A 57671-nucleotide genomic window follows, 5' to 3' on the forward strand; every position below is an offset into this window, starting at 1 on the left:
TCTTTATCAGAAGTTTCGAACTTAAGTTTTACTTGACGCTAACTCGCTGCTGCTTTGCTTTTCAGCGTAGCGCCCCGCGTCAGTGGGGTCGCATTATAGGGCGATCCGATTTTAGTGCAACCCTTTTTTTAAAGAAAATTGAGAAAAAACGTTTGTTCGAGCAAAAATAAAGCGAAACGTCCATAAACCGCACGAAATGATGATTAAATCGACCTTCATGATGTCATTTTATGGCAGCTCTATATAGTTAACGCACTACCTGACACTATAGCCCCCCTATTTATAGCCACAGTATTGTGGCACTTATTCTGCTTAGATGTTTACGTGATTAGCTCATCGACACTCACCATAAGAGATAACTAAGGTCTTCTAGTAACCAGAGCAGTTTATTCACTAAGTTTTGGCAAATCTGCACATTTATACCAGTTGTATTAAGTAAATGATCTATCTTGAAGCGGGGAAATAGCTTTAGTAGCAAGGCAAAAATTTTGCTATTTAGTTGTTCTAAATGAGAAATTTTTAACGAAGCTAATATGCTATTTCACCCTTCAAATTGATTAGATAATTAATTCAATTGGTATTAAATATACCCAATCAAAGCTTGAACTTAGATAGTGCTTGGTGGGAGGTTAATTTTGTAGAGTTTGAGTATTAAGGTGTGGGTCTACTTACTTCTGTTCATCCGCATCTTTACGAAGAGAATCTGTAGTTTAAACCTAAGAGAGATTGTACTGTGCGGGTTATGAAAAAGAAAAAGCCGAGCTGTGCTCGGCTTTTTTTGTGTCTTTAATAAGACTAATTACTCTGCAGACTGTGCGTCTTCTTGAACTTCTTCAGCCGCTGGGCGATCTAGTAGTTCAATGTAAGCCATTGGTGCATTATCACCTGTACGGAAGCCACACTTAAGAATACGAGTGTAACCACCTGGACGATCCGCGAAACGTGGACCAATCTCAGTGAACAATTTACCAACTACTTCTTTATCACGCGTGCGAGCAAACGCTAAACGACGGTTTGCTACGCTGTCAGTCTTAGCCAGTGTGATTAAAGGTTCAATTACACGGCGCAGCTCTTTTGCTTTAGGCAAAGTAGTTTTGATGATTTCGTGCTTCACCAAAGAACCAGCCATGTTGCTAAACATCGCTTTGCGATGGCTGCTGTTACGGTTTAATTGACGACCACTCTTACGATGGCGCATGACCCTATCCTTCTAACTAAACTAATATAGTAACTTAGATTACTCAGCCAGACTTGCAGGTGGCCAGTTTTCCAGGCGCATGCCCAGAGAAAGACCACGTGAAGCTAGCACGTCTTTAATTTCAGTTAGAGACTTCTTACCAAGGTTTGGTGTTTTCAGAAGCTCAACTTCAGTACGCTGTACTAAGTCACCGATATATTGAATTTGCTCGGCTTTCAGACAGTTTGCAGAACGTACAGTTAGTTCTAAGTCATCAACTGGACGAAGTAGAATCGGATCGAACTCCGGCTTCTCTTCTTTCTCTTCTGGCTCAGAAACATCACGTAGGTCTACGAATGCATCTAATTGCTCAGCAAGGATTGTTGACGCACGGCGGATCGCTTCTTCAGGATCTAAAGTGCCGTTCGTTTCCATATCGATGATTAGTTTATCTAAGTCTGTACGCTGCTCAACACGAGCTGACTCAACCGAGTACGCAATACGCTCAACCGGGCTGAATGATGCATCTAGCAACAAACGGCCGATTGGGCGCTCATCGTCATCAGAGGATAAACGACTAGACGCCGGTACATAACCGCGACCACGCTCAACACGGATGCGCATGCTGATTTCGCTATTGTCAGCAGTTAAGTGACAAATAACATGCTCAGGGTTGGCGATAGTCACATCTCCGTCGTGCTGGATATCAGCCGCAGTCACAGGGCCTACACCAGACTTAGTCAGGGTAAGGAAAACTTCATCTTTACCTTCTAGAGATACCGCTAGACCTTTAAGGTTTAACAGAATTTCAATGATGTCTTCTTGTACGCCTTCTTTCGCGCTGTACTCGTGCAATACGCCGTCAATTTCAACTTCTGTCACAGCACAACCAGGCATAGATGAAAGAAGTATACGACGTAGAGCGTTACCTAGTGTGTGGCCGAAACCACGCTCTAGAGGCTCTAAAACTACTTTAGAACGCGTTGAGCTTACAGCGTCGATATCGACTAATCTTGGTTTTAGGAATTCGGTTACAGAACCCTGCATTTTATCCTCTCTTAACTCTTAACTTTACTTCGAGTAAAGTTCGACGATTAGTTGTTCGTTAATGTCCGCAGACAGATCAGAACGCTCTGGTAGACGCTTGAAAGTGCCTTCCATTTTCTTACCGTCAACTTCAATCCAAGTTGGCTTTTCACGTTGCTCAGCCAACTCTAGAGCAGCGATGATACGCGCTTGCTTTTTAGACTTCTCGCGAATTACTACTACATCTTCAGGAGTAACTACGAAAGAAGGGATATTAACAACACGACCATTAACCATAATCGCTTTGTGGCTTACTAGCTGACGCGCTTCAGCACGTGTGCTTGCAAAACCCATGCGATATACAACATTGTCTAGACGTTGCTCTAGAAGCTGTAACAAGTTTTCACCTGTGTTACCTTTAAGGCGAGCAGCTTCTTTGTAGTAGTTACGGAATTGCTTCTCTAGTACACCGTAGATACGACGAACTTTTTGCTTTTCACGTAGCTGTAAACCGTAATCAGATAGACGACCTTTACGTGCGCCGTGCTGACCAGGTGCTGTTTCTAGTTTACACTTAGAGTCAATTGCTCTTACGCCGCTTTTAAGGAACAGGTCAGTACCTTCACGACGACTCAGCTTGAGCTTAGGGCCCAAATATCTTGCCATGTTCTTTCTCCTAACCTATTGTTATACGCGACGTTTCTTCGGTGGACGACAACCATTGTGTGGAATTGGCGTCACGTCAGTGATGTTAGTGATACGGTAACCAGCAGCATTCAATGCACGAACAGCAGACTCACGGCCTGGACCTGGACCTTTGATGAATACTTCTAGGTTCTTAAGACCGTACTCTTGTGCAGCAACACCTGCACGCTCCGCAGCAACCTGTGCAGCGAATGGAGTAGACTTACGAGAACCACGGAAACCTGAACCACCTGCAGTCGCCCAAGAAAGAGCATTGCCTTGACGGTCAGTGATGGTCACAATCGTGTTGTTGAAAGATGCATGAACGTGAGCCATGCCGTCAACAACCTGCTTTTTGACCTTTTTACGACGAATTGGTGCTTTTGCCATAACTTACCCCACCTTATTTCTTGATAGGCTTGCGAGGACCCTTACGAGTACGCGCGTTAGTCTTAGTACGCTGACCACGTAGTGGTAGCGAACGACGGTGACGTAAGCCACGGAAACAACCAAGGTCCATAAGACGCTTGATGTTTAGTGTAACTTCACGACGAAGATCACCTTCAACAGTGTACTTGCCAACTTCTTCACGAAGGATGTCAAGTGTTTCGTCATTTAGCTCGCCGATTTTAGTAGTTTCAGCGATACCTGTCGCAGCTAAGATCGCCTTAGCGCGAGTTTTACCTACACCATAGATGCTTGTTAAACCGATAACAGCATGCTTATGATCAGGAACGTTAATGCCTGCGATACGGGCCACTAACATATCTCCTATAAATAAACTTGATTATCATCTTGCTGGAAAGCCCGTATAGGATACCCAACCGACATTCAAGTTTTACCAAAGAAACAGGCTAAGTAAAGTTACTCAGCCTGCACGACTTAATTTGCTTAGCCTTGCCTTTGCTTGTGCTTTGGCTCACTGCAGATCACACGTACAACACCTGCACGCTTGATTACTTTGCAGTTACGGCAAATTTTCTTAACGGAAGCACGTACTTTCATTACTCAACTCCGTAAACTGACCTTAACGGCCGTAGCCTTTAAGGTTCGCTTTTTTCAGCACAGAATCATATTGATGTGACATCATATGAGTCTGTACTTGTGCCATAAAGTCCATGATGACAACAACGATAATCAGAATCGATGTACCGCCGAAGTAGAATGGCGTTTGCCATGCCATAGTCATAAACTCGGGCACCAGACAGATAAAGGTTATATACAAAGCACCTGCCAATGTCAGGCGTGTCATCACTTTATCAATGTATTTAGATGTCTGCTCACCTGGACGAATGCCTGGAATAAAAGCGCCAGATTTTTTCAGGTTATCTGCTGTCTCACGCGGGTTAAATACCAACGCAGTATAGAAGAAGCAGAAGAAGATAATAGCCGCAGCTAATACCATCGCATACAGTGGTTGACCTGGAGTCAATACTGCTGAGATAGCTTGTAGCACATCAGCGACCGGACCTTCACCTTGGCCAAACCAGCTTGCTATTGTACCAGGGAACAAAATGATACTGCTAGCAAAGATTGGTGGAATAACACCCGCCATGTTAACTTTTAGTGGTAAGTGCGTGCTTTGAGCAGCAAATACCTGACGACCTTGTTGACGCTTCGCATAGTTTACAACGATACGACGTTGACCACGTTCGAAGAACACAACTAGGTAAGTTACAGCGAATACGATTACCGCAATCAATAACAATGCTAAAATATGCAGATCACCTTGGCGCGCCATTTCTGCTGTCGAACCAATTGCAGACGGCAGGTTAGCTACAATACCAACAAATATTAGAACTGAGATACCGTTACCGATACCACGCTCAGTGATTTGTTCGCCCAACCACATAAGGAACATCGTTCCCGTGACTAAGCTCACTACAGCTGTGAAATAGAAGCCGAAGCCTGGATTCACAACTAGGCCTTCCATCATATTAGGTAGACCAGTAGCGATACCTATCGATTGGAATGTAGCAAGCACAAGCGTACCATAACGCGTATACTGGCTGATTTTCTTACGCCCTTGCTCACCTTCTTTCTTAAGCTCTATCATCGCAGGATGTATGTGCGTTAATAGCTGCATAATAATCGAAGCCGAGATGTACGGCATAATACCTAGCGCCAATACCGATGCACGCTCAAGCGCACCACCGCTGAACATGTTGAACATCTCAACAATGGTGCCCTTTTGTTGCTCGAAGAATTCGGCAAGTACAGCGGCGTCAATCCCAGGGATTGGCACAAAAGAGCCCAGACGGTAAATAATGATAGCACCCAATACGAATAGTAATCGGCGCTTCAGTTCCGCAAGCCCACTTTGTGCACTTTGCATATCTTGACCTGGTTTAGCCATAGCGTACTTCCTTAGTCTTCTACCTTGCCTCCGGCAGCTTCGATAGCTTCGCGTGCACCTTTAGACACTTTCATGCCTTTAACAGTAACAGCGCGTGAAACTTCGCCAGATTTTACAACTTTTACGAACTGGATGTTCTTTTTAACGATACCAGCTGCCTGTAACGCGTTTAGATCTACCACATCGCCTTCAACTTTAACGATTTCGAATAGATTCACTTCTTTAGACACAAGAGACTTGCGTGAAGTGAAACCAAACTTAGGTAGACGACGTTGCATAGGCATTTGACCGCCTTCGAAACCAACGCGTACTTTACCGCCAGAGCGTGATTTTTGACCTTTGTGACCACGGCCACCAGTCTTACCAAGACCAGAACCGATACCACGGCCAACACGCTTACCAGCTGTTTTTGAACCTGCAGCAGGTGAAAGTGTATTCAAGTTCATCGAATTACCCCTCAACCTTAACCATGTAAGAAACTTGGTTGATCATACCGCGAACTGCTGGCGTATCTTCTAGCTCAACAGTGTGATTGATACGACGTAAACCAAGGCCACGTAATGTAGCTTTATGCTTCGGTAAACGACCGATTGAGCTACGTACTTGAGTTACTTTTACTGTGTTTGCCATGGTGTCTTACCCCAAGATTTCGTCAACGCTAAGACCACGCTTCGCAGCAATACCTTCTGGAGAATTCATATTCTCTAGCGCTGCGATAGTTGCGCGAACGATGTTGATCGGGTTAGTTGAACCGTATGCTTTAGATAGTACGTTCTGTACACCAGTTACTTCTAGTACTGCACGCATCGCACCACCTGCGATGATACCTGTACCTTCAGATGCTGGCTGCATGTATACTTTAGAACCCGCGTGGCGACCCTTGATTGGGTGCTGTAGCGTGTTACCTTTTAGTTCAACAGTGATCATGTTGCGACGTGCTTTTTCCATTGCTTTTTGAATAGCAGCAGGAACTTCACGTGCTTTACCATAACCAAAACCTACTTTACCAGCGCCATCACCAACTACTGTTAGTGCAGTGAAGCTAAAGATACGACCACCTTTAACCACTTTAGACACACGGTTTACCGCGATTAGCTTTTCAGCCAATTCAGGCTGTTGTGCTTTTGCTTCTACGTTAGCCATTGTCTACTCCTAGAATTGCAGACCGGCTTCGCGCGCAGCATCAGCTAGCGCCTTCACACGGCCGTGATATTTAAAGCCACTGCGATCAAAAGCGATTTTTTCAACGCCTTTGTCAGCTACGCGCTCAGCGATTGCTTTACCAACTGCTTGAGCCGCTTCGATGTTGCCTGTGCCTTTAACTGTTTCAACAATTGCTTTTTCAACAGTAGAAGCAGCAGCCAGTACATTACCCTCAGCATTGATTACTTGAGCGTAAATGTGACGTGGCGTGCGGTGGATAACAAGACGTGTTGTGCCTTGTTCGATAATATTTCTACGAGTGCGCTTAGCACGACGTAGACGAGCTGTTTTCTTATCCATCGTCTTACCTTACTTCTTCTTAGCCTCTTTACGACGCACGTGCTCATCAGCATAACGTACACCTTTACCTTTATAAGGCTCTGGTTCACGGTATGAGCGGATGTTAGCAGCTGTTTGACCAACTAACTGCTTGTCTGCGCCTTTAACAACAATTTCAGTCTGGCTTGGAGCTTCGATAGTGATACCTGTTGGGATCTCGAAGTTCACTGGGTGAGAAAAGCCAAGGGTTAAATCTAATGTATTACCCTTAACTGCCGCACGGTAACCAACACCTACTAGCTGTAGTTTCTTCTCATAACCATCGTTAACACCAACAATCATGTTGTTGATTAGCGCGCGTGCAGTACCAGCTTGAGCCCAAGCATTAGCAACTTCACGAGGAGCTGTAGTGATAACGTTGTCGTTTAGTGAAACTTCAACCGCATCGTTGATTGTGCGAGTTAATTCACCGTTCTTGCCTTTAACTTTGATGTCCTGGCCGTTAATTGTAACTTCAACACCGGCAGGAACATTGATTGGAGCCTTCGCTATACGAGACATAGTTCCCCTCCGATTAAGCTACAAAGCCAATGATTTCACCACCAACGCCAGCGGTACGCGCAGCGCGGTCTGTCATCAGGCCTTTAGAAGTTGATACGATAGCGATACCTAGACCACCCATTACCTTAGGTAATTCGTCACGTCTCTTATAGATACGTAGACCAGGGCGGCTAACACGCTGGATGTTTTCGATTACAGCTTTGCCTTCGAAGTACTTAAGTTCGATAGTCAATTCTGCTTTTACGTCACCAGATACTGCGAAGTCAGTGATATAACCTTCGTCTTTAAGTACCTTAGCTACAGCTACTTTCAGCTTTGAAGTTGGCATTGAAACAGATACCTTCTTCGCAGACTGACCGTTACGGATACGTGTGAACAAATCCGCAATTGGATCTTGCAAGCTCATGTCTTACTCCCGTGATTCTATTACCAGCTAGCCTTTTTAAGGCCAGGAATTTCACCGCGCATCGCTGCTTCGCGAACTTTGATACGGCTTAAGCCGAACTTGCGAAGATAACCATGAGGGCGGCCCGTGATGTTACAACGATTACGTTGACGTGAAGGGCTAGAATCGCGTGGTAAAGACTGTAGCTTTAACACTGCATCCCAACGCTCATCATCAGATGCATTAACATCGCTGATGATAGCTTTTAACGCAGCACGCTTTTCAGCATACTGAGCAACTAATTTAGCACGTTTTACGTCACGTGCTTTCATTGAATTCTTTGCCATAACCCTACCCTTACTTTTTGAATGGGAAGTTGAACGCTTCTAACAACGCACGGCCTTCGTCATCTGTTTTCGCAGAAGTAGTGATTGTGATATCCATACCGCGAACGCGGTCTACTTTATCATAATCAATTTCTGGGAAGATGATTTGTTCACGTACGCCCATAGAGTAGTTACCGCGACCGTCAAAAGACTTTGCGCTAACACCGCGGAAGTCACGAATACGTGGCATCGCGATAGAGACTAAACGCTCTAGGAAATCCCACATACGCTCGCCGCGTAGGGTTACTTTACAGCCAATTGGGTAACCTTCACGGATCTTAAAGCCAGCAACTGATTTGCGTGCTTTAGTCACTAGAGGCTTCTGACCAGAGATTGATTCTAGGTCTGCTACTGCGTTTTCTAGAATTTTCTTGTCAGCTAGGGCTTCGCCCACACCCATGTTAAGTGTGATCTTTTCGATCTGAGGGACTTGCATGACAGAGCTGTAACCGAACTTCTCTTGAAGCTCTTTTACCACTTTGTCTTTGTACACTTCATGCAGTTTCGCCATCGTCTACTCCAACTATTAAATAGTTTTACCGGTAGACTTGAAGAAACGGACTTTTTTACCGTCTTCAAATCTAAAACCTACACGATCCGCTTTGCCAGTTTCGGCATTGAAAATCGCTACGTTTGATACGTCGACTGACGCTTCTTTCTCAACAACACCGCCAGCTTGCTGTAGTTGTGGTACAGGCTTCTGGTGTTTCTTGATGATGTTAACGCCTTCAACAAATACTCGGCCAGTTTCAGTAACAACTGAAAGCACTTTACCGCGCTTACCTTTGTCTTTACCGGCTAGTACGATTACTTCGTCATCACGACGGATTTTTGCTGCCATGATCGACTCCTTATAGTACTTCTGGTGCTAGTGAAACGATCTTCATGAACTTTTCAGTACGAAGTTCACGAGTCACAGGGCCGAAGATACGAGTACCAATAGGCTGTAAGTTATCATTTAAGATAACAGCCGCATTGCTATCGAAACGGATTAAAGAGCCGTCTGGACGACGTACGCCTTTTTTAGTACGCACTACTACTGCGTTTTTAACATCACCTTTCTTCACTTTGCCGCGAGGAATCGCTTCTTTAACAGAAACTTTAATGATGTCGCCAACCGCTGCGTAGCGACGGTGCGAACCACCAAGGACTTTTATACACTGCACTTTGCGAGCGCCGCTGTTATCAGCAACGTCCAGCTGAGTTTGCATTTGGATCATCTTAATGACCTCCGGTGTAGTTACAACTCGCCTAGATTTCGTTCAAAATCAAGGCATTTAGGTTAAATTCCACTCAAAAAACTGTGATTATGTCTTTCAAGGGCGGGCAATTGTACCAGCAATGTCGCATCAAAGATAGTTCAATTTTTAATTAATTTAACGCGTTAACATGACGTACCAATTACAGTTTGGGGATATGGCGGCAAGTAATCGACAATTCAACCACTTGCGCATATATTGAACAAATTTAACAGCGGAAATTTTGTTTCGATTATTATTTACTCAGATGCTTTGAGTAAAAACATCTCGAATTTTATATCTGAGAAACTCAAAATTTAATCAAAAACGATATTTAAAGAAAATAGTCGAGATAAATCTCGACCTACGGCTCTCTTTTGCTTTTGATGTAATCACCCACATTGCTTACGGTGTCTAGCCAATAACCATTTTTAGGGTCCTGTAAATAAGGAATAAGCTGGTCTAACATTTTGGTATCGACGGTGTACATGCCTTTTTCACCCACTTCATGTCCAGCAAGGATGATCCAACTGTTATTTGCCCTAAGATGCTCCAGCAGCCCTTTTAGTTCTTCAAAGCTAACGCCGTCCATCCTGATTCCGGTGAGTTGCGCAAAGTCAGTATAAGTTGGGTGGTTAGCGGTTTCATCTAACCACGTACGGCCACTGTCAAAGTGCTTCGCAATCACCGGTACATAACTTTTTACTTCAGCGCCGCGACCAACAAAGGTATTACCACAAGGGTATGCAAAGCTTCTGGGGGTTACGCCCAAATGCTTTTCAATATATTTTGTGGTGCTTACTACATCGCGTTCCATGTAGGCCAAATCAACTTGTTCCAGCCCTTTGTCCTTTTCCCTTAGCCAGGCAAAGTTACCCGTACATAAGTGTTCACTGGTGTGATTACCTATTTCATGCCCCTGCTTCACCGCGGCTTGCCACAATCCGAGCTTTTCCTCCACCTGTGATGGCATAACATAAAATGTGCCTTTCACCTTATGGCGATTAAGTAACGGCACTCCCACCTCAACTTGACTTGGCCTTGCATCATCAAACGTAAGGCTTATTGCGTTACGAGCATTATTAGGATAATTAAAGGTTTGGTTGCTATCAGCCGCTATACTAGAAGTATTTACGAGCAGAGCGCTTGCCATCATGGCAGCCAAACTGAAGTGAGAAACTAAGTTAGAAGATAACTTTGCCATTTGTTTGTCCTTATTGTTATTTATCCTTATAACCTATATGAGGCTGTGAGTATGACAAAGTGTTAAATTTTCAACTTGTTATTTGCGACTAAGGCCAACGCAAATGGTACTAATTTAGTATTTTTAGCGATACACTAATCCCAATAATAAAAGAGAAAGACAGCGCTGTGTTGAAGTTAGAAGAATACTATCAGGACGTGATCTTGCTCGCCGAAGGCGGAATGAGCAAAGTGTACCTTGCTACCGACAAAAAATTAGGCCGCCGAGTAGCGGTAAAGGTGATATCACTAACTCAGCACACGCAATCAGATGCACTCAACGAAGCCCGCCTGTTAGCGCGTTTTAACCATCCAAACATAGTACAAATTTATGATGTATTTGAAAGCGCTGGGCAAATGGCTTTGGAAATGGAATATGTGCAAGGTGCAACTTTACAGCACTACACAAAAACACACGTATTAACTACCGAGCAAAAAGTCGAGCTGCTAAGTCATATAGCCGATGGGCTGGCCTCAGCTCATGGCCAGAACATTCTTCATTTAGACTTAAAACCTGGCAATATACTGGTTAATGAACAGAGCGTAGCCAAAATTGCCGACTTTGGTATTTCACAATTAGAAGACAACCAAGCCTCTCGTCCACATACCAGTTACGGTAGTCTCACAGCAATGTCACCAGAGCAGCTTCGTGATGAAACGCTAGACAGTCGCAGTGACTTATTCTCATTTGGACTAATAGCCTATCAACTGTTAGCTGGACATCATCCTTATTTCGAACAAGCTGACGATGGCAGTGACAAATCTATTGCTGAACAGATCAAGTTCCAGCCGTTAAAAGCCAGTGCTAAACGTATTTTAGATATTCCCCCTGCACTGGCACAGCTCATTGATCGCCTATTGCAATATGACAAAAGCGCTCGTCCAAGCAGCGCGAATGAAGTCAGTCAGCAGCTAAAGCAAATTTTACAAACCTTTAGCTACGATAACAGCGAAGCGACACTGTCACTTGAACAAATAGAGCTACGAGATCGAGCCAAAGAGAAAGCCAAATCACGTAAAAAGCAACTAGGTATTACAGCACTTTTCACCTTTTTAGTTTGCTTAGCCGTTGGTGGATACTGGTACTGGCAGGAAACCAAGCCAAAGATCTATATTGCAGCGCTACCGATAGAATTTATTGGACAAGGTGATATACCAAATTCACACAAGCAGATAGTAAAGCAAACAGTTGAAGACGCCATCTATCAGTTTCTCATTACAAGTAAAGACTATGAGCCAGTTTCAAAGAAAGAAGTAGAACAAACGCTTGCATCTTTAGGTCCAACCGCGAAGCCTTCAGATATTTCTCATTCTTTACAAATAGATAAGTTATTCATTCCGACAGGTGAATGTAATAACTACAGCTGTACCATCCAGCTAGAATTGATAGGTAAATCAGGGAAAGTAGTTGAGTTTTCAGAGCGGATCACTGTGATAAATACGCAAATTTCTGCAACTTTTATTTCCATCTCTCAAGCATTATCCAAAGCACTGGATATCACTGATACTTCAGAGCAATTGATGGACGACAATTTTAATAATGCATATTCAACCCTGATAGAACAATTACACCAAGAAAACACTGTCAATATCAATTTAATTAATCAACTTAGGGAATTCATTAGGACATACCCTAAGCACTTTTCCCTCTACACGACTTATACCAAAGGTAGCCTCAGGCTATATAATCGAACTTTAGAGATGAAGATCATAAACGATTTACAAGAAGTATTGGATTCAAGCCCTCGAGAATATAAAGAGACTTTGGACTACCTAGCAAATAGGACCTCGCTACTTCTGTTGCTAAACAAGAAAGACGATATTGAGAAACTGCTGAGCGGTTACAAAGGTGACAACAGTAACTCATACGAATTGCTAAACCTAAAAGGTAGCATATATCAAAAATTAGGCCGCTATGACCAAGCGAAAGCAGCATTTAATAAAGCATATCAGCTCAAACCTACCTTGGTTGTGCTAAGGAATCTAGTGAAAATACATGCAATATCTGGGAGCTTCTCTGAAGCGCTTCATTTCGCAGATAAAGCATTATCAATAACTCAAAAAGATCATCAGCTCATCAAAATTACCGCGGATATTTCACTAATCACAGGTAATCTTAATAGGTCAATTAAACTCTACGAGACGCTAGTAAAATCTGATAGTAATAACGCAAACTATTTAACAAACTTAAGCACGGCCTTGAGTTTAATAAAGGAACAAGACTTATCCCTAGATTACGCAACTAAGGCATATAAGATAAATGAGCAAAGAGCTGATATTGTACTCAACTATGCTGATGCCTTAGCTCTAGCTAACAAAAATGCAGATCTCACCTACATGAAGGTGATAGAACTTTTAGACACCCCAAATAAACCAATTGATAAGTTAATAAAAGCCCAGGCTCTAGCGCATCTCGGTTATAGTATTGAGGCGCTAAAATTGATTCAACTCGTAAAATCAGAAGCTCCAGAGTTATATGAGCTGCCTTTTGTAAGCGCCCTTATCATGACCTTAATAGGGGATGAGAGTTCAGCAATTATACAAATAGAAGCTAGCTTGGATTCAGGCTGGGCAGTACAGTTTTTTAATTTGAAGTGGTTTGATCCGTTGTGCGGAATAGTTGAGTTTCAGAATCTGCTGGAGAAGCACAACTATTCAGAGCGCTGTCGCGCTCTGAATTAGAGCTTTAGTTTGGCTCTGTATCTTCGATAACAATCGTTGGATCTTGAGAGAAATAGCGCATTTGTGAATCATTCTTATGCTTTGCTATGAGTCGATAAGCAACCTTAAAGTTATTGTTAGACTGCAAAGGGATTGCAAACCCAGAGTCTAGGTGACCCGCCATTTCCTGAGCAGCACCCTCTAGAATCGTTTTAGACGATTCAATGCTACTGATACTTACAATCATACTACGACCATCGTTAGCAACAATGCTGCTCACTTGATAGTTAAAGTTGTCTTGTGCATTAACAAATAGCGTACCGTTATCACCGAATTGCCAACCGCTATCAAAGCTTCCAGAGTCAAGTTCATAATATAAGTTAACCGACTTTCCTGATAACTCAGAAATGTCTATAACAACTTCTTCTACATCCTCGTGTTGAAGGTTAGTGATTTTCCAAGGGGCAGTTTTCGCCGCCTCTTCAGAGTGTTCTACAGGTGGTAAAAAACCAGGAGTAACTATATAACTGAGCGACTGTTGTGTCATCTTTAATATCCTTCGTTTGTTTGCAGAGCTATTCGCACTTAATATAAGCACATCAGCTGCACCAATACCATTACAATAGGTTACAGCAAGCGAAGCGACTACAGTGATTCACCAAAACCGAAACCATAATCAGCAGGCTCAACTCGATGAGAAGTACTATAAAGTCATCCGCAATGCAGCCTCGCTCAATATGAAGCAAACAAACTCTACTAAGCTCTAGTTAAGCGCTCATATACAAGTACGGCTAACTCTAATAATTATGCCATTGTATTGATGCTCTTAGGTGATTTAGAACGGGCACTAGAGTTTGCTGAACGAGCCTCTCAGTTGGCGCCCAGCAATGTAGAAATCTTACTTAACTACGCAGACATTTACTCACAAATGGGTGAGAAGGTGAAAGCCAGTGAAGTGTATCAGCAAATTTTAGCCAGTGCTCCAGCAAGCCAAGTTGAAGTCGTACGCATTCAAACTTTGGCACACCTAGGTCGGAACCAAGAGGCATTAATAGCAATTGATGAATATTTGGCTGAGTATCTCGATTAAGCTGAAGCTTTTTACGTAAAATCGTTAATTCAAACACTGATAGAAGAAAAGTATTCCGCGATGGCTTCACTGAAAAAAAGCATTGATTTAGGCTGGAGCCCGACTTTTTATCGCCTGTCATGGTTCAGGACATTATGCCACTCGCCATCACTTGAATTAAGAATTGGCATAGAACATTTTACCTATCTGTGCCAAGTGCAAATTACGAATTAGGCTGGAATATCTGGGTTGTCAATTATCACCCTTGGATCTTGAGAAAAATAGCGCACGGCACCATTTGCAGAATTATTTTGAGCAACAAGTCTGAACTCAATATTTGAGCTGTTATTCCTCACTAGTGTAACAACCCTCGCGCCGGGGTTAGCTGAAAGCCCTTTGAGATCATTTTCACTTAGCGTATTCGCAACATTCAATGCCTCAATCTTCACCTCAACTGTTAACTCATCTTTTAATGTGCTTGTAAGGTTATAATTGAAGTTATCTTGCGCCTCGATAAAGTAAGTACCGTTTTCAGCAAAGCTCCAGCCAGCTTCATCGGTAACGAGCTTATAGGTTAGAACAGCGCTTTCACCCTGAGCTAATTTAAGTTTAACTGGCTTATCATCATATATCCAGTTGCCCTCAGCTTTTGGGGTCACCGTGTATTCGAGCAAATAAGTAGGTGTACTCATTATTTTATCCTTCCTTTGTTTGTAGAGCTATCCGCATCCATTTAAGCACATGAATAGCAGTAATACTATTGCTGTAGATTACAGCTTATAGGCATAAGCTCACTATAACTGCATATAGATAATTAACTCGCGATGAATATAGAACAAGGGCTACCATCGGCAAGCCCTTGTTAAGCTGAAATTGATTTAAAACAAGCAGATGAGCTGTTTATTGAAGCGTCATAAAGATCTATCCACCAAACAAACCTTTAAGTTTGTCTTTTACCTTATCCTTAACCTTGTCTTTGGCTTTGTCTTTTGCCGCTTCTTTTAGGTCTAGGCTAGTTTCAACTTTGTGGAATGGGCCTTTGATACGCACCGGAATTTTAAAACCGGTACTGTCATCGCTACTGGCTTGCCCTTCAATGGTATCAACAATTCCAGTCACCACACGGTAATCAACTAAAGTTTGTGGTAAATTAACGGTGCCCTTGCCTGTCACTCGTAGTAACGGGCTTGCCAACGAGAAGTCATCGTTTTGACCTACGCCTTTGGTAAAGACAAAGGTGCCAGTCATGGCTGAGAAGTCGGTTTTTTGATCCGGGTCGAAATTAGCATTGAGTCCTTGCGATACCGAAGAGAAATCGCCTTTGAGCATCTCTTTGCCCTTACGGATCATCTCAGCAAGGTTTGCGCCTTTTACGCCACCATCTTTGAACTCAAAACCTAATTTACCATCAAGAGCATTCACAAATTGCTTTTGACTGACACCTTGTGTGTTTAACGCCCAATTAAGACTACCTTTACCCAATACTTTGTCAAAACCAATGGCATCGGTCAGTAGTGGCTCAGCGTTAATTGCCGTTAATGCAAAGTCAGTACTGATGGCATAAGGTTTTGCTGCTGCATTTACAACGACCTTACCTTTACCCTGGCCTTCATAGGCTTGGAACTTATCTAGGCTCAGTGTCGCCTTACCTGAGTTAAGTACTAAGCTGATTTGGTTTTCGCCAAGCTTAATTTCTCTCGCACGTAGCCCTGTTGAGGTGATCTTCACATTCGCATTGAGGCTATTAAGTGCTGACAAATCAATTGCAGTGTCATCCCACACGATAGGCTGTGCTGGTGCGTCTTCTGGCTCAGGTTGCGTTTGTGGCTTTTCCACAGGCTCTGGCAAATAAGGGTTAAGATCTAACATGCCAAGGTCAACGCTCGCGGTAATATCAGGCTTACCTGAGAGGGTGACTTTACTTTGACCTTTTATTACCAATTCGTCCAAGGTTGCCTCTAAGGCATTGAGAGTAAAGACTTGCCCTTGCATCGTCATTTTAGCGTTTAGGCCAAAGTCGTTGAACGCATTTTCTTTGGCTTTTAGGTCAACACCCTGCCACTTAGCTAGCGCTTTTACCGAGTCGCCAGTCAAGGCTAATTGACCGCGAATGGTTTTACCTTGCTCTGCAATTTCACCTTTATAGTCAAGGTTGAACAGCGCTGATTTTACTTGTTGTTCAACATTAAAGGTTTCACCTTCGATCGCCTTTGCGGGGTTATCGAGTGTAGTAACTAGGTTAAAAGTTTGACCTTGAAAAGTCAGCTTACCGTCGACTTCTAATGGTTGGTACAGTGACGATAGCATCACGCTAATGTCTAAATCAGTTACCTGATATTCAGCGCCTGTCACACCATCAAGATAAGTCACCGAGCCACCATAAATCGCCACTTCGCCAAGGCTAACATCTAAGCCCTCCGGTAACTGCATATTACCTTTTGAGCTGGTTTGCGCCGTTGGCGTGTTTTCTGCACTGGTGGGTAGCAACTGCCAATTAGCATTACCTTGTTTGTCAGTTTCTAGGATAATTTTAGGATTATTGATCACAAAGCGCTCAAGCTTAGCTTCACCAGACAACGCACTTAACCACGGAATATGCACAGCAAGTTGCTCCATGGCGAACATATCTGGGCGACTGCCCGTTGCCATGTTGGCAAATCGCACTTGGTTTAGCTCAATGTGCAGCGTTGGGAAAATACCGATGTCAGAGTCGCCATCAATCGACAGTTTTCTACCTGTCACTGACTCAACCTGTGACGTGACTTGGTCAATAATTGCCTGCTTAGGGATTAAAAAAGGGGCTGCGATAACAAGAATAATAATAAGCGCGACAATGGCGCCTACGATTTTAACTAGCCGGTTCATTGCTTTTCCTTCGTAAGGCTTGGTTCTCTTTATGATAACGGCTGTAATCGAATATACCATGAATAAAGGCAAATAATTTGTACCGAGCGATTGCAACCTTTTGACTAATCGGTATGATCCTCGCCCTTGCCAGTTTTTAGCGTCATTAGCTATATTTTACTGGTTGGTTTATTAATCAAACTTGGAGTATCTAACCCGCATGAAGAAACTGCTCATATCACCGTCAAACATGGCCTTGGGCGAACAAGAAAGTCAGATTTATCAAAATATCCTCAAACAGGCCACGGAGATCAGCCTTAATCTGATGGCGGTTAAGGTGGAAAATCACCCTGAAGATTTTCTTGGTTGGTGTTATGAACTGCTTGATGTGGCGAAAAATCGTATCAATTTTGATTTACTGGATGACCATCAATTACCCACAGTGAAAAAGCTACAAGATCTGCTCATCGCAGCGATTAGCTATTTACAACTCAAGACGTTGCGCATTGCGCCTTGGCCTATGGTGACTGCATTTATTACCAGTCACAAAGAAGTGATTGCACTAGATGAGCAATTAAAACTGATTGAATACCTTAAACCAATGCGCAGCACTCCACTTAAAGACATGATCAAAGAAGATCGTCTCGCCTTTAGCGGTAAGCATGCTGCAAATTTAGATACCAGCGTGTATCAGTTTGACGTGGAGTGGTTTGCCTCCACCAAAAGTGCAAAAGGCTTTCACCAGTTATTAGACGACCTTCCGGGTGCTTTTGATGAAGCGCTAGCCGCAATCCCGGCAGAAGGTGACGTAACGCTCGAACATTACCAGTCATTTATGGTGGGGTATTTAAGTGCCTTTTCTGGCAGCGAGGAAAAGCCAACGCTTGCACCAGCCACTCGCCTATTAGCAATGCGTCGCCCAGATGTGTTCACACCAATAACCTCGAGCAAGCTTGACGCTTTATGCCAAGCGCTTGGTGTTGCTAAGCTAAACAATCGCGATTTTGAGCGTTACTGGACCGATGTCGTCAGCACCATTAAAGCAATGCCATGGTATACGATGGCTGCACCTGTTGATGAATTTGAAACACAACTTGCTGAAATTAAAGCGCTGCTACCATGCCTTTTTTATTACGCGGATAAAGACACCGCCACTAACTCCAATTACTTTAAGCTACTGCATAAGCCTAAGCGCACCGGCACCAGTGGTGGCAAAAAGACCGTACGCCGCGGTAAAGAATCTGCAGAAGTGTTAGTCGACCGAGCCCTTGCGGATGAGTCTATTCCAGAGCATATTCGCGCCAAACGTGACTCTATAGTCGCTGAAGTAGAAAAAGGCCGCAGTGTTGATGAAACCATCAGCCTAATGCGCACCATCTTTGGATAACTAACCTAAACTTCAATAACGGCTAGCGCAATCCATAGCTTGCATTAATACTGTGCAAGCTATGGTACTTTGCACCAGCCATGTGCAACATTTATGCAAATCACTCTGCCCTACTTTCGAAACACAGAAATTAAATTCCAATATTTTTAATAACATAAAATAAATTCTCCGCCATTTCCTGACATTGGCCTCCCCCTTGCACTTACTCTTTGCAAAAAATGCAATGACAACAACTGAATAATAACTCTGCGTTCAATGGGGAAAACAGAATGAAAAACAAACCTTTACTTATGCTGCTCAGCGGCCTGACTGCGTGCTTTTGTGTCTCTGTTCAGGCGGAAGTGACAGCGAATATTGCGGCAAGCTCAAATTATTACTGGCGTGGTATCACCCAGACTGATGATGGCGCAGCAGTGTCTGGCGGCTTGGATTATAGCAATGAGTCGGGGTTTTATGCGGGCACTTGGGTCTCTAACATCGACTTTGGCGACTCAGCCAGTTACGAAATGGATCTGTATGCGGGTTACGCTGGCGAAATCAAGGGCATGAGTTTTGATTTCGGTTATATCCACTACGCCTATCCCGATGCCAGTGGAGATATTGATTTTGGCGAGATTTACGCCGCGCTTGGCTGGCAATACTTTACTTTTAAACTCAGCCACCTAGCCACAGCACAAAGCGACTCAAGCACAGAAGAAGACATGCTATATGCCGAAGTGTCGGCCAGCTTCCCCATTTTTAAAGACAGTGAATTAACTCTACATATTGGTCGCTCCAGCGGAGACACAGTGCTTGAGTGGACAGGAGAAGACGACGCTTATATGGATTACGGCATGAGCTTATCTACGCAAGGCTTTACCTTTGGATTAGTAAAAACCGACCTAGACAGTAGCGACGATATAAAAGCATACGTAAGTTATGGATTAGATTTTAATCTGTGATGACCAAAGGTGAGCGGTCCTGTGACAGCCGCATCACCTTATTTTTTACTTGCTGCAACACGTAGGGCCGAAAGGCCCTTTTTTGTGGCTAAATCTGTAAGACTGTGCGTAAATTGGCTCCAATCCAAACACATACTGCTTTATGGTACGCTATGCCCAGTAGACGCCGTCCAAATGCGATACCACTGCTCGCGACTCATGCTAAGTGACTGTGAAGTAAACGCGCTGGCAACTCGGGTGATATTTCCCGTTCCAAGCACAGTGGCGGGTTTTGATGGATGCATGGCAAGCCATGCGTATACCACTTGATCAATTTCAGTGCTACCAATCTCTTCACCCACTTGCTGTAGCACCGCTCGCAGGCGTTTGGCTTTTTCGTCTTCGCTAGAGAATATTCTGCCACCCGCCAGCGGCGACCATAGCATAGGGTTCATGCCTAGTTGTTGGCACTGATCAAGCGTGCCATCGTCAAGCGCTTTCATCTCATAAGGTGAAAACTCAATTTGGTTGGTCACTAAAGCGAAATCGAGCCTCGATTGCAATAAGGCAAGCTGGCTGGGTGTAAAGTTCGAGACCCCAAAATGCAGCACATCACCGTTTTGTTTAAGGGTATTAAACGCATCGGCAACTTCATCAGCATCCATCAGATAATCTGGGCGATGGATCAACAGCACATCTAGCCTATCTGTGCCGAAATGCTTTAGTGACTGCTGCGCTTGGGCAATGATATGCGTCTTACTCGAATCATAGTGGTTCGCCTTTCCCGCTAATCCCAAGCTCGGAAATGCAGGCTTAATGCCACATTTAGTGATGATCCGAATGTGCTCTCGAATACTAGGCTCAAGCGCTAAGGCTTTACCAAACTCCGCCTCACACTGATACTCACCGTAAATATCAGCATGATCAGTATCGCGTATTCCAAGCTCAATCGCTTGCTTTAAAAAGCGTAAATTTTCTTGCGGCGTAATTTGCCAGTCTAAAAGCCGCCAAAACCCCAATACTAATGGGTCAAGCACGCGGGTGTTTGAGTTCATAACGTACTTCCTACTTTTGCAACCACTTGCATGGCTTTCTCGACAGCACTTTCAGCCGAGTCTGAGCGTGCTAACGCCACACCCATTCTGCGCTTGCCACTCACCTCTGGTTTACCAAACAAACGAATATCCGTTAGTGGCTCTGCAAGCGCTTGTGCAAGATTGTTGAACTGTAATTGTGTTGACTGACCTTCGACAAGGATCACGCTAGATGCCGATGGTCCATAGAAGTGAATGGTGGGGATAGGCAAGCCTAAAATCGCGCGTGCATGCAGTGCAAACTCACTTAAGTCTTGCGAGATAAGCGTAACCATGCCGGTATCATGCGGCCTTGGTGACACTTCGCTGAAGTACACTTCATCACCCTTAATAAAAAGTTCAACGCCAAACAGACCCCGACCACCAAGTGCTTCCGTGACTTTTTCAGCCATGGCTTTACTGCGCTCTAGTGCCAACTCAGACATCTGCTGCGGCTGCCAACTTTGCTGGTAATCACCGTCTTGTTGCACATGTCCAATTGGCTCACAAAAACTCGTGCCATCGATATGGCGTACGGTTAGCAGCGTAATTTCGTAGTCAAAATCAACAAAACCTTCCACAATCACTCTGCCCTGACCTGCACGCCCACCTTCTTGAGCATAGTGCCAAGCCGCTTCGATATCCGCGGCACTTTTAATCAAACTTTGCCCTTTACCTGACGAGCTCATAATAGGCTTAACCACACACGGCATGCCGATACGCGCAACAGCAGCATTAAAGTCTGCCAAGGTGTCAACGAATTGATAGGGTGAAGTGGCAAGCCCTAGCGTTTCAGCGGCAAGACGGCGGATCCCTTCACGGTTCATGGTCAGTTGAGTCGCTTTGGCGGTTGGCACCACTGTGTAACCTTCAGCCTCTAATTCCACCAGCTTATCCGTCGCAATGGCTTCGATTTCCGGCACGATATAATCAGGTTGTTCTTGTTCAATAATCGCTTTGAGTTTTTCACCATCCAACATAGACAAGGTATAGCTGCGATCTGCCACTTGCATCGCTGGCGCATTGTCGTAGCGATCTAAGACAATTACTTCAGCACCTAAGCGCTTAAATTCGATAACGACTTCCTTCCCTAACTCGCCACCACCGCAGAGTAATACTTTGCAAGCAGTGGCCGAAAACGGCGTGCCCAGAGGTTTGATTTTCATGATGATTCCTTGGTTGGTTTGATGCCCCATGGTAGCGACTTTTTGTCATATGCAAAAGCTGAGAAGACGGCAATTCAACTAAAAGCCCAAATCCCTTTACAAGCTTTTACCACTCAGCTCTATCAACAAACCAGTGCCTGCAGCTACTTATTTTAAGATAACCTCACTATACCAAGCAGGATGCTGATCCAATTGTAATTTCAATTTATCACCTTGAGCCAGACTGCCAACTCCTTTAGGTGTGCCTGTCAGCACAATATCTCCGGGCTGAAGCGTAAAGTAACGAGAAACTTCTTTTAGCAGCTCAGTTATTGGAAAAATCATTAGGCTAGAATCGCCATGCTGTTTCAGCTCACCATTTTGCCAAAAACGATATTCAATACTCTTAGCAAAAGTGTTTTCATCGCATGGAACAAAAGGCGTTATTGGGCAGCTATTATCATAGGCTTTGGCCCGCTCCCAAGGGTGTCCTTGGGCTTTTAGCTCACTTTGTAAATCTCGTAGCGTAAGGTCGAGTGCCAATCCAACACCTGCAATATGCATTAATGGTTCTGAGGTATCTGCATCAATTTTCGTGCCGATCAATAGCGCAAGTTCGGCCTCATAATGATGCTCACCAAGCGCAGCATTTAATGTCACTTCGTTGCCAAATGGTACCAAGCTAGTCGCAGGTTTGATAAACAACAGCGGGCTACTCGGAATGGGATTATCTAATTCTTTGGCGTGTTCTACATAGTTCCTACCAATACAAACCACTTTTCCCATTGGTAGATCGATACATTGCTCGCTTTGCCACTGATGCATATACATTATTTCCTCTGAAACTCCATAATCTGAACAACTTATAATATCAGCTGTAAAGAAAATTACCCATAGCTGCAGCGGTAACATGATATTGTCAATTGCAAATAAAACTAAACACTGAAAGACTAACTATTACAACGATAATGAACAACAGGTAAGGAATTCTAACATGCAAGATCACGCCAACCACCCACTGACGGATTTCATTGAATATCCTCATGAAGAAATGCTAAGTCGTGCGGAAGCATTCTTGGAAAACAGTAAGAGACGCCATAGCATTCGTGCTTTTAGCGACCGCCCAGTGCCGCAAAAAATCATCGAAACTTGTATCAAAGCAGCAGGCACTGCCCCTAGTGGTGCGAACCATCAGCCATGGCATTTCGTGGCGATTGGCAGCGCAGAAAAGAAAAAACAGATCCGAGCTGCAGCCGAAGACCTCGAGCGCTCGTTTTACCAAGGCCGTGCGGGAGATGAGTGGTTGGACGCGTTAAAACCTTTGGGCACAGATGCACAAAAACCCTACTTAGAACATGCACCTTGGCTTATCGCTATTTTTAGTCAGAAAAAAGGGGGGATCCACGCAGAAGACAAGAATACCAACTACTATGTCCATGAATCGGTTGGGATAGCTACAGGGTTTCTTATCCAAGCTCTGCATAATGCAGGACTTGCCACACTGACCCATACACCTAAACCTATGAGCTTTTTAACCGAGTTGTGCGGTAGAGATAAAGATAACGAACGCCCTTATATGTTACTGATTGCGGGTTATCCAAGTGATGATGCAAGTATTCCAGAGCACGCAACAGTGAAAAAGTCACTCGCCGAAATCGCTTCGTTTATTTAAAAGTTCGGATCAGCTAACTATTGCTGTACAGCTAGCTGATCGCCTTCGTTTAGGCCACTGATAACAATCGTTTTATTACCAGTCTCTTCGCCCAACCTGAGGTAGCGTTTGTGAAGCTGGCCACTTTCTATTACTTCAACCATCGCCAATTGACCATACTTGCTGATCATATTCGTTGGAATTTGGATAATCGCCTGCTCGCCAAGCACAAGCTCAACCAGCGCGTACATGCCAGGCACCACATTTTGCAGCAAAGGCATATCCAATTTAATAATAAAGCTGCGCGCTTGGCTGTCGGCAATTGGCACCATTTCCGACACACGCGCGGTTTGGCTTATGTCTAGCGCAGGTATGCGCACCTTAATCTCGCTTCCTAACTGAATATGCTTAACTTGGCTCTCGCGAATTGGCGCTTCAATCTGCAATTGTAACGGATTGAATAGCGAAATAATGGCACCACCGGGGCTAACCATACTGCCCGGCTCTTGTAAGCGCGCTACCACTTTACCCGAAATAGGGGCTGTGATTTGCGTGTAACCCAGCGCGACTTCAGCGCTACGATACGCTTCTTGTAATGCCTTATCTTGCGCTTGTAACTCGTTCACTGTGGCTTGCCACTCATCCACTTGGTTAATCGCGATAAGCCCTTTTTCATTAAGAGATTTATTGCGTACTAATTGCTTAGTCGCTTGCTCTAGTTTGGCTGAATTCGCCGCTTGCTGCGCCGCCACTCTTTGCAGCTCTGCTTTAAGCTCGGCATCATCGAGTGTTGCTATCAGCTGTCCCGCAGTGACTTTATCACCGGCTCTGACGTTAAGCGTTTTAAGCTCCGCCAATAATCGACTGGACACTAACGTATTTTCTTTTGCGACCACACTCGCAGGCACTTGTTCAATCATCGCAATCAACGACTTTTGCACGGTATAACGTGCTCCTTGATAGGCGGGAAGTTCGGACTTATTGCCCGGAGCTAGCTTATTTTGGAATCCACCAGCAAGCCATACGACCATCAATAATAGGCAAAAAATAGCAAGAACAGGAATAGCGATTTTATTACGAGACATGAGAAGACTCCTGAACTGATAAGGCATTAAGAGATTGATTAGGTGTCGATGATGATTTGAATACTAAGTAGTAAACGATAGGCACGACCAACAATGAAAATAACGTTGAAGCAATGATCCCGAAGATAATAGCAAGGGCGAGGCCACTAAAAACAGGATCTAAGATAATCACCAAGTTGCCTAATAACGTCGTGCCTGCAGTAAGTAATACCGGTCGCATTCTTACACTTCCCGCCGCAATCAATGCGTCGATAAGTGCCATACCAGCCGCGCGAGACTGATTAATAAACTCCACCAAAATCAGGGAATTTCTCACCACGATTCCGGCCAGCGCTATCATCCCTATCATCCCGGTCGCTGTAAATAACACATGCTCTGGCGCACCTGCAACCACACGCTCACCAAATTGATTGAGTAACCAAAAGCCCGGCATAATCCCTATCATGGTGAGGGGAATTGCCGACATAATGATAAGTGATAAGCTACTAGATGCCGTTTGTATCCGCAGGATGATAAATATCGCCACCAATGCAAATGCAAATGCGATCCCCATATCTCTAAACACATCAATGGTAATACGCCACTCACCTTCACCTTTAAAGGTATAATGAGTTCCTTCTAACATTGACCAAGTGACTCCTCCGCCACTGTGTAAAAAGGTGCGAGATGCCCAATTGCTTGGTGTTATCTGTTGGTTTTCATCCGCAACCACATCGGCAATCACCTCAGCTGGGGTGCGGCCATTTAGCTCCGCAAACACATAAATCACTTCTTGTAGGTCTTTTCGAAGGATCACGGGAGCCGTAGGGATGGATGTTAATTCGCCCAGTTCACCAATCGCCACAAGGGGCCTCGCAGCCTGCTCTAAGCCATATTCTTGAGTGGTTTTAGCCAACTCCTGACGACCACGAACTTGCATCGCCAATACGTTTTGCCATTGATTACGCTGCGCGTAACTCACACCCAACTCGATGGGCACCGTTGCGACCTCACCTTGAGTATATAAAAAGCCTGCTGACATGCCGCTGCTTGCAACCACTAAAGATTGATTAATATCCTCTGTGGCCACACCTGATAACGCGGCCTTTTGTTTATCAACCACAAACCGCTTTAACCATGTTGGCGAAGCCATTGAGGTGTCAACCTCAACCACATGTGGCTCCTGCCTTAAACGATGCGCTAACCTTTGGGCTGCTTGCTCTTGCGTTTCACGAGCAACAAACGGATCTGCATAAACCTCAGCAACGAGTGTACTTAATACCGGAGGTCCCGGCGGCACTTCCACCACTTTTACTTGCGTCAAAGTTTGGTTAAAAGGCTGAAGCTTTTCACGCAGTCGCATGACGATGGCGTGAGATTGATGTTCGCGTTCACGCTTATCCACCAGTAAAACTCTAAGTTCGGCAAGATGCGTACCACTACGACGATAATAGCCTCGCACCATACCATTAAAATCCATACTGGAAGGCTTACCGACAAAAGCGGCGATGTCGGTCACTTCAGCTTCTGACCAAACGATTTGCTGTACTTGCCTCGTCATTGCGGCCGTTTGCTCAAGGCTGGTTCCCTCGGGCATATCTATCAATACTTGGATTTCACTTTTATTGTCAAACGGCAGCAATTTCAGTGGTACGGCTCTAAAAATAGGAAGGCTCACACTCGCAACAAATAACCCTAACACACCCCATAATAACCACTTGGCTTTACGTGGGTTTTGTAAAATTGGCAGCATGATTTTGCTGTAGTACGAGTCTTGAGGCGCGACTTCACTTGTTTTTGCATCCGCTTTGAGTAACTTTTTAGACAGCCAAGGCGTCACTAAAAAAGCCACTAACGTCGAGGCAATGACACTAATGGGGACGTTAAATGCCATAGGTGCCATATATGGGCCCATCATGCCAGTAATAAACGCCAATGGAATAAACGCCATGATGATAGTTAACGTTGACATCAAAAGCGCAGATTTGATCTCGACCATAGCAGCGACAATGTTGTGATCTGTGTCAGCTGCCGCGCCGCGATGAATAAAGCGGCTAATATTATCAATCCCAGTGATTGGGTCATCGACCAACAATCCCAGCGACAAAATAAGCGCAAACAAGGTGACCCGATTAATGGTGTAACCAAACGCAAAGTCCAACCCAAGTGTAATGCCATAGCAAATTGGCACTGCAAGACCAACAACGATGGCAGGCCGCCAACCTAAAAATACACCGACAAATATCACAACGGTAAATACCGCAAAGGCCAAGCTAGAGGTAAGATTATTGACTTTGTCATTGGCCGTCTCACCATAGTTTCTTAGTACTTTTACCGATACCTCAGCGGGAAGGATCTCCTGTTGTAGCTGGGTTACAAGCGCTAAACTTTGCTCTGCAACCGTTACCGCATTACTTCCCTTTTGCTTCGCCACGCCAATCGTCACTAATGGTGCATCAGCCTGACTGTCGCTGCTTGCTAACCACTGATAGCTATCGGGTTCACTAGGACCATCAATAACCTGAGCAACTTCTTTTAAAACAATGGCACGGCCATTGATTACGTTCACCGTGAGACCTTCAAGTGCCGACTTATTACGAAGGACATCACCAGACTCAAAGGCAATCGTGTTACTGCCTGCCGTCACTTGCCCGACTCGTGTCACTAGATTACTACTTTGGATAGCACCTAAAACATCCATTGGTGTTGTTTGATGTGCAGCAAGCGCAGCTAAGTTCAACTCAACCCTAAGTACTCTCGTGCGCCCGGTAATAACTGAAACCTCGCTGGTGTCTGCGATGCTCTGTAACTGGATAGCTAGCTCTTGTGCAAAGCGCGTTAGCGCGTAGTCATCATATAGTTGCGGCTTGGAACTTGTCAGTCCAAGCATCAAAATTGGAACGTCATCGACTTCTATTGGACGGATCTGCCACTGAGTGACAATTCCCGGCATAGTATGCTGATTGGCATACAGCTTAGTGTAGGTGTTGAGAATGGCTTTCTCTCTGTCTTCACCCACATGAAATCTTAAAGTAACAACCGTGCCGCCGGTTTGGGTCGTAGAATAGACGTGCTCAACGCCTGGAATTTGCAGCAGTAACTTTTCAAGTGGAGTGGTGACCAATCGTGCCACTTCTGGTGAGGCAGTATTTGGTACCGACACATGAATATCCAGCATAGGCACCACTATTTGTGGTTCTTCCTCTCGTGGTGTCATTTGCAATGCAAATAATCCAAGTACCACAGCGCACAAGAAGATAATCGTTGGCAAGCTGCCTTGTAGAGCATACCGAATGACACCATCTAACTTTTGCATCTCAGTCGTTCCTAGTTACTCTGCACTTGAGGCGCAGAACAGCTGATATAAACTCTCGAGTAGTACAGCGACTCGGCTATCTTTAACCTGATAATAAATCGTCGCCCCCTCACGCCTAGTCGCTACGATTTGTGCCTTTCTCATGCTGGCTAAATGTTGTGATAGGGCAGACTGCGCTAATGGCACCATTTCATTAAGCTGGCTAACACTGAGCTCTTGCTTTTGCAATGCACACAAAATCATCAAGCGATTTTTATTCGCCATAAGCTTTAACAAGGCTTCTGCCTGTTCGGCATTTTGCGCCATTTGCTGCAGTTCCATGTTGACTCCCAAAAAATAAATGTACTTAAAGTATAGACACAAACATTAGCAATGTCTAATATTAGAAATATCTAATATTAAAGGTGACACTCATTATGACCTTACATCCTCTACTTAGATTAATCGCTGGTGTTATGTTTGCCATTTCTTTACTGCTCACACATTTTGTCAACCCACATTGGGTTTGGTTTAGTGTGTTTATTTGTGTCAATTTAGTGCAGTCTGCTTTTACTAACTGGTGCCCTATGATCGTTATATTGAAGAAACTTGGCATTCAGGAAAGGTGAGTCATAATAAAACCGATAACCCAATAAGGAGCTATATATGCTGATATCTGCCCAAGATGTATTAAAGACAGTAAAGCCTAATCAACGCTGCATTGACGCGGTACAAGCAAAATCGGAGATTGCACAAAACAATGGTCTGGTTATCGACGTGAGAGAGCCGGCTGAACATAGTCAAAAGGCAGCCAACGGCGCGGTAAATATCCCAAGAGGATTGCTAGAATTTAAGCTTCCTGAGCTGGAAAAAGACGCAGACAGGCCAATTTATTTACACTGTGCTGCCGGTAGCCGTGCTATTTTTGCCGCAGAGCAACTAACACGTATCGGTTACACCAATGTCAGCGTAATTACCTGCAAAGCCGAAGTGGTGTGTGACACCTTATAAAAAAGGAGTGCTGTGCAGCACTCCTTGCACTTTTCTTATGCGCGGTTTGGAATAATTTTTATTTCTACTCGGCGGTTTTGTGCCTTACCTTGCTCAGTATCGTTGCTCGCGATTGGCTGAGACTCACCCATACCCTCTGCGTATAAACGCGCAGGAAGTACCTGCTGCGATAACAGGTATTGCTTTACGCTATTGGCACGTTGTTCAGATAAAGTCTGATTGAAGCTTGCTGAACCAGTAGAGTCCGTATGCCCAACAATCGTTAAAAAGGTTTTATCGTATTGCTGCATCACGCGTGCGATGCCTTGAAGTGTATTGTAAAAACTAGGACTGATGGCTGACTTACCTGTTGCGAAGGTGATGTTTGATGGTAACACTAAGCGCATTTGATCGCCTTCGCGTACAACCTCAACACCCGTTCCTGCGAGCTCTTGATTAAAAGCGGCTTCCTGCTTGTCCATATAGTTACCAATTGCGGCACCTGCAATTGCACCAACCGCAGCACCAATAGCAAGACGTTTATCTTTGTGGTTACCTGTCGCTTTACCTAACACCGCACCGGTTGCAGCACCAATCGCCGCACCTTTACCTGTGTTATTCATTTCACATCCAGACAAAGCAACCACAACAGCTGCACCAATTAACATATTTCTTGCAATCATCTTCCCACCTGAGTTCGTTTCAACTTGATTGTCTATATTGTTGCAATAAACAATTAACTCTGGCTGAAGCCTTACTGGTTTTTTAAGGATGAACAGGCACTAAGTCACTTATGTGATCTGAGACTGGTGGAAGTTTATATTTTGCAACCACAGCATCAAGTTGTTTTTTTTCAGCTAATTCTCTCATAGTTAAGCGAACTTTTTCTGCAAGCTGAGTACCGCTGAAGTCTTTACTCATCGCCATATGACCATAAATTGGCTGGGCGTGATGGTAGGAGACCTTTTTTAACTTTTCAATAGGCTGACCAAGCACTTCCATCGCTATCTCTGCGGTGTCTTCCACTGCGATAACTAGATCCACGCGTCCTTTAAGCAATAGGTCAAACGCCACTTGCTCACTAAAAACAGGGACCTTATTAAGTTGGCGATCTTCATCAAAACGAGGATAAAAAACGCCCCCGCGCATCACTGCAATTCGCTTGGTATAAAGATCCGTATATTGTTCCACCTGAATATCGCTGTCTTGCTTAGCATAGAATACAAAAGACGACGTCAGAGCCATATAGGCAGGCTCCACAAAATCGATTAATTTTTCTCGTTGAGGTGTACGGATCAAGCCACCCATGACGTCTACCTCGCCTTGCGCTAGCATCCGTATGCAGCGTGAAAAAGGACAGGGAACGGCGTTTATTTGATAATTAACACCAGCCTGAGCCTGTACCGTTGCTAATATATCTAAGATTAAGCCTTGCACTTCACCATTGTCTTCAATAATGCTATATGGTGGCGCGTGATCTACCGCAACATTTATTTGCTGAGCAAAACTAGAGAAACATGCAAACAAAAAAAGTAAACACGGCGATAAACAAGTCATTCGCATAATACTTATCCAACTGTGGTGCACCAGCACCAAAAGTCATAAATATGTCATATAAAATTGTAAAGATATGGGGTTAACAATATCACAAGGTACACTATGTTTCTGAAAATATTTTATCAGTTTTTGTTATTAGGATGTACGAGCTTTGGGGGACCCGCGGCCCACCTTGGGTTCTTTAAAAAACACTTTGTCGATAACTTAAAATGGCTGAGTAACGAGCGCTACGCCAGTATGATCAGTCTGTCACAAATACTACCAGGACCTGGCTCTAGCCAAGTTGGATTCGCGATTGGTTTAGAAAAAGCAGGTATTTTAGGAGGGATCGCCGCCTTCTTAGGATTTACACTGCCGTCATTTTTGCTCATGATCATGCTGGCATTAACGGCTGAGCAGCTCTCAGGCACTGCGTTGAATGTCATTGATGGGTTGAAGTTGTTTGCTGTAGTTATCGTTGCCGATGCGGTACTGAGCATGGCGAAAAGCTTTTGTAAAACCACGGCACTCAAATTCGTCGCATTTTTCGCCACATTCACACTGTTGATGCTACCTAACTTGAGCGCACAATTGGGTGTGCTTATGGTGCTTGTCGTTGCTGGTTACTTTTACTCATTCAGCAATGCGCCAAGTAAACCGAGTCAATCAAAAAGCCAAATCAACTGGTTTGTATTTGCGCTATTTATTGGCCTCTTTGCGTTAACCTTTGCCGCGCTACCAAATCAACTATTTGCCGAGTTTTATCAAGCAGGTGCTTTGGTTTTTGGTGGCGGTCACGTCGTGCTTCCGCTACTACAAACCAGTGTTGAGGGAGTCGCGCAAGAAACCTTCTTAACAGCTTATGCTGCCGCGCAAGCCATTCCTGGTCCGATGTTTACCATCGCAAGCTTTTTAGGCGCCGTTGTCGACAATACGCATCCCATTTTGGGCGCGGCGATTGCAACGCTCGCTATTTTCTTGCCAGGCCTTCTGTTAATGTGGGCGTTTAACCAGCAGTGGCAATCACTTATTTCGTTGCCAAGGTTTGCAAGCATTAGCGCGGCCTTAAATGCCGGTGTTGTGGGGATTCTAGCCGCTGCGTTTTATCAACCAATTTGGCTTTCTGCGGTGCATAGTTTGCTCGATATCACCGCGGTGATATTAGGCTTTGTAGCACTAAAATGGCTAAAGCCCGCAATATGGCAGTTGCTTATTGCCTTTATGGTGTTTGGGGTTATCGCTGGAAGTGTGTAGGCCACACTTGAGTGGCCTTGGTGATTACTCTGAAGTTGCGTCAGGTTTACTACCGGCGCGCACTTTCACGCGGTGTGCGCCAAAGTAATCACTCACGCTTTGGTATGGACGTAACCCAAATGCAGGCATTACGCTTAGCATGTAGTCCAAAATATCGGCTTGTAGGTGCTCGTAAAACACCCAGCGTTTATCGCGACTAAAACAGTAAAACTCTAGAGGCAAGCCATGTTGCGTGGGCGCAAGTTCCCTGACCATGCATAAACAATCTTGATTGATGGCATCATGCTGCTTCAAGTAGGCCTCTGCATAGCGTCTAAATAAGCCTAAATTGGTGATATCGCTCGGTACATCGTCAAGCTTTTCCAGTAGTGGATATTGCTCGGTGAGTGACGCTCGCTTTTGCTCAGCCAACGGCTCAATGCTAGTAAAATCAATATGAATGGCGCGTTTGATGCGACGTCCTGCTGACTCTTGCATGGCACGCCAGTTTTTAAATGAATCAGAGATCAGCATATAGGTTGGTATGGTGGTGACGGTGTTATCCCAGTTACGTACCCTAACGGTATTTAAACCAAGATCAATCACCTCGCCGTCGGCACCAAATGCGTCAACTTGGATCCAGTCGCCAGTGGTTACCAGTCGATTGGCTGCTATTTGAATACTCGCAACCAATCCCAAAATTGTATCTTTAAATACCAAAATAATGACTGCCGCGATAGCACCAAAACCGGAAAGAATATAAGTTGGTGATTTATCCACCAAGATACTCACCACCAATATAGAGCAAACTATAAATATCAGTAGCTTAATTACTTGAATAATCCCTTGGATCGGCACTTCTTTGGCGAACGGAAAGAGGTTATAAACGCCATTACCTAAATTGACTAAACTGCTAAATAAAAACCCTGACGCCACCACCAACATGACATACACCAGTGTCTCCATCACTACAAATACCCAAGCAGGTGCGACGAAGAGGCGCTCATGGTAGGCGGAAAAGACCAGTAAACACAATACAAAGGCAAAGCGACCGCTAAATTTACTTAACTGAGGGGCAAGGTGACCAATTTTACGCGGTGAAATATGGCGCGCGAGGTTTTCTACATTGGGTAGCACTAAACGGCGGATCACCCAATATAAAAACAATAGCCCAACAACCGCGACACCGTTGGTGAATAACGCACTGATCACAGTGCCTTGCGGTAACTCTTTTAACCACGGTTGAACGACATCATGAAGGTGATCAAACTTCATAGCTGTTTTAGCTCCTCATTGAGCGCATCACTTGGCTCAGTCGAATTCAATCGATGCGCTTCGAGTTGGCAATCTTTGCGTTGCCAGACTTCATTCATAAAAGACTGAAACTCTACACGATAAGCTTTATCAGCTTGATAGTTACCAAGAGGCACTTTTTCCATCGCAATGTAGTCTATTTTTACATCAATTGCATCCAAGCGTCCAAGCGTAAATGCACGGCAAATATGCTCACCCTCTAACTCATAAGCCAAAGTCGCATTGAGCATGCCGTCAAGTTGCTCTGATAGCACTTCTAGAGCGAACGCTACACCACCCGCCTTTGGTTTGAGCAGATACTTGAACGGGCTATTTTGATGCGCATGTTTGGCTTTAGTATGACGAGTACCTTCCACAAAATTAATTACCGTTGTGGGGTGATCTCGAAAGTTGCGACAACTGGCTTTGGTACGTTCTACATCCATCCCTTTAAGCTTAGGGTTTTTGGCGATCTGCGCTTTACTCGCACGTTTCATAAATGGCATGCCCATTGCCCATGCACCGGTGCCAATGAAAGGCACGTATTTCAATTCATCTTTTAGGAAAAATTTAGGTGCAGGTAGTACCTCCATGGCACTAAGTACAACAATATCAAGCCAGCTAAGATGATTGGAAATTAACAAATACCACCCTTGAGCGTGTAATTCTTTTGGCAAGCTCACTTGTATTTTGTTGCACGCGATGCGCAAACCTAGATAGTTGCCTTTACACCACATACCGTAAAAAAAGTGCAGTGCTGTTGAGATAAACTTAACTGGCACAAGCAATTTTATGATGCCAAACAATAGCACCAATAAACCACATACAAAGGTATTCACCAGCAGCCACACACTGGCCGATAGCCCGAGAAACCACTTAGGTAGTATTTGTTTTAACATCACCACATCCTTCTACTACTTTTTATCGGCAAGCTCCACAAGTTGTGCGTCTTTGGCTTGCCACAAGGCGTTTAATTCGGATTGGAAACGCACTCTAAATTCGGGATCATTCATGTAGTCGCCGACCAAGTTTGCACTGACCGGCATTACTTCCACCTGAACATCTACTGACTTAACTTTACCAGCGATAAAGTCTGCGAAAGTTGGTACACCATCGGGATAATGGATGGTGACATTCACCACTTTGCTGATTTGCTCACCCATGGCCTGCATCACAAATGCGATGCCTCCCGCTTTTGGTTTAAGCAGGTGTGTGAATGGGCTTTTCTGCTTATTATGCTTGGATTCGGTGTAACGCGTACCCTCAACGAAGTTTACAATACTCACTGGCATTGTTTTAAACTTTTCGCATGCTTTTCGCGTCGTTTCTATGTCTTTACCACGCAATTTAGGGTTTTTCTTTAATTGCGACTTGCTGGTTCGCGTCATAAAAGGAAAATCGAGCGCCCACCAAGCAAGACCTAGCACAGGTACGTAAAGCAGTTCTTTTTTCAAAAAGAAATTCAAAAACGGGATTTTGCCATGAAGCACTCGCTGCAACACTAAAATATCCACCCAACTTTGGTGATTGGCGATAACCAAGTACCAGTCTTTGCGTTTTAGCTCATCCAATCCGCTAACATTAAGCGTATACGGCGCAATGAGGTTTTGGCTCACTGAATTACACGCGACCCACTTACTTGCGCACGCCTTAGCAATATAGCTCATGGCTTTTTGCAATGGTGGGATGGGCATTAGCTTAATCAAGCCACAAATAAAGATCGGTATAAACCAAAATATAGTGTTAACGGCGTACAGCAAGATGCTGATCACTTTACGAATAAACGACATTCATTCCCTCATCGTGTTTTACGGCAGAGCTGTATCATACCTTGAAAATCACACACAATTAAGCCGACCAGTTGGTCGGCTATAATTTATTCCATTTCACTATCTAAAAATCAATCTTCGAAGTAAGTATAACCTTCAAGTCCAGCGTTTAACTCTTGTAAATACTGAGCTTTAATTGACTCCGGCAACGACAAGGCCGCAACCTGTTGTGCATAATTCTCAGATAGCACCGCTTTGTCATAATGAACAAAGCGCAGTACATCTTCAACACTGTCGCCCTTGATTGCATTGGTGAGTTTATAACCCTCATCACAAAGCTCAACGTGTACTGAGTCTGTGTCACCAAATAAGTTATGGAGATCACCCAATATTTCTTGATAGGCCCCTACCAAGAACATTGCAACGTGATATTGCTCTCCCGGCACATACTCAGGAATGGGTAGACTTGACTCAATACCTGCGCCCTCTACATAACTGTTGATTTGACCGTCCGAATCACAAGTAATGTCCTGAATAATCGCTCTTTGCGTCAACGGCTGATTGAGCTTGTCGATAGGCATCACCGGAAATAGCTGGTCAATACCCCAAATATCCGGCAGTGATTGGAACAACGAGAAGTTTACAAACAGTTTATCAGCTAGCTTTTCATTGAGGTCGTCTAGTACTTCTCGGTGTGCTCTCGCATTCTCATTTAAGCACTCACGCACTTTATGAAGTGTCGTGAAGTAAAGCTGTTCAAGTTGCGCCCACTCTTGCATGCTAATCAAACCATGTACGTATTGGTCGTGTGCGTCGCTGAACAAGTGCATAGCGTCGTGGTAGGTTTCTAAGGCCATGCGAGGAGTCAGTTGTGACAACGAATGCCATAACTCTTGTAATACCAGTGGACTGGTATCTTGTGGTTGCACCGGTTCGACTTGATTTGGTGCTTTTTCTACGTCGATCACATCCGTGATCAGCATCGCGTGATGGGCAGTTAATGCTCGGCCAGATTCAGTAATAATATCCGGATGCGGAATGTTATTGAGCTCCGCAATATCATGAAAAGCATGCACCACATTTTTCGCGTATTCCGCCACCGTATAATTCATTGAACATGAACTACGAGAACCTGAGCCTTCATAATCCACTCCGAGGCCACCGCCAACATCAACGATACGCAGCGGAACTCCTAGTTGATATAGCTCAGCATAGTGGCGCGCACACTCTTTAAGCGCACGTTGAATATCGCGAATATTGGCAACTTGCGAGCCGATATGGAAGTGTACCAACTGCATTAAGTGCAAACGATTATGCGACTTAAGTAACTCAACCGCTTGCAGAACTTGACTGGCAGTAAGACCAAACTTACCTTTTTCACCACCGGTATTCTGCCACTTGCCTTTACCAACAGAATTAAGACGAATACGAATACCAATCGACGGTTCAATGCCTAAATCGTCGATTTCTTGTAATAAAGTATCCAGTTCAGAGAGCTTTTCAACGACTATATTTACTTGGTGACCCATCGCTTGACCGATGCAAGCTAAGCGCAAGAACTCACTGTCTTTGTAGCCGTTACAGACAATGGTAATAGGTTGATGTGCCACACCCAAAATTGCCATCAGCTCAGGCTTAGAACCGGCTTCAAGACCAACAAGACCGCTTGGGTGAGCCAATAACTTACTGACAACCGAGCGCTGCTGATTCACTTTTATTGGATAAACACAGGTGTACTGGCCTTGGTAATCACGTTGAGTTCGTGCAGCAGTAAAGGCTTGAGTCAAGGTATCGACACGATGTTTTAAAATATCGGTAAAACGTACCAAAACTGGCAAAGTTAGCCCCTGCGCTTTAAATTGCTCAGTTAACTCTGGAAGAAGAATTGGTGGCTTAGTGCGATCACCATCAGGAAACGCCACTAACTGGCCCTGTTCATTGATATCAAAATAGCCGTCACTCCAGTGGGTAACGTTATAGATAGAACGTGCTGTTTGCAGACCCCAAGTCATTGCTGCTCTCAATTAATTCTTTATAAAGCTTCATTCTAATACGCGAGGCAAGTCAATGCGACCTAAAGTTGCGTTTTCATTAGCTTACAAACCTTATAAATAGCCCATGCTTGATTAGGACTAATATGAGGCAAAGTACAAAATGTTGACTAAAATTGATTGAGCAAAGACGCAAGCACTGGCAAAATTGCCTCAATTTTTATCAAGTGTGAACACAATCATGGCAAACTTAGAAGCAAACCGTTGGTTTACAGAAATTAGCGACCGCGATGGCAGCGCTTTTTCACTTAGAGTCAACAAAAAATTAGACGAAATCCAATCACCATTTCAAAAAGTAGAAATGTTTGAAACAACGGATTTCGGTAACCTGATGATCATTGACGGTTGCACTATGGTGAGCACGCGTGAAAACTTTTTCTATCACGAAATGATGAGTCACCCGGCGCTATTCTCGCACCCTGCACCTAAAAATGTTGTGATCATTGGCGGCGGCGACTGTGGCACATTGCGTGAAGTACTAAAGCACCCTGGCGTTGAAAAAGTAACTCAGATTGATATCGACGAAGTTGTGACGCAAATGTCTTTGAAATACTTCCCTGAGCTTTGTGAGTCTAATAACGATCCTCGCGCAACTGTAATGTTTGATGATGGCATCAAATTTATGCGTGAAGCCGAAGCAGAGTCTATCGACGTTATCATCGTTGATGGCACCGATCCTGTTGGCCCTGGTGAAGGTTTATTCAATCACGCATTCTACAAGAGCTGTTTAGCAGCGCTTCGTACTGGTGGTATCATGATCCAGCAAAGTGAATCACCACTGATGCACATGCCGTTGCTACTAGAAATGCGCGATGCAATGTTGGAAGTGGGCTTTGTTGATCTGCAAACCCTGCCTTTCCCACAGCCAATCTACCCAAGCGGTCTGTGGTCAGCAACAATGGCGCGTAAAGGTGAAAAGTTTGCCGGATTCCGCGAGCAAGACGTTGACAACGCATCATTTGACACTGAGTACTACAACACAGGTATTCATAAAGGTGCATTAGCAACACCTAACTTTATGAAGCGTGCTTTCGAAAAGTAGGCCGAATCAGAACATAAACTTAATTGTTAAAGTGTAGTAGCTCATATCTGACCCTACAGCCTTGATGATTAGGTTAATGTTTCACCTGACCTGCAGTTATGAGTGAACAATAGACGTTCGCTCTAGCTCGTTTTTGGACAAAAGCGTTTTAGGTGGTCGGCTATATTCGACTAGTTTCGCATAAAAATTTCTATGGGCTAACGCCCATTCAGGGACTTTAATAGTTGACTAAAATAACGAACGCAGTGAGGAAAAACCAACTGTTAAAAGTCCCACAACTGCAATGGCTTGTTATATTTTACATTTATCAATTTGTTTAGCTTTTGCTGATTCTTTAAAAACAGACTCAAATTGCTCAAAAATATATTGCAGCACTTCACAGTACTCAATGTTTACAGCTTCACTTGGGTATAACCCATGGCTTACTTTATGATCGCAATCAGCTGCATCTTCACCTTGACCATCCATAACGCAATAAGATACAGCTTTCCAATATGCAGCACCTCTTGTCGTCGCTAGGCATTCTTTGATATGGTTTTACCACGATATCTGAAACTTGTGTCCTTAATTCCAAATACTCTTCAGTCATTTCACAGGAAAGCGTTTTGCGTCCATTTGATTGACTCGTTAGTTGCCCTTATACACCAACAACCTCACTTCGTCTTTCCATAAACACAACATCTCGCCAAATACCTTTCATTTTTCCAAGTTTGTCGCGAGTACCCAATTGGCGAAATCCATTTTTTTCATGTAGAGCAATACTGCTATGATTTTCGGGGAAAATTCCAGCTTGTAACATCCAAATATTTTGAGCTTCTGACTCTGTAATTAATTGTGCCAATAGCTTTTGACCAACACCTTTTCCTTGAGCCTGTTCTGCAACATATACACTAACCTCAGCTACACCCGAATATACTTGACGACTTGAAATAGGAGAAAGACCAGCCCAACCCACAACTTGTGTGTTTTCGACTGCAACAAGACGACAAATATCCAACATTGAACTATTCCACTCCTTCCACGTTTTTGCTTGCTCTTGAAAAGTGGCGTTACCTGTATCAATCCCTTGTTGATAAATATGTTGAACTGTGGAGAAATCTTTTTCATCAAAATTTCGAATAATCACCAAACCTCCATGGGAAACTAACGCTAAGCGGCGCAGCTTGTCTGCGTCGATGTTTGAGCGCCTTACTATATTTGAAACTCCAAGATGACGCTATTCTGTGAGCCAGTAGTCCTTTTCTCTGGATCATGAAATGTATCAACAATTTCAAATCCTGCTTTTCGCATCATACCAGCGGAAGCAAGATTTTCTTCATGTCTTTCTATTAATACATTACTAGTATTATTGTTCCTTGCTTCCAACACACATTCTTCTAGTAACCTTGTCGCTATACCTTGCCCTGAATGTAGTGAAGATACAACTACATCTCCAACAAACTTCATTTGCTTTAAATCACAATACTTTTCAAGGTAACTTGGGCTAGCCACTCCATCAATTAAAACAGCAAACCCAATAATTTCTGAATCTTTTGTAGCAACAATAGCTAGGGCACTTCCGCTTTCTACAAGTGCGAATTCGTCATTTATACCTTCTGGCGTTAAATAGTTCCATTCATTAGGCCCGAACTCCCAAAGGAGATCTTTCAATTTATCCATCTCTTTGAGGAATGCTTTTCGATATTCGATCAATGCTCATTACTCCATTAACGCCTTACTAATGGGCGCATTATGCTTGGCTAAAGTTAGCGACGAAGGAGCGCAAGCCTGCTGTTTTGCGTCCCTTGGTTGAAGCGTTTGTTAGCTAGCAGCAAACACATATTTGCGGCCTAAATAAATAAAATGTACTGCAACAGCTATTGGTATAAGAAGCCAAATTAATTCGATATTTATACCTAACATAAATGCAAACCCAAGGATTGAGCAAAAACCACAGGTTATAAATAAACGTAGTTTAGTAAACGATAAAAAATATCTGTTTGGCTCTAGAATATGCATGAAAACGGAGATAAACGCGAACATGCCTAGAAAGCCACCAACCTCAATAAGTAACATAACCAGCGTACCATAATAACCGTCTACTATACCCATAATTGAGATGGGTATAGTGATTAAGCCTAGTCCTAGAAGTATGACTAAAGGACCGAACCCAATTATGGCTTCAACAATGATCAAGAATTTGTATATTGGTCTCATTTGCTAGCTAACGCCTGCCAGCAGGGGCGCAGAATGCGTCCCTCTGGCTGGCTTTGTTAGTTGCTTTCTCGCACCCATAATGGGCTGCGTAAATTAGACTTATCTACCTCGGACTTATCGAATAGATTCAGTTCAGAACCTTCGACATTCACGTCCAAAGACAAAGCCACATAGCCCTCAGGCATGTATTCGCTTAAAACTAGCTCTGTGCCTACCGGGATAACCATTCCAGATTCTGTAGTCAGCTCAACCTGTGACTTCCAGATTTCAGTTGAGTCTGACTCCTGAAATAAGAATGCCACCACTGAAAAAATTCCAGCCAACAGGCCAGCTATAAATGTAAATATTAACTTCATACTGTCCTTAGCAACTAGACATAATGACTCCCACACGGTGCTAGCCTCCGCATTTCGTGGGTTAGCTTAAAGCCAGAGCCATAATTAGTTTGTCAAATAACTAAATAGCAGAGGCTAGCATGACTAAACATAACATACTTTTCATTGGCTTAGATACTCATAAAGAGTTCATTGAAGTTGCCTATATTGAAGACAATCGAGGTGCACAACCCATTCATTTCGGTCGTATTTATTCATCTAAAGTCACTATTAAAAAGCTTATCAGACAATTTGAATCTAAATACCCTAACACTACGCTCCATTTCGTTTATGAGGCTGGCCCCTGCGGTTACTGGATTTATCGGTTAATCACTAGTCTTGGTCATTGCTGCTATGTGGTTGCCCCTTCTCTCATTCCTAAAAAACCTGGCGAGCGTGTAAAAACTGACAAACGTGATGCACTTAAACTAGCTAAATTACTTAAGTCTGAAGACTTAACCCCTATTTATGTACCTGAGCCGGAAGATGAAGCTATTCGTGATTTATCTCGTGCTCGAGAAGTTGCGATGAAAGATTTAAAAGATGCAAAGTACCAGCTAAAAGCAATGCTTCTTCGCAACAACATTAACTATGCTGGCACAGCAAACTGGTCTCTCAAACACTTACGTTGGCTCACAGAGCTGGTATTGCCACATCCTGCACAACAAATCGTTTTACAAGAGTTTATTCAAACCATAAACGAGCGAACTGCACGATTGGAGCGACTCGACAATGAGCTCTCTCATCATGTTTATCAATGGCGTTACTACCCTGTAGTTAAAGCAATCCAAGCTATGCGCGGCGTTCGCTTACTCGTGGCCGCTGGTATTGTCTCTGAGCTTGGTGATTTAACCCGCTTCGACCATCCGCGAAAACTCATGAGTTATCTTGGGCTCGTTCCGAGTGAACACTCGAGTGGTGGTAAAAGGCATATTGGCGCAATTACTAAATGTGGCAATGGTCGTGCAAGGCGCTTATTAGTCGAAGGTGCTCACAGTTACCGTCATGCAGCCAACATATCGACTGAGTTACAAAAACGACAAGAAGGCTTACCAAAGCAACTTATTGATATTGCATGGAAAGCACAATTAAGGCTCTGTAAACGTTATAAAAAGCTTATAAATAAAGGCAAGCATTACAACCTCGTTGTCACCGCCATTGCCCGTGAAATGATTGCTTATATCTGGGCAATCGCAAAACAGGTTGTGCTCTCACCGGTAAATCCCAAATTAAGATTATCCAGAGTACCAGCTTAAAATGAACGAATTAGAGTTAATGTATTGGGTCAAGCATCGGGTGTGGCACAACCACCGACGGCGTTAGGATGGCAATGCAGCTAACGCAGCATTGAACCACGAACATAGACTGAAAACAGGTGCCACGTCGAGTTAAGTAAGGTCTGCTCTGCTCATGAAAATGAGTAACCAACGAATACCAGCAAGAAAACCGACGAAATTACTTGCTTCATCCTAATGCATTAACTCTCTCTAATTCGAGTTAAGAAATTATGGCTTAAAGTTAAGCAAGGATCAGTGTGTTTAACTTGACAGTGGGAGTCATACCAACGCCCCACTCACCGGAATTTTTGGAGCGTAGCGAGTAAAATTTTCCGTGTGCAGTGGCTTGTTAGGGTTCAATTTCAGTAATTTCTAATTGTTTTGGGTATTTTTTCCGACGCGACCAAAGCACAAAAGCTGGTAGTGAAGCGTATAAAAATCCTAACACAATAAAAAACAAAGGTTGCTGATCAATTGTCTTATGAGTTGAACTTTCAGACAGAAGTCGTGCAATAAACTCTCTCGCTTCGTTCGGTAATATTCCGAACACAACCATACCTAAGCCAAGTGCGATAGCAGCTCCAAATACCAACTTTGGCCTATCCAGTATAATTTTCATAGGACCTTTTAAATTATTACGCTTCTGCTCTAGCACTCTGCCTTGATCAATAAACCCTTCTGGCAAACCTTTAATTGTTCCACTTATTGTTGGATATTTTTGAGCGCCATCGTGTAGTAATTCAATAACAACTCCATCATCAGGATCCAAATACTCAAAATCAAAAAGCAATTTATTTTTAAATTCCGAACACTCATGCACACTAAATGCATTAGTATCTTTTGTTTGTTTTAGTATCTTATAGCTCAATATTTTATCTTCACTCTCGAAAGATATAGATAGAGGATCTTTTTCAACAATGTTACTGCCATCTAGAGTTTCGGTGCCATTATTCCAAAGGACTAATGTTGTTTTTGTAAGCCTTTCAACAACATTGCCTTTGTAGGTAACCGTTACATCCTTAGGTAAGTTGTCTTCCTCCCTACCAATTAGCCTTAATGACGATTTTTGGTAGCACGGCTTAGGAACACTTTTGGAGATTCTATATGAAAAAATTCCAACAACACCTAGAATGATGCCAATCACACCAATTAAGGAACCAACCCACCCTTGATTGAAAAACTCAAAAATTTCACTCATATATTGATTACCTTTTGAACCCTAACAATTTAATATCGACCCAATGGGTCATTTTTCTACCGAGTCATGGGTCATTATTCTCATTGTACCAGCTTTATCACAATAACTAACTTGTTGCTACAGATATATTTTTAATCATTATAGAAGCTATAAAAAGGATAAAAACGACCCAGTGAGTCGTTTTCTTGACTATAGGAGAAACACAACAATGCTGTATATAAATACAGATCATTTAGGACTAGCTCAATGAGAACTCGTTCACCATTTCTAAACCACATCGCCGAGTTTATGCTGACTAAGCAATATTCGCTCAGAACCGTTGATACATATCTTAAGTGGATTTCTTCCTATATTCATTTTCATGATAAGCGTCACCCAGCTTCAATGGGCGATAACGAGGTTGTCGAATATCTCGACTACCTTGTACTTAAACGTAATGTGTCGCCTAAAACACAAGCGACAGCGTTTAATGCATTATCTTTTCTGTATAAGCAAATAATTAAACAGGATTTGTGTCCTAATCTTGTAAATCGCTGACATCCACCACTAATTTGCAATGGAAGTGCTTTCATACTTTTTTACTTCATCTCCTCAGCTGTGGTGTTAATAGCGATAGGTATCACTTGATTTTCTTGTTTTCATCACTACAACACAAGTATTCATAAGGGGGCATTAGCGACACCTAACTTTATGAAGCGTGCTTTCGAAAAGTAACGCACTGCCGAGGAGCATATTTTGCTCCTCAGTAATTTTATTTCCTTGCTCCGCAAAGCTATATTTATCTTCTAATTTAAAAAGGAGATTTAATATGCAGATAGGACTAAGAACATTCATATTTTCGTTTGCCTTGATCACGCCAGCCGCTCACAGCAAACCTCAAGTGGAAAGCCCAGCGCCAACCAAAGAAGAGCTCATATTCAATTCAGGCCATATAACTTCAGTGGATCAGATGAGCCCTAATCACGCCAAAATCACATATAAATTAGCAAAGCAACTCATCGCCAATCCAAACATTTCTAAAACTGAGGAACTGATTAGGCTCTCTGAAAAAGTCTCATTGACTGAGAAAAAGATAGCAGAAGAATTCATCAAGATATGTCAAGACCTCATCGACTATGACATTTCCGACACGCGCGCTGCAGTTTATGCGTTTTTCTCCAAATTCGAGCGCTTAGAAGCGTTTAAAAGTCGTATGTACATCGAAGCCCTGCGAGATGAGAGCGCAGCCGTTCTTAACATGGTAGAAAGCTCCCACCACAAAGAGTTTGTTATATTAACTCCCGAAATAATCTTAGATGATTCACCCACGTCATGGTTGCTTGACCATAAGAACCTTTGCCGCAGTAAAATTATAACGATGAAACAAAACCTAACAACGCATTGATAAAGGGCTTAATTGCCCTTTATTTTTTCCAAAAACAACTGCTTTTGTTCAGGGGTTGCTTGCTGCCACCAATAGTCCAACATGCCAACCACATCTGGATGTGCTGATTTTGGCGCTGCAGGTGCTGGCGTAGTGGCTCGTGTGGTAGTGCTTGGCGTTGAATAACGAGATGCGGTGGATGTTGAAGGCTCACTTGCTATCGCTGTCGCTACTCTTGGTCTTTCTTGTGTCACCACCAATGTTGTCGCTAACGATTCGTTGGGTGCTTGCAACATAATCAACGGCTGATCTGCAAATGCCTTTGCCGCAACCACATTGTCAGGTCGGTTAAATTCAACCTGATACTCACCGTCTTGATCGATACTTATTTTTGCCCAAAATGGCTTCGACTCTATGGTTTCGTGGTCGTCATAGCCCACTTCATACAAATCGGTGTAACGCATTTTGACCGCATACTCTCCTTTTGCTAAGTCCAACTCTCGCACTTTGGAGAAGAATGAGTGCTCAATGGTTTTATCATCAACTTGCAAGGGAATAATTTCTTCAGGAAAACTTAGCAACGCAGCCTGTGAAAGCGGTGACAACAGTAAAACAGCGGTCGCAAGCGTATTTTTTAAGCGCATCTATTCACTCCTTCGTGAGTACCAAATCATTATACCTTGATGAGATTACTGCATACCTGCGTATATCTCTACCCTTTTAATTAGTGCACTTTAGAATAAGACACCAAATCTATTGAGTCTCCTTGAGAGTTAGCTATGCTAGAGCAATTCAATATGCCAAATAAGGAAGGGCCATGAGTTCAGAAACTATTTTTACCAAAATTATTAATAGAGAGATCCCAGCAGATATTGTTTACGAAGATGAACAAGCGCTCGCGTTTAGAGACATTAATCCACAAGCACCATTTCATGTCTTAGTTATTCCTAAAACAGCAATTGCGACTATCAATGACGTGACTGCAGAAAATGCTCATCTTGTCGGTCATTTATATGTTGTTGCAGCCAAATTAGCGAAAGAGCACGGCTTTGCGGAAGATGGTTATCGTGTAGTGATGAACTGTAACGATCATGGTGGTCAAACTGTCTATCACCTTCACCTACATGTATTAGCTGGAAAAGAAATGGGTTGGCCGCCTTACAGTAATACGAAAAAAGTACCAGTCTAGATTATTCTCTGTTAAGCAATGTAAATAAGTAAGTTATTAACTGAAATTGTTAAAATCTTACTTATTTCAATAAATTACATTTCAATACATATTCTGTACATAATTCCGATTTATTATTTCACTTTGTTATATAGCGGGTTTATCTATCTTGTGCTAAAAATTCTAATACAAAAGGTCTGAATCCCGTGTTAGCATTGAGAAATCGGAAAAAATAGAGTGTGTCCAAAATGAGCAGTAGTGCTTTTTTGTTATTAGATAAAGAACCAGTTAACACCATTGGTATCAATGTGTTACAACCTTTGTTGAAAACCCAAGGGTTGGATGTGACAACTGGAACTGATATCTCAGATGTGCCTGAAGGTACTCGATTACTTTTCATCGAAACCGCGGTAAATGATTCTTGGGGTAAATTAAAAGAACAACTTGTCAACCTCAAAGTAAAATGCGATATCGTGCTGTTCAACTTAGATGAAAATCCAGAGCTTGCTAATCGTGCGCTACTCAGCGGCATTCGTGGTGTATTCTACACGACAGACAATGCCGACGTGCTAATGAAAGGGATCCGCATGTTACTTGAAGATCAACTTTGGTATCGCCGTGACGTAATGTGTAACGTGTTAAATCGCATGCTGCAATTTAATAAAGATGCATTACATAAACTAACCGAAGGTGATATCGAACCTGTGAAACTCACTAAGCGAGAAAAAGCAATTATCGCGCTAATGAGTAAAGGGGCGAAAAACAAAGAGATCGCTGAAGAGCTAAACATCAGTCCACACACGGTAAAAACGCATCTATATAGTGCATTTCGCAAAACCAAATGTCGTAACCGTATCGAACTTCTTTCGTGGGCCCAACAGAATATTCCTGACGAAATTCGCTAAACTATATATTGAACCGACTGACGAAAGTCGACAGAGAAAAGGTAGCGCTGACATGATGATCTCAGCGCTTCTCTCAGTTATAAACTTTACTGCCTTAGCGAATACCTCTATGCTAAGCTTTTATCGCAACTGAAAGCAATTTTAGGTAAATGCTCGACCCAAAAACCCTCTACCTAACCAGTCTCGTCATGACTGCAATGATGGCACTTCTTACCTTTTTAACTTGGCGAGCAAATAAAAGCACACCTGGAACACTACTCTATATTTTTTACCCATTAGTTTTGCTCTGCGCGATTTCTTCTTTTGCGTTACATGGCTATTTTAACAACTGGGAAACCATTCCCATTGCTAACACCTTGTTATTCGCCGCTTCCATTATTCATTGCATGGCGATACGGCAGTTTTTAGGGATCAGAGGCCCTTCTTTTAAGCTATTTCTTGGTGTAACCGCTGGGCTTTTCATATTACTGATTTACAGCAGTATTATTGCCCCCAATCTGAGAGATCGGATGCTTATCTCTGATTTACAGCACATCGCTGAAGCTGCGCTACTCCTATATTTTTTTAGCCGCTTTGCACGAAACAAATATCCCAATGGCAGCATAGTCTATATCACTATTTTACTCATCATTCTGGTGATATTTACAGGCAGAACCTTGCTGATGGGGGATGTTACACATTTCACGCTTTTCAAAGAAAACTGGTTTACTATCACCATTTTCTTCAATGGTGTTCTTGCTCCTATTTTTTATGCAACAGGTATGGCGCTGTTATGTAATGAGCAAAGAGAACAAAATCTGAATAAATTAGCATTAAAAGCACAGCAAGACCTAGAGCTGCGCGGTATGTTTTTATCAACGATCAGCCATGAGATCCGAACCCCACTTAATGGTATTTTAGGAAGTGCTCAACTGATACTAGGACGCACCACAGACAGTCGCAACAAAGCTTATTGTGAAGCTATCGTAAATTCAGCTGAATCGTTAAATCTACTAATTGATAAAGTACTAGACTACGCGAGTTTGGAGCAAAGCGATGAAGCTTTGTACGAAGAAGACGTTGAGCTTAGAAGTTGGCTACAAAACCTTTGTTTGCTGCTAAGTCCGCTTGCAGAGCAAAAAAAGCTACACTTTGAATTGGTGTACGAGCTGCCCGATCAGGTGTGTTACTACTTTGACCAGCAGAAACTACGACAGATCCTAATTAACCTCGTTGGAAATGCCATAAAATTCACCGATAGAGGCGAGGTAAAACTCAAAGTTGAGATTTTAAAAGACCAACAAATTGAGCATAAAGTGCGCTTTAGTATCACGGACTCAGGGCCAGGTATTGATAGTGAAGACATTAATAAACTAACTGAGCCTTACGTACAAAGTAGTGCCGGTAAAGTTAAAGGTGGTACAGGTTTGGGCCTCGCCATTACTAGCCGCTTGCTCAACCGCTTGAATTCACAGCTAGATATCAAAAGTGAGCTAAGTAAAGGCAGCACATTTAGTTTTGATTTACTATTAAACATTGGCGAACTGAGCTTAGTAGAGCAACGTCCGCAGCATGATAACTGTATCACGGGTCTAAAAGTGCTGTTGGTAGAGGACTTAGATCTCAACCAAAAAATCGCTATCGAGTTTATGGCAGAAGATGAACATAAGGTTAAATTGGCAACCAATGGTAAAAGCGCCATTGAGATGCTGGTAGAACACCGTTTCGATGTCGTACTGTTAGACATGAATTTGCCCGATCTTTCCGGGCAAGAAGTATTAAAACAGCTACAAAACTGTGAGCATAAAAACAAGCGAACTCCATTTTTAGCCTTTACCGCCAGCCTCAGCCCCGATGAGGTCAAAGAGTATCTAGCACTTGGCATTCGCGATATCGTTGGTAAACCGATAAAACAAGAAAAGTTACGCCAAGCGCTGAGCGAATCACAGTCCCCGAAAAAGGCTAGTGTAAGCGTGGAATTGCCCGATACTCTTTACGATGAAACAGCCGTAAATGCTTTGAAATCAGGGTTTAGTGAGGATGAAGTTTCTTCGATTTACAACGAGTTTGTATTATCTGCACGAAATAAACTTATTCATATTCAGCAATTATTGGAACAAGACCGAGAACAATGCATCAGACAACTTCACCGCCAAGCCAGCACGGCCTTGCAACTCGGGTTTAATCGCTACGGTTCAAATTTGAAAAAAGCAGAGCGCCGATTATTGGACGGAAAATCTTGTCACGATGAACTCACAGAAGCCATGACGCTATGGCAAGACAGCCTTGCGGCCTACCTCCAGTTTGTACGTAAAGAGGCTATAGGATAAGCGTTATGATACGCACTCGATTTAACACCCGCTCATTTTGCGGGGTTAAACGCATCTCGTTCGACATCATCATAAAATTTGTTCATGCTTAGTGCCAATTTATATTAACGCTAACTTACTTAGACGCGTTACGCGTCTGAGATAAAAACTATAAAATTAGGGAACATCTATGTCATTTTTTAAAACCCCCCTAGCGATTGCTATCGGTGCAGCTGTGATTAGTTTGGCTCAACCAGCCAGCGCTGATGATGCTGTTACAGCCGCGCAAGCAGAAGAAAAATCAACTAAAGGCTGGGATGTGCTCAACCCACCAGGCGAAAAGCAAACCATCACCATTGATACTAACGAAACCACCTGGAGTAACTTAGATGTTAGTCCTGATGGTAAGCACATCGTCTTTGATATGCTTGGCGACCTCTACATCATGCCAATTGACGGCGGTAAAGCAACAGCACTCACAGCAGATATGGGCTGGAACATTCAACCTAAGTTTTCCCCTGACGGTAAATACATCGCGTTTATCTCTGATCGCGCAGGCGGTGACAACCTGTGGGTGATGGACGTTGACGGTCAAAATCTACGCCAGGTGTCAAAAGAAGTAAATAACCTTATTCATAACCCGGCATGGTCACCAGATGGTCAATATATTGCGGTAAAACAGGGTCAAGTAACAGGCCGTACCATCCCAGCAGGTTCAATACGCATGTATCACATCAGTGGTGGTAAAGGCGTATTAGTTCGCGAACGTCTGCATGGTACAAGCTCTCAAAAGAACGTTGCAGAACCCGCATTTTCTCACGACGGTAAAAAAATCTATTACTCAGTTGACGCAACCTCAGGCGTACGCTGGGAGTATAATAAAAACTCGCTCGACTCTGTTTTTGAAATTCGTAGTTGGGATTTAGCTACAGGTGAAGAAGAAACCGTGATCCGTGGTGCCGGAGGTGCTATTCGCCCAACCGTTAGCCCTGACGGTAAATCAATTGCGTTTGTTAAGCGCGAAGACAACAGCAACGAAATGGTCAGCGCTTTATACATCAAAGATTTACGTTCAGGTATTGAGACTCGTGTATATTCAGGGCTTGACCGTGATTTGCAAGAAGCCAATGGTGCACATGGTAACACGCCTTCTTTTGCTTACACGCCAGATGGTAAATCCCTGGTTTTTTGGGCAAAAGGGGTATTCAACCGCGTCAATATAGAGTCAAAAGAGGTGAGCATCATCCCTACTCGTGTTGTTGCTGAAAAACAGATTACACCGGCACTGCGTTTTGCTGTGGATGTTGCACCTGATACTTTTAAAATTAAACTCGCGCGCTGGTCGCAAATTTCTCCAGATGGTGAAACTGCGCTATTCCAAGCGCTTGGCTACCTTTACATAAAAGACATTGAGTCAGGTAAAGTAAGGCGCCTCACTAAACAAACCAACCACTTTGAGTTCTACCCAAGCTACTCTCGCGATGGTAAGTCTATCGTCTACACGACGTGGAATGACAAAGACTTAGGCGCGATACGTGTTGTATCTGCAACTGGCGGTAAGGGTAAAGTGATCACCCAAGAACCAGGTCACTATATCTCTCCTAGTTTTTCACCTGATGGTAAAAACGTGCTATTTAAAAAGGTCACGGGTGGCTACTTGTTAAGTGGCGATTGGTCAATGCACCCAGGTATTTATCTGATTGATGCCAAAGGCGGCGAAGCAAAGCGCATTATTAAAAATGGTGATAATCCTCACTTTGGAGCCGACTCAGAGCGCATTTACTTCTCAACAATGAGTGACGAAACACATCGTGAGCTTAAAAGTGTTAACCTCAATGGCCAAGAAGAACGTAGCCACTTCAAAGGTGATTACGTCTTTGATTTTAAAGTCTCTCCAAACGGCCAATACGTGGCATTTATCGAGCACTTCAATACCTTTGTTGCACCTTTTACCAGTACAGGTAAAACCCTATCAATTAACAAGGGTGAGAAAGCTTTCCCAGTTAAGCAAGTGTCAAAGTACTCTGGTGATTTCCTAAATTGGAAAGCGGATAGCAGCGCGCTAACTTGGGCATTTGGTCCCACACTTTATCAACGCAAACTGACTGATACTTTCGCTTTCGTCGATGGTGCATCTGACAACACCGACGAGCTAACCGCTGAAGGCATTGACTTAAGTTTTGAGCAAAAAGCAGATAAGCCTGAAGGTATGATTGCGCTAGTCGGCGGTAAAGTAGTGACTATGCGTAACGCTGAGAACGAACAAGAAATCATCGACAATGGTGTTATTCTGATCAAAGAGAATCGCATCGTTGCAGTCGGTAAGCAAGGTGAACTAGACGTTCCTAGCACAGCTAAAGTGATGGATATTAGCGGTAAAACCGTGATCCCAGGACTTATCGATGCCCACGCACATGGTAGCTACGGCAGCCGTAACCTGCAACCACAACAGAACTGGAATCAATACTCAAACTTGAGCTTTGGTGTGACAACTATCCATGATCCTTCCAATGACTCTGGTGAGGTGTTCTCAATGGCTGAGTTGCAAAAAGCAGGTCTCACCGTGGCCCCAAGAACCTACTCTGTCGGCCGTATCTTATATGCTGGCAATGCACCAGGCTACAAAACACCTATCAGCAACCTTGAAGACGCTGAATTCCATGTTAAACGTTTAAAAGACGCAGGCGCTATTTCGGTGAAGAGTTACAATCACCCTCGTCGTGAGACGCGTCAACAAGTGTTGGAGGCGGCAAAAAACATGGAAATCATGGTTGTACCTGAAGGTGGCTCAAAATTCCAACACAACATGAACATGATAATCGATGGTCACACAGGTGTTGAACATGCCTTACCGATTGCGAATATTTACTCTGATATCGAACAAATGTGGGGGCAAACAAACGTTGGCTTTACTCCGACTTTTGCTGTTGCCTACGGCGGTATTGCTGGTGAAGAATATTGGTATCATCACACCAATGTATGGGAAAACGAACGCTTGATGAGCTTTGTTCCTGAATATATAGTCAAACCAAGGTCAATTCGCCCAAGCAAAGCGCCTGAACGTCACTACAACCACATTAATGTCGCTAAAACTGCGAAACAGTTGCGTGATAAAGGTGTTACTGTACACATTGGTGCTCACGGCCAACGGGAAGGTTTAGCAGCACATTGGGAGTTATGGTCAATGGCCCAAGGTGGCTTTACCCCATGGCAGGCGCTTCGTAGTGGTACTATCGATGGCGCGAGATATTTAGGGCTAGATCGCGACCTTGGCACGATTGAACAAGGGAAACTAGCTGACCTTGCCATCATTGATGGAGATGTACTTTCTAATATTCGTGAATCAGAAAAAGTTGCCTACACCGTGATCAATGGCCGTATCTATGATGCAGCGACCATGAATGAAATTGGTAACTATGATAATAAACGCCAGCCTTTCTTCTTTGAAAATGGCGTACAAACACAAATGCACCCAGCAACCGCTGAGTACATGGAAGAAAAAGCCCATACCTATCACTGGAAACATTAATACCAATTGAATTAATTCTCTAATCAATTTGAAGGGTGAAATAGCATATTAGCTTCGTTAAAAATTTCTCATTTAGAACAACTAAATAGCAAAATTTTTTGCCTCGCTACTAAAGCTATTTCCCCGCTTCAAAATAGATCATTTACTTAATACAACTGATATAAAGTCTCGCTCTTGTAAAAGAGAAAGGTTAAATGTAAAAGCTCGGCCATAAAGATAGCCGAGCTTTTTTCTTTTTTGTCTAGATCTTAACCAATACTGTTCTATGCTGTTATAGGTACCTCCAGCAACAGGGAATTAGGTTATGTCCGGGTTTTCACAGTTCTTTAGCTCTCTTAATTTAACTAAAAAGCTGATTTTTGCATTTCTAATCGTCGCCCTCGTGCCACTAATAGTGATTATTTCTATTGCACTTTATACCGCATCAAATGCCATGACAGCGCAAGTATATTCACAACTTGGAGCAGTGAGTGAGATTAAAAAAAGTGCGGTTAACCGCTATTTTGAGACCGTTGAGGATAAGCTGAATGCCTTTACGGCAAATCCATTGCTTCCCGTGATCGCACAAGAGTTCATTAACAGCTTTCCAAGCGCCCAAGGCGATACAAACTATGTCAAGCTATCTCGATTTTACGATGAAGTGTTCGTACCTAAGTTTAATCAAGAAAACCCAGAGGACACCAGTACCGAAAAACTAATCAGTAATATTTCAGAGTCAGGTCTTGCACTGCAAGCACGCTACCTAGCCAGTAATCCCTACCCTGTTGGCGAGAAATATAAGTTTATTGAAACTGGGCATTTAGATAGTTATGACTTAGCTCACCGTAGCTATCATCCGTACATGTTGAACATTGCCGACATCTACGAGTTTTACGATATCTTTATTATTGACCCTCGCAACGGCAATATTGTCTATTCTGTATTTAAAGAAGTTGATTTTGCTACATCACTAGAGTCAGGTCCCTATGCCAATAGTAATTTAGCTTCTCTTTATCGAGAACTAAAAAACTCAACCGATCCAACAATCAGTACATTTGCCGATTATAAACAATACCTCCCTTCTTATAATGCGCCCGCTAGTTTTATCGCTAAACCCATAGTGGTTAATGGTCAAACCGTTGCAATTGTTGCTGCACAATTATCTATTGATGCCATCAACACTATCATGACCGAACGAGAGGGCTTGGGAGGAAGTGGTGAAACCTACTTAGTCGGTCCTGAGGGCCTAATGCGCTCTGATTCCTTCTTAGACCCACAAAACCACTCAGTGGTAAATTCATTCCGATATCCTGAGCGCGGCAAAGTAGCAACATTTGCGGTCTCTCAAGCATTGAATAATAAATCTGGACAACAAGTTATTCAGGACTATAACGGCGAAGCCGTGTTATCTGCTTATACACCGGTAGAGGTCTTTAATACCCGTTGGGCGCTACTTGCCGAGATGGACGAGTCAGAAGCATTCGCTTCCGTCACTTCACTCTCTCAATATCTGATGATTATTTTAGCCGTTACTATCGTATTAGTACTAATCGTCGCCTACTGGTTCTCAAAAACGCTCACAAAACCCGTCCACGAATTGGTGGAAACCATGAAGTTGGTTGAACAAGAAGGCAACTTTTCTTTGCGAGCCCCAATTCGAAGTCATGATGAAATAGGCAACAGTGCACAAGCATTTAATTCATTACTGGATGCTTTGCAGCTTTCTATCACAGAAGCTAACCGCGTCATGAATCAAATGGCATCGGGCAAGTTTGAAGAGCGTATAAAAGTACCTTGTCGAGGCGAACTAGAAACCCTAAAAGATGCCACTAACCACTGCGCCAATACCTTAAGTCGAGCTATTTCTGAGCTTAATGAAATTTCCATTGATATGGCAAATGGTCAGTTTGATACCAAACTCAGCGCTCCGATGTCTGGCGACTTAGACCTGCTCAAAAATAATATCAATGATTCCTTGTCTTCGATTAATTCAACCATGAACGGTATAGTTCATGTGATGGCCAATATTGAGCAAGGTAACTTTAAGGAACAAGTAACCGTACCCGCTAAAGGAAAATTAGCACAACTCAAAGATTCGGTAAATAATTCCGTACGTAGCCTTAGCAGCGCGATTGACGGTATCAGCACGATTATGTCTGCACTGCGTCAAGGCAACTTCTCTGCGCAACTTGATGCTCCACTCGCAGGCCAATTAGAGACGTTAAAACAAGATATCAACTCCAGCATGGCAAACCTAGACGGAGTGATGAAAGAGATCGGCGCTGTAATGGCCGGTGTCAGCAATGGCGACTTTAAACAACAGGTAGATGTAGTAGCAACAGGCCAACTAGCTCAACTTAAAGATGATATCAATGCTTCCGTCACCGCCGTTGATGTTGCTATCTCAGAAATCTCAACAGTGATGATGGCAATTAGTCATGGTCGATTTGATCGCACCATTCAATCTGCGATGTCTGGCCAGCTTGACAATCTTAAAGGTGATATCAACCGTTCAGTCGAGAACCTAAATCAAGTTATTGAAGAACTCGGCAGTGTAATGGGTGCAATGTCCGAAGGTAACTTTAGCCAAAAAATAGAGTTACAACTACAAGGTCAATTACAGCAACTAAAAGAAGACGTAAACGGCTCGACCTCACAAGTTTCAGATGCTATCTCAGAAGTCAGTAGTGTATTGGCGAATGTTGCTAAGGGCGATTTAAGTAATAAAGTGGATGGTAAATATTTTGGCGTGTTTAAATCTCTTCAAGAGGACACCAATACCACAATTCAAAAGCTCACCAGTGTCATTGAAGGGATCCAAGCCGCAGCAAACTATGTTGCCCAAAGTGCTGGAGAAATAGCGGCGAGTAACACCGAAATCAGCCAACGCACAGAAGAGCAAGCAGCAAACTTAGAAGAAGCCAGTGCCAGCACTGGCAATATGTTAGATGAGCTCACTAAGGTTTCAAATCAATCAGGTGATGCCGTAGGACTGGCAAAAAACGCAGAAAACATAGCCAAAGAAGGAGGCAATTTATCTGCCCAAACCGTAGCCGCTATCATTGAGGTGAACAAAGCCAGTAAAGACATTAATGAAATTGTATCCGTGATTGATGGGCTTGCGTTTCAAACCAACCTACTGGCACTCAATGCCGCCGTTGAAGCGGCACGAGCGGGAGAAAATGGCCGCGGCTTTGCCGTCGTTGCAAATGAGGTGCGAGAACTAGCAGGGCGCAGCGCCGCCTCTGCAAAGCAAATTAAAGAAATTATATCTAACAGTAATCAGAAGGTAGAGCAAGGTACTGAGCTTGCGAATAGTTCTGGTGAAAAGCTGCAACAAATCGTTGGTGCAGTGAGTGATGTAAATAACAACATCATTAAAATCAATGAATCGACCTCAATGCAGCAGCAAGCCATCAAAGAAGTGGATTTGGTGGTGCAACGACTGACGGATCTTATTCAAGAAAACTCTGCAATTACCGAAGAAACAATGGCAGCGGCAAGACAAATGGCCGAGCAAGCCCACGAAATGCGCACCCAGTTGAGCTATTTCCGTTTATCAAAAAATGATTACAGCGCCACTGGCAGAGAAGGTGAATTGCTTGTGCATCAATATAATGCATCTTAGGGCCTATTGAGCTTCGAGTTAGATCGTGCCCAACTAGAGCTCTTAGTTGGGCAATTTATACATGTATCAATGTGTATTATGCCAATGTAAATTTATCCGCATCGAGGTGGGCTGGAAATTTAGCTTTGTACTGCTGCAAGTCGCTTAGTTTTAGCTTTACGGTAATAACTTCTGCTTGGTCATCTGCTGCCGAAACAATGCTATTACCATTGAAGTCAATCGCTTTAGTACCACCATTATGCGCAGTGCCATACCCATCTTCACCTACGCGATTTACCGCAAGCACAAAGCACTGATTCTCGATTGCACGAGCAGCCAGTAAAGTATCCCAATGATTTCGGCGTGCCGCTGGCCAGTTTGCAATATTAATCATAACCTCATAATCGTTCTGATTACGCTGAAATACTGGGAAACGTAAGTCATAGCAGATCTGCGGTAAGAATTTAATGCCTTTTAATTCAAACACTTCACGGTGCTCACCAGCAACGACAAAATCACCCTCATTACCTAAACAGAATAAGTGTCTTTTGTCATAATGAAGTATCTCTCCATCCGGTTGGCACCACACCATACGGTTGGCCTTTTTATCTCCTTGCGGAACCAATATGCTGCCCGCAACAACAGCTTCAAAGCGCTGAGCACATTGCTGTAAAAACTCGATGGCTGCATCAGCATAACGCTCAACACCCAGCTCTTTTACGGCGAAGCCGGTAGCAAATGTCTCTGGTAGCAAAATTAAATCGCTTGGCTCAACATTTTCTAGCAAACGTTCAATATGGGTAAAGTTGGCCTCAGGTGAAAGCCATTGGATATCTGTTTGAACAAGAGTAACGGTTAAAGTTGACATAAGCGTTTTGCAGCCTCTTCTAATGTCTTATTTTCCTTAGCAAAGCATAATCGAATGACCTTGTCTTCAGATGCTTGTTGGTAAAAAACACTGAGTGGCACTGCCGCCACCCCAACCTCTTCCACCAGATAGCGACAAAAGGCAACATCATCAAGATCAGAAATTTCACTGTAATCCAAAAGCAAAAAATAAGTCCCTTCACTTGGCAACAAAGTAAATCGGCTTGACGCTAACGCCTTAACCAGAACATCGCGTTTTTGTTGATAAAATCCACTCAGCTCATCAACGTGCTCAGGATGTTCAGCAAGCATATCTGCCAATGCAAGTTGTGCCGGAGTGAAGCTTGAGAATGTTACATACTGATGGATCTTTCTAAACTCAACAGTCATTTGCTTTGGCGCCACACAGTAGCCCATTTTCCAGCCTGTACTATGAAAAGTTTTACCAAAGCTTGAGATCACAAACGCACGCTCAAACAATACAGGATCAGTTAATGCGCTCAAATGGGGCAAACCATCAAAGGTAATATGCTCGTATACTTCATCACTGATCAATAACAAGTCATGCTGATTTAGCAACTGTTTCAGCTGCGCTATATCTGACGGCTTCAGCGTTTTAGCCGTCGGATTATGCGGTGTATTGATGATAATAGCACGGGTATTTGGGTTGATACTCGCTGCGACTTGCTGCCAATCAATTTGGTAATGCGGTGCAGTCAACGCGATGTGCACGGCTTTCCCGCCAGCCAGTTCAATTGCTGGCTCATAAGAGTCGTAAGCTGGATCAAATACAATAACTTCGTCCCCTTCAGATACTATCGCCTGAATTGCCACGAAGAGTGCTTCCGTTGCGCCCGAGGTCACCGTGATCTGTTCTTGTCCTGAAACATTCACCTGATAACGACGTTCAATTAATGCCGCAACTTGTGCTTGCAAGCTCGGTACGCCGGCAGAAGGCGAATACTGGTTTTGACCTTCGCCAACATAGTGGCTCAGTTGTGATTTGAGGTAATCAGGCGCATCAAACTCCGGAAAGCCTTGCGATAAGTTGATCGCACCATGCTCGTTCGCTAATGCCGTCATTTGGCTAAATATACTAATTCCAACCTGAGGTAACTTACTTTTCACTGCAACACTCTCTTTCTTATGGTGCTAATCGTGAGTGGATGCTATCATTGCTCAAAATAGATGTATAGCCGTCCAAACGCATTTAATTTATAGGTGTTAACTATGCACACACAAGCCGCAAAACTCGCGCTTATCGACGCAGGAGCTTGGGTTGCTCAGCAAGGCTGGGTTCCCGCGACTGGTGGTAATTTCTCTATCAAAACAGACTCTGGCTTTGTTGTCACGGCCAGCG

The 57671-nt window shown here is 43.5% G+C and carries 58 protein-coding genes and 1 pseudogene (1 of these 59 running past the window's edge); 18 read left to right on the forward strand and 41 right to left on the reverse strand.

All coding sequences use genetic code 11. From position 1 onward, the window contains the following. Window positions 1-799: 799 nt before the first annotated feature. The 18 genes from rplQ to DRB05_RS03390 form a co-directional block, all read right to left on the reverse strand. The gene (gene rplQ, locus DRB05_RS03305) at window positions 800-1198 is read right to left on the reverse strand and encodes a 50S ribosomal protein L17 (RefSeq protein ID WP_128725676.1); all 399 of its coding nucleotides are present in this window, start codon (window positions 1196-1198) and stop codon (window positions 800-802) included. A 39-nt stretch (window positions 1199-1237) separates the two neighbouring features. Further along, a complete protein-coding gene (gene rpoA, locus DRB05_RS03310) occupies window positions 1238-2224 on the reverse strand; it encodes a DNA-directed RNA polymerase subunit alpha (protein WP_010378288.1) in 987 nt (328 codons plus the stop codon). Between the two features lie 24 nt (window positions 2225-2248). Further along, window positions 2249-2869, reverse strand: coding sequence for a 30S ribosomal protein S4 (rpsD, locus tag DRB05_RS03315; protein WP_017218390.1), 621 nt, complete (start codon window positions 2867-2869; stop codon window positions 2249-2251). A gap of 21 nt (window positions 2870-2890) precedes the next feature. Then, entirely contained in the window at window positions 2891-3277 is a 387-nt protein-coding gene (rpsK, locus tag DRB05_RS03320; RefSeq protein ID WP_010378285.1) for a 30S ribosomal protein S11, read from the reverse strand. 13 nt (window positions 3278-3290) lie between these two features. After that, the gene (gene rpsM / locus DRB05_RS03325; protein ID WP_010378282.1) at window positions 3291-3647 is read right to left on the reverse strand and encodes a 30S ribosomal protein S13; all 357 of its coding nucleotides are present in this window, start codon (window positions 3645-3647) and stop codon (window positions 3291-3293) included. A 131-nt stretch (window positions 3648-3778) separates the two neighbouring features. Beyond that, window positions 3779-3892 carry a 50S ribosomal protein L36 gene (gene rpmJ / locus DRB05_RS03330; RefSeq protein WP_002959476.1) on the reverse strand — a complete coding sequence of 38 codons (114 nt, stop codon included), beginning with the start codon at window positions 3890-3892 and terminating at the stop codon, window positions 3779-3781. Window positions 3893-3914: 22 nt separating this feature from the next. Next, entirely contained in the window at window positions 3915-5243 is a 1329-nt protein-coding gene (secY, locus tag DRB05_RS03335; RefSeq protein ID WP_010606805.1) for a preprotein translocase subunit SecY, read from the reverse strand. Window positions 5244-5254: 11 nt separating this feature from the next. Further along, entirely contained in the window at window positions 5255-5689 is a 435-nt protein-coding gene (gene rplO / locus DRB05_RS03340; protein ID WP_128725677.1) for a 50S ribosomal protein L15, read from the reverse strand. Window positions 5690-5693: 4 nt separating this feature from the next. Then, window positions 5694-5873 (reverse strand): 50S ribosomal protein L30, encoded by a 180-nt coding sequence (gene rpmD / locus DRB05_RS03345; RefSeq protein WP_010378276.1) that lies wholly within the window; start codon window positions 5871-5873, stop codon window positions 5694-5696. Between the two features lie 6 nt (window positions 5874-5879). Next, window positions 5880-6386 carry a 30S ribosomal protein S5 gene (gene rpsE / locus DRB05_RS03350; RefSeq protein WP_010606806.1) on the reverse strand — a complete coding sequence of 169 codons (507 nt, stop codon included), beginning with the start codon at window positions 6384-6386 and terminating at the stop codon, window positions 5880-5882. 9 nt (window positions 6387-6395) lie between these two features. Beyond that, window positions 6396-6746 carry a 50S ribosomal protein L18 gene (rplR, locus tag DRB05_RS03355; RefSeq protein ID WP_010378271.1) on the reverse strand — a complete coding sequence of 117 codons (351 nt, stop codon included), beginning with the start codon at window positions 6744-6746 and terminating at the stop codon, window positions 6396-6398. Between the two features lie 9 nt (window positions 6747-6755). Then, entirely contained in the window at window positions 6756-7286 is a 531-nt protein-coding gene (gene rplF / locus DRB05_RS03360; protein ID WP_102057674.1) for a 50S ribosomal protein L6, read from the reverse strand. Window positions 7287-7299: 13 nt separating this feature from the next. Beyond that, window positions 7300-7692, reverse strand: coding sequence for a 30S ribosomal protein S8 (rpsH, locus tag DRB05_RS03365; protein WP_010378266.1), 393 nt, complete (start codon window positions 7690-7692; stop codon window positions 7300-7302). 20 nt (window positions 7693-7712) lie between these two features. Beyond that, window positions 7713-8018 (reverse strand): 30S ribosomal protein S14, encoded by a 306-nt coding sequence (rpsN, locus tag DRB05_RS03370; protein ID WP_095728862.1) that lies wholly within the window; start codon window positions 8016-8018, stop codon window positions 7713-7715. A gap of 10 nt (window positions 8019-8028) precedes the next feature. Further along, the gene (gene rplE, locus DRB05_RS03375) at window positions 8029-8568 is read right to left on the reverse strand and encodes a 50S ribosomal protein L5 (RefSeq protein ID WP_010378262.1); all 540 of its coding nucleotides are present in this window, start codon (window positions 8566-8568) and stop codon (window positions 8029-8031) included. Window positions 8569-8583: 15 nt separating this feature from the next. After that, complete coding sequence (gene rplX / locus DRB05_RS03380) at window positions 8584-8898, reverse strand: 50S ribosomal protein L24 (protein ID WP_010378260.1); 315 nt, start codon at window positions 8896-8898, stop codon at window positions 8584-8586. Window positions 8899-8908: 10 nt separating this feature from the next. Then, entirely contained in the window at window positions 8909-9277 is a 369-nt protein-coding gene (gene rplN / locus DRB05_RS03385; protein ID WP_010378257.1) for a 50S ribosomal protein L14, read from the reverse strand. A gap of 382 nt (window positions 9278-9659) precedes the next feature. Beyond that, window positions 9660-10499, reverse strand: coding sequence for a polysaccharide deacetylase family protein (locus DRB05_RS03390; RefSeq protein ID WP_128725678.1), 840 nt, complete (start codon window positions 10497-10499; stop codon window positions 9660-9662). Window positions 10500-10666: 167 nt separating this feature from the next. Here DRB05_RS03390 and DRB05_RS03395 point away from each other — a divergent pair, with 167 nt between their 5' ends. Further along, window positions 10667-13219 (forward strand): serine/threonine-protein kinase, encoded by a 2553-nt coding sequence (locus DRB05_RS03395; RefSeq protein ID WP_128725679.1) that lies wholly within the window; start codon window positions 10667-10669, stop codon window positions 13217-13219. 4 nt (window positions 13220-13223) lie between these two features. Here the strand turns inward: DRB05_RS03395 and DRB05_RS03400 are convergent, their stop codons facing one another. Next, on the reverse strand, window positions 13224-13745 hold the full coding sequence (locus DRB05_RS03400; RefSeq protein WP_128725680.1) for a hypothetical protein: 522 nt from the start codon (window positions 13743-13745) through the stop codon (window positions 13224-13226). 252 nt (window positions 13746-13997) lie between these two features. Here DRB05_RS03400 and DRB05_RS22885 point away from each other — a divergent pair. Continuing rightward, a pseudogene (locus DRB05_RS22885) lies at window positions 13998-14288 on the forward strand (tetratricopeptide repeat protein); the annotation flags it as partial. A 209-nt stretch (window positions 14289-14497) separates the two neighbouring features. Here the strand turns inward: DRB05_RS22885 and DRB05_RS03410 are convergent. Both DRB05_RS03410 and DRB05_RS03415 read right to left on the reverse strand, forming a co-directional pair. Beyond that, on the reverse strand, window positions 14498-14959 hold the full coding sequence (locus DRB05_RS03410) for a hypothetical protein (protein WP_128725681.1): 462 nt from the start codon (window positions 14957-14959) through the stop codon (window positions 14498-14500). 229 nt (window positions 14960-15188) lie between these two features. Then, the gene (locus DRB05_RS03415; RefSeq protein WP_128725682.1) at window positions 15189-17132 is read right to left on the reverse strand and encodes an AsmA family protein; all 1944 of its coding nucleotides are present in this window, start codon (window positions 17130-17132) and stop codon (window positions 15189-15191) included. 199 nt (window positions 17133-17331) lie between these two features. On the opposite strand from DRB05_RS03415, the gene DRB05_RS03420 reads away from it, so the two are divergent. Together DRB05_RS03420 and DRB05_RS03425 are read left to right on the forward strand one after the other, a co-directional pair. Beyond that, window positions 17332-18498, forward strand: a complete 1167-nt coding sequence (locus tag DRB05_RS03420) for a hypothetical protein (RefSeq protein ID WP_162847780.1) — start codon at window positions 17332-17334, stop codon at window positions 18496-18498. A 269-nt stretch (window positions 18499-18767) separates the two neighbouring features. Beyond that, window positions 18768-19439, forward strand: coding sequence for a TorF family putative porin (locus DRB05_RS03425; protein WP_128725683.1), 672 nt, complete (start codon window positions 18768-18770; stop codon window positions 19437-19439). Window positions 19440-19579: 140 nt separating this feature from the next. Here the strand turns inward: DRB05_RS03425 and DRB05_RS03430 are convergent, their stop codons facing one another. The 3 genes from DRB05_RS03430 to DRB05_RS03440 all read right to left on the reverse strand — a co-directional run bounded on the left by DRB05_RS03430 (window position 19580) and on the right by DRB05_RS03440 (window position 22467). Further along, window positions 19580-20473, reverse strand: a complete 894-nt coding sequence (locus DRB05_RS03430) for an aldo/keto reductase (protein WP_128725684.1) — start codon at window positions 20471-20473, stop codon at window positions 19580-19582. After that, a complete protein-coding gene (purT, locus tag DRB05_RS03435) occupies window positions 20470-21657 on the reverse strand; it encodes a formate-dependent phosphoribosylglycinamide formyltransferase (RefSeq protein ID WP_128725685.1) in 1188 nt (395 codons plus the stop codon). The genes DRB05_RS03430 and purT overlap by 4 nt, the downstream gene beginning before the upstream one ends. Window positions 21658-21804: 147 nt before the next feature. Continuing rightward, on the reverse strand, window positions 21805-22467 hold the full coding sequence (locus DRB05_RS03440; protein WP_128725686.1) for a fumarylacetoacetate hydrolase family protein: 663 nt from the start codon (window positions 22465-22467) through the stop codon (window positions 21805-21807). Window positions 22468-22630: 163 nt separating this feature from the next. Here DRB05_RS03440 and DRB05_RS03445 point away from each other — a divergent pair, with 163 nt between their 5' ends. Next, on the forward strand, window positions 22631-23308 hold the full coding sequence (locus DRB05_RS03445) for a nitroreductase family protein (RefSeq protein WP_128725687.1): 678 nt from the start codon (window positions 22631-22633) through the stop codon (window positions 23306-23308). 17 nt (window positions 23309-23325) lie between these two features. Here the strand turns inward: DRB05_RS03445 and DRB05_RS03450 are convergent, their stop codons facing one another. From DRB05_RS03450 to DRB05_RS03460, 3 genes are read right to left on the reverse strand one after another with little or no spacing between them, the layout of a single operon-like run. Continuing rightward, a complete protein-coding gene (locus tag DRB05_RS03450) occupies window positions 23326-24372 on the reverse strand; it encodes an efflux RND transporter periplasmic adaptor subunit (protein ID WP_128725688.1) in 1047 nt (348 codons plus the stop codon). Next, window positions 24362-27667 carry an efflux RND transporter permease subunit gene (locus DRB05_RS03455; RefSeq protein WP_128725689.1) on the reverse strand — a complete coding sequence of 1102 codons (3306 nt, stop codon included), beginning with the start codon at window positions 27665-27667 and terminating at the stop codon, window positions 24362-24364. Before DRB05_RS03455 ends, DRB05_RS03450 begins: the two co-directional genes overlap by 11 nt. 15 nt (window positions 27668-27682) lie before the next feature. Continuing rightward, window positions 27683-27988 (reverse strand): metalloregulator ArsR/SmtB family transcription factor, encoded by a 306-nt coding sequence (locus DRB05_RS03460; RefSeq protein ID WP_128725690.1) that lies wholly within the window; start codon window positions 27986-27988, stop codon window positions 27683-27685. Between the two features lie 95 nt (window positions 27989-28083). Here DRB05_RS03460 and DRB05_RS03465 point away from each other — a divergent pair, with 95 nt between their 5' ends. Further along, the gene (locus DRB05_RS03465; RefSeq protein ID WP_045987806.1) at window positions 28084-28275 is read left to right on the forward strand and encodes a DUF2892 domain-containing protein; all 192 of its coding nucleotides are present in this window, start codon (window positions 28084-28086) and stop codon (window positions 28273-28275) included. A 37-nt stretch (window positions 28276-28312) separates the two neighbouring features. Next, complete coding sequence (locus tag DRB05_RS03470) at window positions 28313-28657, forward strand: rhodanese-like domain-containing protein (protein ID WP_128725691.1); 345 nt, start codon at window positions 28313-28315, stop codon at window positions 28655-28657. A gap of 35 nt (window positions 28658-28692) precedes the next feature. On the opposite strand, the gene DRB05_RS03475 is transcribed toward DRB05_RS03470, so the two are convergent. Beyond that, window positions 28693-29319, reverse strand: coding sequence for an OmpA family protein (locus DRB05_RS03475; protein WP_088532029.1), 627 nt, complete (start codon window positions 29317-29319; stop codon window positions 28693-28695). A gap of 82 nt (window positions 29320-29401) precedes the next feature. Then, window positions 29402-30199, reverse strand: a complete 798-nt coding sequence (locus DRB05_RS03480; protein WP_128725692.1) for a transporter substrate-binding domain-containing protein — start codon at window positions 30197-30199, stop codon at window positions 29402-29404. A gap of 96 nt (window positions 30200-30295) precedes the next feature. Here DRB05_RS03480 and chrA point away from each other — a divergent pair, with 96 nt between their 5' ends. Then, entirely contained in the window at window positions 30296-31426 is a 1131-nt protein-coding gene (gene chrA / locus DRB05_RS03485; protein WP_128725693.1) for a chromate efflux transporter, read from the forward strand. 24 nt (window positions 31427-31450) lie between these two features. Here the strand turns inward: chrA and DRB05_RS03490 are convergent, their stop codons facing one another. From DRB05_RS03490 to speA, 4 genes are all read right to left on the reverse strand, one after another. Then, on the reverse strand, window positions 31451-32680 hold the full coding sequence (locus DRB05_RS03490; RefSeq protein WP_128725694.1) for a mechanosensitive ion channel domain-containing protein: 1230 nt from the start codon (window positions 32678-32680) through the stop codon (window positions 31451-31453). Beyond that, window positions 32677-33597: an acetyltransferase gene (locus tag DRB05_RS03495; RefSeq protein WP_128725695.1), complete on the reverse strand. Its 921-nt coding sequence runs from the start codon at window positions 33595-33597 to the stop codon at window positions 32677-32679. Before DRB05_RS03495 ends, DRB05_RS03490 begins: the two co-directional genes overlap by 4 nt. Before the next feature lie 15 nt (window positions 33598-33612). Continuing rightward, window positions 33613-34488, reverse strand: coding sequence for an acyltransferase (locus tag DRB05_RS03500; protein ID WP_128725696.1), 876 nt, complete (start codon window positions 34486-34488; stop codon window positions 33613-33615). Window positions 34489-34598: 110 nt separating this feature from the next. Continuing rightward, window positions 34599-36479, reverse strand: coding sequence for a biosynthetic arginine decarboxylase (gene speA, locus DRB05_RS03505; protein WP_017218363.1), 1881 nt, complete (start codon window positions 36477-36479; stop codon window positions 34599-34601). 220 nt (window positions 36480-36699) lie between these two features. On the opposite strand from speA, the gene speE reads away from it, so the two are divergent. Next, window positions 36700-37560, forward strand: coding sequence for a polyamine aminopropyltransferase (gene speE, locus DRB05_RS03510; protein WP_128725697.1), 861 nt, complete (start codon window positions 36700-36702; stop codon window positions 37558-37560). Window positions 37561-37851: 291 nt separating this feature from the next. Here the strand turns inward: speE and DRB05_RS22810 are convergent, their stop codons facing one another. The 4 genes from DRB05_RS22810 to DRB05_RS03525 all read right to left on the reverse strand — a co-directional run bounded on the left by DRB05_RS22810 (window position 37852) and on the right by DRB05_RS03525 (window position 40112). Next, window positions 37852-38028 (reverse strand): hypothetical protein, encoded by a 177-nt coding sequence (locus DRB05_RS22810; protein ID WP_205125713.1) that lies wholly within the window; start codon window positions 38026-38028, stop codon window positions 37852-37854. A 169-nt stretch (window positions 38029-38197) separates the two neighbouring features. Continuing rightward, on the reverse strand, window positions 38198-38686 hold the full coding sequence (locus tag DRB05_RS03515; protein WP_128725698.1) for a GNAT family N-acetyltransferase: 489 nt from the start codon (window positions 38684-38686) through the stop codon (window positions 38198-38200). Between the two features lie 65 nt (window positions 38687-38751). Continuing rightward, window positions 38752-39252 (reverse strand): GNAT family N-acetyltransferase, encoded by a 501-nt coding sequence (locus DRB05_RS03520; protein WP_205125714.1) that lies wholly within the window; start codon window positions 39250-39252, stop codon window positions 38752-38754. Window positions 39253-39812: 560 nt separating this feature from the next. Further along, window positions 39813-40112 (reverse strand): hypothetical protein, encoded by a 300-nt coding sequence (locus DRB05_RS03525; protein WP_128725699.1) that lies wholly within the window; start codon window positions 40110-40112, stop codon window positions 39813-39815. 119 nt (window positions 40113-40231) lie between these two features. Between DRB05_RS03525 and DRB05_RS03530 the strand changes: the two genes are divergently transcribed. Beyond that, entirely contained in the window at window positions 40232-41386 is a 1155-nt protein-coding gene (locus DRB05_RS03530) for an IS110 family transposase (protein WP_128725700.1), read from the forward strand. 370 nt (window positions 41387-41756) lie between these two features. On the opposite strand, the gene DRB05_RS03535 is transcribed toward DRB05_RS03530, so the two are convergent. Further along, a complete protein-coding gene (locus DRB05_RS03535) occupies window positions 41757-42605 on the reverse strand; it encodes a hypothetical protein (protein WP_128725701.1) in 849 nt (282 codons plus the stop codon). A 246-nt stretch (window positions 42606-42851) separates the two neighbouring features. Here DRB05_RS03535 and DRB05_RS03540 point away from each other — a divergent pair, with 246 nt between their 5' ends. Together DRB05_RS03540 and DRB05_RS03545 are read left to right on the forward strand one after the other, a co-directional pair. Beyond that, a complete protein-coding gene (locus DRB05_RS03540; protein WP_128725702.1) occupies window positions 42852-43142 on the forward strand; it encodes a phage integrase N-terminal SAM-like domain-containing protein in 291 nt (96 codons plus the stop codon). 271 nt (window positions 43143-43413) lie between these two features. Next, window positions 43414-43989 carry a hypothetical protein gene (locus DRB05_RS03545; protein WP_128725703.1) on the forward strand — a complete coding sequence of 192 codons (576 nt, stop codon included), beginning with the start codon at window positions 43414-43416 and terminating at the stop codon, window positions 43987-43989. An 8-nt stretch (window positions 43990-43997) separates the two neighbouring features. Here the strand turns inward: DRB05_RS03545 and DRB05_RS03550 are convergent, their stop codons facing one another. Then, a complete protein-coding gene (locus tag DRB05_RS03550) occupies window positions 43998-44612 on the reverse strand; it encodes a DUF2057 family protein (RefSeq protein WP_128725704.1) in 615 nt (204 codons plus the stop codon). A 173-nt stretch (window positions 44613-44785) separates the two neighbouring features. Here DRB05_RS03550 and DRB05_RS03555 point away from each other — a divergent pair, with 173 nt between their 5' ends. The 5 genes from DRB05_RS03555 to DRB05_RS03575 all read left to right on the forward strand — a co-directional run bounded on the left by DRB05_RS03555 (window position 44786) and on the right by DRB05_RS03575 (window position 55465). Beyond that, window positions 44786-45157 carry a histidine triad nucleotide-binding protein gene (locus DRB05_RS03555; RefSeq protein ID WP_128725705.1) on the forward strand — a complete coding sequence of 124 codons (372 nt, stop codon included), beginning with the start codon at window positions 44786-44788 and terminating at the stop codon, window positions 45155-45157. Between the two features lie 227 nt (window positions 45158-45384). Further along, complete coding sequence (locus tag DRB05_RS03560; RefSeq protein ID WP_128725706.1) at window positions 45385-46041, forward strand: response regulator transcription factor; 657 nt, start codon at window positions 45385-45387, stop codon at window positions 46039-46041. Window positions 46042-46190: 149 nt separating this feature from the next. Continuing rightward, window positions 46191-48350 (forward strand): ATP-binding protein, encoded by a 2160-nt coding sequence (locus DRB05_RS03565; RefSeq protein ID WP_128725707.1) that lies wholly within the window; start codon window positions 46191-46193, stop codon window positions 48348-48350. 169 nt (window positions 48351-48519) lie between these two features. After that, a complete protein-coding gene (locus DRB05_RS03570) occupies window positions 48520-51858 on the forward strand; it encodes an amidohydrolase family protein (RefSeq protein ID WP_128725708.1) in 3339 nt (1112 codons plus the stop codon). Window positions 51859-52162: 304 nt separating this feature from the next. Further along, window positions 52163-55465, forward strand: a complete 3303-nt coding sequence (locus DRB05_RS03575; protein ID WP_128725709.1) for a methyl-accepting chemotaxis protein — start codon at window positions 52163-52165, stop codon at window positions 55463-55465. Window positions 55466-55541: 76 nt separating this feature from the next. Here the strand turns inward: DRB05_RS03575 and DRB05_RS03580 are convergent, their stop codons facing one another. Together DRB05_RS03580 and DRB05_RS03585 are read right to left on the reverse strand one after the other, a co-directional pair. After that, window positions 55542-56312 carry an amidohydrolase gene (locus DRB05_RS03580; protein ID WP_128725710.1) on the reverse strand — a complete coding sequence of 257 codons (771 nt, stop codon included), beginning with the start codon at window positions 56310-56312 and terminating at the stop codon, window positions 55542-55544. Next, window positions 56300-57439, reverse strand: a complete 1140-nt coding sequence (locus DRB05_RS03585) for a methionine aminotransferase (protein WP_128725711.1) — start codon at window positions 57437-57439, stop codon at window positions 56300-56302. Before DRB05_RS03585 ends, DRB05_RS03580 begins: the two co-directional genes overlap by 13 nt. A gap of 102 nt (window positions 57440-57541) precedes the next feature. On the opposite strand from DRB05_RS03585, the gene DRB05_RS03590 reads away from it, so the two are divergent. After that, window positions 57542-57671, forward strand: the 5' portion of a protein-coding gene (locus tag DRB05_RS03590) for a methylthioribulose 1-phosphate dehydratase (protein ID WP_010376449.1). 485 nt of this gene lie beyond the right edge of the window; only the first 130 of its 615 coding nucleotides appear in the window; its start codon is at window positions 57542-57544; its stop codon lies off the right edge, out of view.

Source organism: Pseudoalteromonas sp. A757, from assembly GCF_004103285.1.
Lineage (GTDB): Bacteria > Pseudomonadota > Gammaproteobacteria > Enterobacterales > Alteromonadaceae > Pseudoalteromonas > Pseudoalteromonas galatheae.

What these genes read in the sequence shown, in the direction of transcription:
- DRB05_RS03450 (WP_128725688.1), bottom strand. Translation starts at nt 24,372, where the DNA reads ATGTCTCGTAATAAAATCGCTATTCCTGTTCTTGCTATTTTTTGCCTA.
- rplE (WP_010378262.1), bottom strand. Translation starts at nt 8,568, where the DNA reads ATGGCGAAACTGCATGAAGTGTACAAAGACAAAGTGGTAAAAGAGCTT.
- rpsN (WP_095728862.1), bottom strand. Translation starts at nt 8,018, where the DNA reads ATGGCAAAGAATTCAATGAAAGCACGTGACGTAAAACGTGCTAAATTA.
- secY (WP_010606805.1), bottom strand. Translation starts at nt 5,243, where the DNA reads ATGGCTAAACCAGGTCAAGATATGCAAAGTGCACAAAGTGGGCTTGCG.
- rpmJ (WP_002959476.1), bottom strand. Translation starts at nt 3,892, where the DNA reads ATGAAAGTACGTGCTTCCGTTAAGAAAATTTGCCGTAACTGCAAAGTA.
- DRB05_RS03430 (WP_128725684.1), bottom strand. Translation starts at nt 20,473, where the DNA reads ATGAACTCAAACACCCGCGTGCTTGACCCATTAGTATTGGGGTTTTGG.
- rplF (WP_102057674.1), bottom strand. Translation starts at nt 7,286, where the DNA reads ATGTCTCGTATAGCGAAGGCTCCAATCAATGTTCCTGCCGGTGTTGAA.
- DRB05_RS03465 (WP_045987806.1), top strand. Translation starts at nt 28,084, where the DNA reads ATGACCTTACATCCTCTACTTAGATTAATCGCTGGTGTTATGTTTGCC.
- DRB05_RS03495 (WP_128725695.1), bottom strand. Translation starts at nt 33,597, where the DNA reads ATGTTAAAACAAATACTACCTAAGTGGTTTCTCGGGCTATCGGCCAGT.
- rpmD (WP_010378276.1), bottom strand. Translation starts at nt 5,873, where the DNA reads ATGGCAAACACAGTAAAAGTAACTCAAGTACGTAGCTCAATCGGTCGT.
- rplR (WP_010378271.1), bottom strand. Translation starts at nt 6,746, where the DNA reads ATGGATAAGAAAACAGCTCGTCTACGTCGTGCTAAGCGCACTCGTAGA.
- DRB05_RS03525 (WP_128725699.1), bottom strand. Translation starts at nt 40,112, where the DNA reads ATGAAGTTAATATTTACATTTATAGCTGGCCTGTTGGCTGGAATTTTT.
- rpsK (WP_010378285.1), bottom strand. Translation starts at nt 3,277, where the DNA reads ATGGCAAAAGCACCAATTCGTCGTAAAAAGGTCAAAAAGCAGGTTGTT.
- rplN (WP_010378257.1), bottom strand. Translation starts at nt 9,277, where the DNA reads ATGATCCAAATGCAAACTCAGCTGGACGTTGCTGATAACAGCGGCGCT.
- DRB05_RS03530 (WP_128725700.1), top strand. Translation starts at nt 40,232, where the DNA reads ATGACTAAACATAACATACTTTTCATTGGCTTAGATACTCATAAAGAG.
- DRB05_RS03490 (WP_128725694.1), bottom strand. Translation starts at nt 32,680, where the DNA reads ATGAAGTTTGATCACCTTCATGATGTCGTTCAACCGTGGTTAAAAGAG.
- DRB05_RS03425 (WP_128725683.1), top strand. Translation starts at nt 18,768, where the DNA reads ATGAAAAACAAACCTTTACTTATGCTGCTCAGCGGCCTGACTGCGTGC.
- DRB05_RS03545 (WP_128725703.1), top strand. Translation starts at nt 43,414, where the DNA reads ATGCAGATAGGACTAAGAACATTCATATTTTCGTTTGCCTTGATCACG.
- DRB05_RS03575 (WP_128725709.1), top strand. Translation starts at nt 52,163, where the DNA reads ATGTCCGGGTTTTCACAGTTCTTTAGCTCTCTTAATTTAACTAAAAAG.
- DRB05_RS03420 (WP_162847780.1), top strand. Translation starts at nt 17,332, where the DNA reads ATGAAGAAACTGCTCATATCACCGTCAAACATGGCCTTGGGCGAACAA.
- DRB05_RS03560 (WP_128725706.1), top strand. Translation starts at nt 45,385, where the DNA reads ATGAGCAGTAGTGCTTTTTTGTTATTAGATAAAGAACCAGTTAACACC.
- DRB05_RS03480 (WP_128725692.1), bottom strand. Translation starts at nt 30,199, where the DNA reads ATGCGAATGACTTGTTTATCGCCGTGTTTACTTTTTTTGTTTGCATGT.
- DRB05_RS03540 (WP_128725702.1), top strand. Translation starts at nt 42,852, where the DNA reads ATGAGAACTCGTTCACCATTTCTAAACCACATCGCCGAGTTTATGCTG.
- rpsH (WP_010378266.1), bottom strand. Translation starts at nt 7,692, where the DNA reads ATGAGCTTGCAAGATCCAATTGCGGATTTGTTCACACGTATCCGTAAC.
- DRB05_RS03475 (WP_088532029.1), bottom strand. Translation starts at nt 29,319, where the DNA reads ATGATTGCAAGAAATATGTTAATTGGTGCAGCTGTTGTGGTTGCTTTG.
- DRB05_RS03470 (WP_128725691.1), top strand. Translation starts at nt 28,313, where the DNA reads ATGCTGATATCTGCCCAAGATGTATTAAAGACAGTAAAGCCTAATCAA.
- DRB05_RS03390 (WP_128725678.1), bottom strand. Translation starts at nt 10,499, where the DNA reads ATGGCAAAGTTATCTTCTAACTTAGTTTCTCACTTCAGTTTGGCTGCC.
- rpsD (WP_017218390.1), bottom strand. Translation starts at nt 2,869, where the DNA reads ATGGCAAGATATTTGGGCCCTAAGCTCAAGCTGAGTCGTCGTGAAGGT.
- DRB05_RS03445 (WP_128725687.1), top strand. Translation starts at nt 22,631, where the DNA reads ATGCAAGATCACGCCAACCACCCACTGACGGATTTCATTGAATATCCT.
- rpoA (WP_010378288.1), bottom strand. Translation starts at nt 2,224, where the DNA reads ATGCAGGGTTCTGTAACCGAATTCCTAAAACCAAGATTAGTCGATATC.
- DRB05_RS03440 (WP_128725686.1), bottom strand. Translation starts at nt 22,467, where the DNA reads ATGTATATGCATCAGTGGCAAAGCGAGCAATGTATCGATCTACCAATG.
- rplQ (WP_128725676.1), bottom strand. Translation starts at nt 1,198, where the DNA reads ATGCGCCATCGTAAGAGTGGTCGTCAATTAAACCGTAACAGCAGCCAT.
- DRB05_RS03550 (WP_128725704.1), bottom strand. Translation starts at nt 44,612, where the DNA reads ATGCGCTTAAAAAATACGCTTGCGACCGCTGTTTTACTGTTGTCACCG.
- DRB05_RS03415 (WP_128725682.1), bottom strand. Translation starts at nt 17,132, where the DNA reads ATGAACCGGCTAGTTAAAATCGTAGGCGCCATTGTCGCGCTTATTATT.
- rplO (WP_128725677.1), bottom strand. Translation starts at nt 5,689, where the DNA reads ATGAACTTGAATACACTTTCACCTGCTGCAGGTTCAAAAACAGCTGGT.
- DRB05_RS03460 (WP_128725690.1), bottom strand. Translation starts at nt 27,988, where the DNA reads ATGGAACTGCAGCAAATGGCGCAAAATGCCGAACAGGCAGAAGCCTTG.
- DRB05_RS03535 (WP_128725701.1), bottom strand. Translation starts at nt 42,605, where the DNA reads ATGAGTGAAATTTTTGAGTTTTTCAATCAAGGGTGGGTTGGTTCCTTA.
- DRB05_RS03555 (WP_128725705.1), top strand. Translation starts at nt 44,786, where the DNA reads ATGAGTTCAGAAACTATTTTTACCAAAATTATTAATAGAGAGATCCCA.
- DRB05_RS03500 (WP_128725696.1), bottom strand. Translation starts at nt 34,488, where the DNA reads ATGTCGTTTATTCGTAAAGTGATCAGCATCTTGCTGTACGCCGTTAAC.
- rplX (WP_010378260.1), bottom strand. Translation starts at nt 8,898, where the DNA reads ATGGCAGCAAAAATCCGTCGTGATGACGAAGTAATCGTACTAGCCGGT.
- DRB05_RS03410 (WP_128725681.1), bottom strand. Translation starts at nt 14,959, where the DNA reads ATGAGTACACCTACTTATTTGCTCGAATACACGGTGACCCCAAAAGCT.
- speE (WP_128725697.1), top strand. Translation starts at nt 36,700, where the DNA reads ATGGCAAACTTAGAAGCAAACCGTTGGTTTACAGAAATTAGCGACCGC.
- purT (WP_128725685.1), bottom strand. Translation starts at nt 21,657, where the DNA reads ATGAAAATCAAACCTCTGGGCACGCCGTTTTCGGCCACTGCTTGCAAA.
- DRB05_RS03580 (WP_128725710.1), bottom strand. Translation starts at nt 56,312, where the DNA reads ATGTCAACTTTAACCGTTACTCTTGTTCAAACAGATATCCAATGGCTT.
- DRB05_RS03565 (WP_128725707.1), top strand. Translation starts at nt 46,191, where the DNA reads ATGCTCGACCCAAAAACCCTCTACCTAACCAGTCTCGTCATGACTGCA.
- DRB05_RS03455 (WP_128725689.1), bottom strand. Translation starts at nt 27,667, where the DNA reads ATGCAAAAGTTAGATGGTGTCATTCGGTATGCTCTACAAGGCAGCTTG.
- chrA (WP_128725693.1), top strand. Translation starts at nt 30,296, where the DNA reads ATGTTTCTGAAAATATTTTATCAGTTTTTGTTATTAGGATGTACGAGC.
- DRB05_RS03570 (WP_128725708.1), top strand. Translation starts at nt 48,520, where the DNA reads ATGTCATTTTTTAAAACCCCCCTAGCGATTGCTATCGGTGCAGCTGTG.
- DRB05_RS03400 (WP_128725680.1), bottom strand. Translation starts at nt 13,745, where the DNA reads ATGACACAACAGTCGCTCAGTTATATAGTTACTCCTGGTTTTTTACCA.
- speA (WP_017218363.1), bottom strand. Translation starts at nt 36,479, where the DNA reads ATGACTTGGGGTCTGCAAACAGCACGTTCTATCTATAACGTTACCCAC.
- DRB05_RS22810 (WP_205125713.1), bottom strand. Translation starts at nt 38,028, where the DNA reads ATGGATGGTCAAGGTGAAGATGCAGCTGATTGCGATCATAAAGTAAGC.
- rpsE (WP_010606806.1), bottom strand. Translation starts at nt 6,386, where the DNA reads ATGGCTAACGTAGAAGCAAAAGCACAACAGCCTGAATTGGCTGAAAAG.